A 54,683-nucleotide genomic window follows, 5' to 3' on the forward strand; every position below is an offset into this window, starting at 1 on the left:
CCGCGGCGCGCGTGCCGGTGAGCGGGTGCTCGCCGTGGCCGTGCCCGTAGCGGACGTCGATGCCGCTGATCTGGCCGGTGACCTTGTGCTGCACCGCGTCGAAGCGCATCGCGGTGCCGAGGACGGCGCCGCGGACCACCTTCGCGACCTTCGACTTGTTGGCGGCGACCCGGATGATCCGGCCGCTGGTGCGCAGGACCGCCTCGCCCACGGGGTGGCGCTCGCCCTCGTAGGTGTCGAGCAGGGCGGCGTCGGCGCCGCGCAGGACCGCGGCGAGCTTCCACGAGAGGTTCGCGGCGTCCTGGAGTCCGGTGTTCATGCCCATGCCCCCGGCGGGCGAGTGGCAGTGCGCGGCGTCCCCGGCGAGGAAGACGTTGCGGGCGCGGTAGGTCGGAGCCTGGCGCTCGTCGGCGTGGAAGCGCGAGGACCAGCGCGGCTCGTGCATCCCGAAGTCGGTGCCGAAGGCGAGCTTGAGGGCGGTGCGGATCTCAGCGGTGGTGACGGGGGCGTCCTCGCTGCGCTGGTCGGCGGCGTTCCAGGCGATGACGCGCCAGGTGCCGTCGCCGAAGTCGGCGATGAAGCAGAACGCGCCCCCGGCGCTGCCGACCGCGGGGCTGTGCGCGGGCGGGGCGTCGAGTTCGGCGTCGGCGAGCATCATCGACTCCAGTACGGCCTCACCGGGGAAGGGGATGCCGACGGCCTCGCGCACGGACGAGCGCACCCCGTCGGTGCCGACGACGTAGGTCGCGCAGTGGTCGCCGTCCTCGGTGCGGACGGTGACGCGGCCGTCCGCCTGGTCGACGCCGGTGACCTTGCAGTCGAAGCGGAACTCGACGCCGGCCGCCTCGGCGCGCTCGCGCAGGACGCGCTCCACGTGGTACTGCGGGGTCATGAGCACGTAGGGGAATCGGGAGTCGAGGCCGCTGAGCTTGACCTTGGCGCTGCCGAACAGGAAGAGCTCGCCGAGGCGGCTGCCGCCGAGGGCGAAGAGGTCGTCGGTGAGGCCGCGGGCGTCGAGGACTTCGAGGGTGCGGGCGTGGACGGCGAAGGCGCGGGAGAGGTTCGAGATCGCCGCACCGCGCTTCTCCAGCACGAGGACCCGCACGCCGGCTTCGGCGAGGTCGCCCGCGAGGAGGAGCCCGGTGGGGCCGGCCCCGACGACGATGACCTCGGTCTGCTGCTGCTCGGACATGATGTGCTCCTGGGGTGGTCGGAAATTCATCACTTGATGAATTCAACATACGTTGAATTCTCTCCGAAGGAAAGCCCGTTGGGCCGCAATGTGACGCACGAGTCTCCGAAAGGATCCGGGAACGCAGCTAGGGCCGCGAGAGGTGAGAGACTCGCGGCCCTAATTCGAACTGCCGAAGATAGGTTAGCATAACCTAACTAGCTACTCAAGGGGCCGTTACCAGCGGAGGAACGCCCCCACGCCGCCGGCCTGCTCCCCCAGTTCGACGCCCTCGCTGAGGATCGAGACCCTGGCGTCGGAGGCCAGCGCCATCTCGATCATCGCCTCGCCGAGCTGCGCTTCGGCGATCGCGGTGGCGACGTCGGCCTCGCCGGGCGCGACGGCGTCGGCGAGGACCGCGCCCTGCGGGATGCGCTGGGCGCTCCAGACCGAGTCGCGCTCGATGACGAGCCGGTCGACCCGGCCGCCCTGGAGGGCGTCGAGGACTTCCTCGGATCCGATGGCGGCCTTGGGAGGCGCTTCGGCGAAGTCGGCGGCGATCCGCGCGTCCCGGGCGTGCCTGGCGGCGGCGATCTCGGGGGCGAGGAGCTGCTGGATCTGCGCGGGCGACTTCTGGCCGAGCACCATCTGCGCCGCGACGACCTCGGCCTTGACGCCGCCGAGCGACTTCGAGGCGGCCTCCACGAGTTCGGGGTCGCCGGTGACGACCAGGAGCTCCCAGCCGAACTGGGCGGTGTGCTCCTCCAGTGTGGAGTGGGCGGCGGTGAGGAACTTCTGGAGGTGCTCGGCGACCCGGAAGTCGAAGAGGTCGTACTGGGTCGAACTGCTGTGGTGGTCGCGGCCGTGGCCGCCGGGGCCCTTCATGACGCGCCATTCGGAGGTGTCGAGCACGAACGCGAGCCCGGAGACCTCCTCGCACCGGCCGAAACGGCTGTCCAGCAGCCGCATGCCCTTCCCGTCGACGACCGCGATGCCCACGGGAGAGCCCTCCGCCCACGCACCGAACATCGGGGCGATGTGCGAGCGGGGCCCGAGGGCGACCCGGTCGGCCAGGGGCGTCTGCATCTCCACGGTGTAGGTCTCGCCGGTGCCGAGCGCGACGAACAGCGCCCGCCCGATCCCGGGCGAGCCGGGGCGGACGAGCGCTTCGATGTCGATCTTGAGTTCTTCGACCCGGCGGCCGAGGAGGGACCTGGTGCCGTTGTCGACGGCGTCGAGGAGCTGCTTGAGCCCCTGGTCGAGCCGGGTCTTCCAGATGGGGGTGGAGCCCTGCTCCCGGGGGTCGGCGTTCACGTAGAGCGAGAGCACGCCGGCGTCGTCCCGCAGGTGCACCAGCTTGAGCTGCGTCTCGCGATCCATGGGCATGGCTACCGCCTCCTCCTCGGTGGGAAATTCGCCTCAGGATATGCCCGGACGCTCCGAATCGAGAAGGTTTCGCCACTTCCGCGGCGCTAGATCGCGCACCCTTCGGGCCCGCACGCTTCCGCGTCGTCGGCGCCGGTGACGGTGGTGAGCGCGGGCTTCTTCTCGTTCCACGCCTTCTCCAGCATCTCGGCGAACAGCGCGGTCGGCTGCGCGCCGGAGACGCCGTACTTCTCGTCGATGACGAAGAAGGGCACTCCGTTGGCCCCGAGCGCGGCGGCCTCGGCCTCGTCGGCGCGCACCGCTTCGCGGTACCGCTCCGGGTCGTCGAGCACGGCGACGACCTCGCTCTCGTCGAGCCCGGCGGCGACGGCCACCTCGATCACGCGGGAGCGCTCGAAGATCGAAGCCTCGTCGGCGAAGTTCGCGGCGTAGAACGCCTGCCAGACCTGCGCTTCGAGCCCCCGGTCAGAGGCCAGGTGCAGCAGCCGGTGGAGGTCGAAGGTGTTCCCGTGGTCGCGGCCCTCGGTCCGGTACTCCAGGCCCTCGATCTTGGCGAGTTCGCCGAGCTTGTACTCGTTGGCCTGCGCCTGGGCGGGGCTGATGCCGTACTTCTTGGCGATCATGGGCACGACGGCGTCGACCTCGCCCGGGGCGCGGTTCGGGTCGAGCTCGAAGGACCGGTGCCGCACTTCGACGGCGACCTTCCCGGAGAGCTCCTCCACGGCCTTGTCGAAGCGGGCCTTGCCCACGTAGCACCAAGGGCAGGCGATGTCGGACCAGACGTCCACGCGGAGGACGTTCTTCTTCAGCTCAATCACACCAGGCCCAACACTTGAAGCTTGCACTGAATTCCGCGTGTGCGGCGCCTCTCCCTCCCCCCGCTGCCCAGTGACCCTGCACTCGCGCCCAAGCCCCCGTTCAGGTACCCTTTCTCAGGCTCGGCGCGCCCCCACGCGCCCCAGGGTGCTTAGCTCAGCGGTAGAGCACCTCGCTTACAACGAGGTGGTCACAGGTTCGATCCCTGTAGCACCCACCAAGCATCTATCTGCTCGGTTTCGCGTCGGCGTCGCGGTGGCGGCGGGCGGTTTCGAAGGCTTCTACGTCGGTGGTCCAGGGGCCGAAGGGGTCGAGGGCGGGGCAGCCTTCCTTGATGAAGGCGGCGACCAGGTCGCGGTATCCGCGGAGGCCGTCGATGAGGGCGTATTCGACCTGGTACTGGGGGTCTTCGCCGGGGATCGGGGTGGTGATCCTGGCGGCGGTGTCGGCGTAGAGGTGGAGTTGGATTCCCTCGCCCGCCGCTTCGTCTTCGATGGTGAAGACCTCGTTGTCGCCGGCGTAGTGGTCGGCGACGAAGTCCCAGAACGCGGTTGTGGTGGGGCGGGGGTCGGCCGGGGTCCAGGTGAAGGTGGCGTCCTTGTCGTCGGTGAAGACGAGCGGGCGGTCGGCGGACGTCCCGTCCTCGGGGGTGGTCCGGGCGCGGTGGGCGGCTTCTGCGCACATGAGGAAGGTGACGGTGCGGACGGCGTCGTCGGCCAGCGCGGGGTGGGCGCGGCGGACGGCCTCGGCGACGGCGTTCTCCATGCGGTGCCAGTCGTCCCTGTCCGTGCCGCGCCTGCCGCGGCGGGGGTCGCGGGCGATGCCCATGGTGGTGGCGGTCCGTTCGGCGGTGAAGACGACCCGCATCACTTGGGGCAGGAGATCGGGGTCGACGGCGTCGGGGAGGCGGCGGGGGATCGTCGCGCCGTGCAGGTACTGGCCGGTGAACTTCAGGATCGCGGTGTCGAGCGGGGTGAGGCGGACGCCGCGTTCGGCGCGGCGGCGGTCGGCGTCGTACTCCTGGACGCGCTGCGGGTCGGGAGTCTCGGTGAGGGATCGCGATGCGGCGACGAGTTCGCCGCGTTCGAGCAGGTCGATGTCCGCGCCGTGGGCGATGAGCTGGTACTCGACGGAGCGGTGGTTCCGGCAGCGCGCGTCGAGTGCTTCGGGCGTGCCGAACAGGATCGGGCCGAGCAGTGCGATCGCCGCGGCCTCGTCGAGCGGGCCCCGGGTCCCGGCGGCGTCGCACAGGGGCGCGAGCATGCCCCACAGGAGCAGGTGCCGCAGGAGGTCGTGGCGGATCACCGCGAGGTGGGCGTCGTCGATGGGGAACGTGAACACGCGCGGGTCGTGGTTCGCGTCGGCCCCGCCGACCACCTCCAGTCGCAGTTCGCCGTTCACGCGGACCGCCTTCGGCATCCAGCCGTCGGCGCGCCTGAATACGAGTTCGCTCATGGGACCCCTCTCCCTCACCGGTGAGGATATTCGGTCAGGAGTACCACTCGCATCAGTGGTTCGCGGGCCGGGCGGTCAGGGCTCCCGGCGGTCGTCGGTGAGGTCGAGGGCCGCTACGCGTTTCCTCAGGTCGTCGAAGTGTTCGCGCATGCGCTGGACGGCCAGCAGCTCGTCGCCCGCGGTGAGGGCGTCGATGATGCGGGCGTGGACGAGGCCGCGGTTCGGGGCGGGGGCGAGCATGCGGCCGCCGACTTCGCGGCTGAGTTCGCCGAAGAGCCGCCAGAACAGGTCGATGAGGTTGTCCACCAAGGGATTGCCGAGGCCGGAGTAGAGCGTGCGGTGGAACTCCTCGTCGAGTTCGCGCGAGTCCTCGCCGCGTTCGTCGCGTTCGGTCATCTCCCGCGCGATGTCGGCGCAGCGCTGGAGTTCGGCGTCGAGGCCGGCCCGCGCGACGGCGGGCATGAGGCCGGCCTCCATCGCCTCGCGGGCCGTCAGGACCTCGACCACGGCGGTGCCGGTGCCGGCCAGGCCGTACGGGAGCTGTTCGATGATCGGTTTGAAGGAGAACTCGGAGACGAAGAGGCCGTTGCCGTGCCGCGCCTCGATGACGCCGAGGGTCTGGAGGCTGCGCGTGGCCTCGCGCAGCGACAGTCGGCTGACGCCGAGTTCGGCGGCGAGGTCGGCCTCGCTGGGGAGGCGCGCGCCCGCGGGCAGGTCGTGCTCGCGGATGTAGTCGCGCAGCCTGCGCTGCGCGGCAAGGTAGATCGGACCGCCTGATCTCATGTGACGACCGTACCGGGGAGCGCGGGCGCGTCGGCCGCGGCGGCGAGCGCGTCGCGCAGGGACGGGACGAGCCGGTCGATCGCGGCGCGGTCGGCGGCACTGGCCGGGCCCCAGGGGGTGCGGGCCGGGCCGATGTCGGGGCCGAGGCGGTTCATGAGCTCCTTGACGAAGCCGGGTCCGGTTGCGGCGCGGGCGATGTCGCGGAAGGGCCGGTGCAGTGCGTGAGCGCGGTCGGTCTCGCCGCGGTCGAAGGCGTCGACGACGGCGTGGGCGAGGGGCGCGAGGCCGTTGTAGAGGCTGCCGATCGCGGCGCCGGAGCCGAGGGCGAGCGCGGCGGGCAGGAGCTCGTCGCGTCCGAAGTAGACGCGGAGGTCGGGGCGGGCGAGGCGGACCGCCTCCAGTTCCATCAGGTCCTCGTCGGTGAACTTCACCGCCGCGAGGAAGGGGACCGCGGCGGCGACCTCGCTGGGGCGCGGGACGGGGCCGGTCATCGACGGGATCTGGTAGTAGCAGAACGGGACCCCGGCCGCGGCGGAGGCCACTTCGGACAGCCAGTCGACCAGGTGCGCGAGCGTCGGCGCCTGCCCGTAGTAGGGCGCGACGGTGGCGACGAGGTCGACGCCGAGGCCCTTGGCGTGGGCGGCGAGGTCGCGGGTGGTCGCCAGCGGCAGCCCGCCGACGTGGACGCCCAGGCCGAAGCCGTCCGGGCGGGCGGCGGCCCACGCCTCCAGGATGGACACGCGTTCTTCGACGGTGAGGAACGGGAACTCGCCGCTCGTGCCGTTGACGAAGGCACCCTGCACGCCGGTCGAGCGCAGGTGCGCCAGCTGCTCGGGGACGCGGTCGAGGTCGACCCGCCCGGTCCCGTCGTACGGCGCCAGGGCGGCCGCCCAGAATTCGAACCGGCTCATGAGCTGTCCTTTCACGCGTGTGTCACGCCTTGGTGGCGCCGTCGGTGAGCCCGGCGACGATGTACCGCTGGAGGAAGACGAACGCCGCGATCACCGGCAGGGCCACGACCGCGGAGACCGCCATGAGGTCGTTCCAGCGCACCCCGAACTCGTTGGTGATCTCGGCCAGGACGATCGTGATCGGCTGGATGCCCTCGCTGGTGGCGAGCGAGAGCCCGAACACGAACTCGCCCCACGCGCCCAGGAAGCTCACGACGGCCACCGTGACGATGCCGGGCACCGAGATCGGGAGTGCGATGCGCGCGAACGAGGAGAGCTCGCCGCAGCCGTCCATCCTGGCCGCCTCGACCACCTCCTCGGGGACGCCGAGGAAGTACGGCCGCAGGATCGTGACCGCCAGCGGCACCGCCAGCGCGCAGTTCGCGATGACGAGCCCGGCGTACGAGTCCACCAGGCCCGCACCGGAGAACAGGACGAACATCGGCAGGGCGAGGTTCACCGAGGGCACCATCTGCACGACGAGCATGAGCATCATGACCGCACCGACGCCGCGGACCCGGAACTTCGCGAGCCCGTACGCGGCGGGCAGCGCGAGGAGGAGCGTGAGCACGGTGGTGCCGACCGCGATGACGGCGCTGTTGGCGAGGCCGCGCGCGATGTCGGGGTCGGCGAAGACCGCGCGGGTGTAGGACTCGACGGTCGGCGGCAGCGGGACCAGGTCCGGGGGCACGCGGAAGACCGCGTCGCCGGTCTTCAGAGAGGTGACGACCATCCAGTAGACGGGAATCAGGTAGACGGCGGCGGCGATGGTGCCGGCGGTCGCGAGCCACCGGCGGGTGCGGCGGTCGCGGCGCGAGCCGGTCGCGGTGGTCGCGCTCATGCGCTCTGCTCCTTCCGCAGGGCCCGGAAATACCAGAGGGACAAGGCGATCGGCACGATCATGAGGACCGTGGTGGCGACCGAGGCGGTGTCGAAGCGGGAGAACTCGAACGCCTCGTTGTACGCGTAGACGGGCAGTGTCGCGGTCGCGCCGCCGGGCCCGCCCGCGGTCATGAGGAAGATCGTGTCGAAGTTCTTGAACGTGTAGATGAAGACGAGCAGCAGCGCGGCGAGCGAGACCGGGCGCAGCTGCGGGAGCGTGAGGTGCCGGAACTGGCGCCACGGCGAGGCCCCGTCGATGCGCGCGGCCTCGTACAGCCCCTTGGGGATGCCTTCGAGCCCGGCGGCGAGCAGGATCATCGCGAACGGGGCGAAGCTCCACGCGGTGGCGATGACGACCGCGGCGACCGCCGCCGTGGGCCGGCCGAGCCAGAACAGGTCGCCTTCGAGGAGCCCGAGCGCGCGCAGCAGCGCGTTGAGCAGCCCGTAGCTGCCGTCGAGGAGCCACCGCCACACGTTGGCGCTGACCACGGTCGGGAGCACCCAGGCGACGAGGATGAGCGCGCGCAGCACGTCCCGGCCGCGGAAGGGCCGGCGCAGCAGGAGCGCGAGGCCGAGTCCGATCGCGAACGTGAGCGCCACGCTCGCGACGGTGTAGACCGCGGACACCGCGAAGGCGTCCCAGAAGCGCGGCCGGTCGAACTGGTCGACGTAGTTGTCGAGGCCGACCCAGCGCGCCCCGCCTTGGACGACCTCGCGCAGGCCGATGTCGAAGAAGCTCTGGAGCACGCTGTAGAGCAGCGGGTAGACGACGGTGGCGCCGACGAAGAGCACGGCCGGGGCGATGAACAGCAGCGGCGCGAGGCGGCGGCGGCCCCGCCTGCGGGGCCCGGCCGGGCGCGGTGAGGTGGCGGCGCGGGCGGCGACGATGCCCGGCGAGGCCGCGCCCGGTGCAGCGCTGCCCGGCGTGTCTCGCCGCACGGTGGGCGGTGGAACGGCCACGGGTCAGCGCCCCATGGCCTCGTCGATGGCCGCCTGCGCCTCGGCCGCGGCGTCGGCGGGCGTCGCCGATCCGCTGATGACGGCCTGGAGCGCCTGCTGGACGATGGTCAGCGCCTCGGTGGAGTGCAGCGCGGTCTCCCCCGTCGGCGCCCAGGCGTTCTCGAGCTGGTCGGCGAACACGGCCCGGACCGGGTCGGTCACCGCGCCGGGCACGTCGGAGCGCGCGGGGAGCTTGTTGCGCTCGGGCAGGTACTCCTCCAGCACGCTCGGCTGCTGCATCCACTCGATGAGGTCCCACGCGGCGTCCGCGTCGCCGCTGCCGGCGCCGATCGCGAGGTTCTCGGCGGACAGGAACGTCGCCTCGGTGGCGTCGGCGGGGAGCGGGGCCACGTTCCAGGCGAGGTCGGGGGCGTTCTCGCGCACGACGTTGACGGCGCTGGCGGAGTTGATCGCCATGGCGGCCTCGCCGTTGGTGAACGCGGCCATCGCGTCGTCCTCGTTCCAGGTGAGGAAGCCCTCGGAGAGCCCTCCGGAGGCGGTCATCCGCTGGAACGACTCGAGCGCGGCGGTGCCGGCCCCGCCGCCGAAGTCCGCGAGGTCGCCGCCCGCGGCGAGAGTGCGCAGGAGGATCCCGGTGGCCCCTTCGGCGCCTTCGATGCCGGAGACGGCGAGCCCGTAGGAGGCGGCGCCGCTGTCGGCGATCGCGGCCGCGGCGGCCTCCATCTCGTCCCAGGTGGTCGGGACCGCGACGCCGGCCGCGGCGAGGGCGTCCTCGTTGTAGTAGAGCGCGTAGTCGTCGGCGAGGTGCGGGATGCCGTAGGTGGCGCCGTCGACCTGGCCGGTCTCCCAGCCGGCGTCGTAGTAGGCGTCCCGCTCGCCCCAGGCGTCGGCGTAGGCGCTGAGGTCCTCGATGATCCCGGCGTCGGCGAGCTGGCCGGTCTCGTAGGCGTTGACGAGCGCCACGTCGGGGAGGCCGCCGGCCGCGGCCTGCTGCTGGAGGGTGCGGCCGAAGTCCTCGAAGGGGATGAAGCGCGGCTCGACCTCGACGCCGGTCTCCTCGGTGTACCGCTCCAGCATCGCTTCGAGGGGGACGCCGTGCGGGTCGCCGTAGTAGTGCCAGAACGTGATGACGCCGTCGCCGGCGTCGGCCTCGTCGGCGCTGCCGCCGCCGAAGACGCCGCAGGCGGTGAGGGAGAGGGCTGCGGTGAGCGCCGTCAGGGCGGTGGCCGTGCGGCGGAGGGGTGCACGCGTCATTGGTCCTCCAGGAGTCGCGTCGTCGGAACTCGTGATCGCAGGAGTAGATCAGATATCTGATAACTTGTCAACGGAGCCCGCTTGACGCAACCCTTGGGTTGCGATAGAGTCGCAACCAGAAGGTTGCGAGCATTGGAGTACGGCCATGGGCTTTCCCGACCGCATCGAGCGGACCCTGGACCTCGCGCACCCGCCGAGCCGGGTCTGGACCGCGCTGACCACGGCCGAGGGCCTGAGCGGCTGGTTCGGCAGCGAGACCGAGATCGACCTGCGCCCCGGCGGGCGCGCGTGGATGCGCTGGGACGACGGCTCGACCGCCGACGTGCGCGTCGAACGCGTGGAGGAGCCCCGGGTCTTCGGGTTCACCTGGCCGATCACCGGCCTGCCCGCGGACGACCCGCGGCGCACCTACGTCGAGTTCACGCTCGAACCGGCCGGGGCCGGCACGCGGCTGCGCGTGGTCGAGACCGGTTTCGCCCAGCTCCCCGCCGACGCGCACCGCGCGGCGTTCGAGGGCAACACCGGCGGCTGGGCGAGCGAGCTCGCGGAACTGGCCGGGTACCTCGATGGCCGATGACGTCGAGGCCGTCGCCGAGCGGGTGTTCACCGCAATCGCCGACCCGTCCCGGCGCGCGGTCCTGGCCGCGCTCGCCGCGCACGGCCCGGCCACGGTCACCGAACTCGCCGACCGCCTCCCGATCACGCGCCAGGCGGTCGCGAAGCACCTCGCGCTGCTGACCGAGGCGGGCCTGGTCGCGGCCGGGCCGCCGGAGGGCCGCCGCGTCCGGTACGGGCTCCGGTCCGCGCCGATGCAGGTGGCGCAGCGGTTCCTCGCCTCGCTGGCGCGGGACTGGGACGGCCGGCTGCAAGCCCTGCAGGACCACTTGACGAGAGAGGCGGAAGACCGGTGACACCGAGGTTCGAAGGCGGCCGGAACATCGCCATGAAGCTCCCGAAGGCCCGGTTCGACGCCGTGGTGGCGTTCTACCGCGACGTGCTGGGCATGACCGTGACCGACGAGTCGGACGCCGACGTCGCGGCGGGCGTGGCGCAGTGCGCCTCCGTCGCGTTCGGCCCCGTGACGCTCTGGCTCGACCGGGTCGACAACTACACCGGGGCCGAGCTCTGGCTGGAGCTGTGCACCGACGACGTGGACGCGGCGATGGCGCACCTGGCCGCCCACGGGGTGTCCCCGCAGGACGAGCTGGAGGCCCTGCCCCCGGGATCGGACGGGCATTGGATCTCCAATCCGGTCATGATCCCCCACCTGGTGCGCCGTCCCGACTGACGGCGGTCCGCCGCCGGGCCCCCGGAGCGCAGATCAATTGCGGCACAAGGCCGTCGAGGCACCGGCCCACCGCCGGGCCGCCCGCTCGCGGGGCGGCCCGGCTTTTGCGTGACCCGCACCGGTACCTTGCGGTGATAAGGTAGCTGCATGGAGGCTAAGTTCGCTGCGCTGCGCCGGGGGATGCTCGAACCCGTGGTGCTGGCCGCGCTGGACGGGGAGAGCCGGTACGCCGGGGAGATCGCCCAGCTGCTCCGCGACGCGGAGTTCCCGGTGCAGGACGGCACCCTGCACCCGCTGCTGAACCGGCTCCGGCGCGAAGGGCTCCTCACGCACGAGTGGCGCGAGTCCCCCAGCGGCCCCCCGCGGAAGTACCTCTCGCTCTCCGCCGAAGGCCGGACCCAGCTCACCCTGTTCCGGGACTACTTCCGCAGCCTCGCAACGATGATCGACTCGATTGGACATTGACCGTGGACCACATCGCCCTCAGCGGCCACTCCGGCGCGTTCCCCGTGACCGCCCCCGCGAAACGACTGCTCGTGTCCTATCTGGCCGACGCGCGCTCGGCCGTCGGCTCCGGCCCCGACGGCGACGAGACCGTGCGCGACATCGAGATGGCCATCGGCGACCGGCTCCGCGCCGAACTCGACGGCGGCCCTGCAGGCGTCGAGGAGGCCGCGATGGCGCGCATCCTCGCCGAGACCGGGCCGGTGGAGCCCGGCCCCGACAGTGCTTCTGCAACCGGTGCTGCCCCAAGCGGTCCCGCCGCGTCCGCCCCGCGGGCTCCCGGCCGGAGCCTGCCCTGGCTGTACCGCATCGACGAGGGCAAGTGGTTCGGCGGCCTGTGCCTCGGGCTCGCCACGCGCAGCGACCTCCGGGTGGACTGGGTGCGCGTCTTCGCGATCGTGTTCCTGTTCGTCACCAGCGGCCTGCTCGGCGTCGCGTACCTGATCGCGCTGCTGTTCGTGCCGCGCATGGAGACCGTCGAGGAGTACCGCGCGGCGCTGGAGGAGAGCCGGCGCGGCCACCGGCCCTGACCCGGCCCTGACCCGGCCCTGACCCGGCTCAGCGCCGGGCCGGTTCCGGGGCGGTGAGCGCGCGGGCGCCCACGTAGCCGTCGGGAACCGTGGCGGACGGCACGTCGAAGACGCGGGTCACGGGCGCCGCGGGCGAGGCGGCGGGCCAGCCGGGGTCGGCGGTCGCCGCGAACGCGACCGCGGCGCCGTGGAGTTCGGCGGCGAGGGCCTGCGGCGGGGCGTAGCCGGTGACGCGGTCGGCGGCCCTCGCGTCGAGGTGGTCGAAGAAGAACGGCAGGTCGAGGCAGTGCACGGCCGCGTCGTAGACCGGTGTGCGCCAAGCGAACCGGTACAGCCACGTCGCGGTGGCCCCGCCCCGGGCGCGGGCGTGGAGCAGGTCGAGGACGCCCGCGCGGAACGCCCGGTCGGTCGTGTACCGGGCGAGGACCGCCGCGGTCCCGCGGCAGCGCACGTCGGCGTTGTCGGCCATCCACGCGCGGCGGGCCCTCCCGGTAAGGCCGACCCGGCCGAGCAGGGGCCCGGCGGGCAGGAAGCGCAGGAACCGCTTCGCGTCGCGGAGCGCGGGCGTGAGCTCGTCGTCGCAGGTGCCGACCACGAGCGGGACGGCGGCGCCGTTCCCGGCCGCGATCGCTCCGGGGATCGTGTCGCGGAGGAGGTCGCCGTCGACGACCGGCCCCATCTGGAGCCCGTGCGCGAGCGCGGAGGTGATCGACTTGGCGACGTTCCCCTGCCGCAGTCCCACGGCCTTGCGCTGGGACTTGAGCAGGCGTGCCTCGGTGACGCCGAGGAGCGATTCGAGGTTCGGCTCGGCTCCGGCGTGTTCGGCGATCTGCCGCGAGAACGCCTGCGCGCGTTCGGGTGAGCCGTAGGCGGGAGCGGGCGAGAGGGCCCAGCCGCGGGCGAACAGGCCCTGCGCGCGGGGCGCGGCGAGGAGGGCGAGGACGGCGGTGCCGCCCGCGGACTGGCCCGCGACGGTGACCCGGCCGGGGTCGCCGCCGAACGCGGCGATGTTGTCCTGCACCCAGGCGAGGGCCGCGAGCCAGTCGAGGGCGCCGCGGTTGGCGGGGGCGCCCTCGATCCAGCCGAACCCGTCGAAGCCGAGCCGGTAGGAGACGTTGGCGGTGACGACGCCGTCGCGGCAGAACGGCGCGCCGTCGTACCAGGGGCAGGCCGGGGACCCGGCGGTGAAGCCGCCGCCGTGGATCCACACCAGGACCGGCAGGCGCGCGCCCGGGCCCGGGTCGGGGGTGAAGACGTCGATGTTCAGGGTCTCGTCGCCGGGGATGTACGCCTCGGGGATGAGCGCGGGCGAGCCGCCCTTGCGGTAGGGGGTGGGCCCGGGTTCGAGCGCGTCGCGAACGCCGTCCCACGGGGCCTTGGGAACCGGGGCCATGAAGCGCCGCACGCCGGTCGGGGGCTCGGCGAACGGGATGCCGAGGAAGACCGCGTTCGCGCCGGGGGTCCCCGGCTCGCCGCGCCAGCGCCCGCGCAGGCGCCCGGCCCGGGTCCGGACCTCGGCGAAGCGGGCGTCCTCCTCGCCCATCGCGGCTCCTCCCCTCGCTCCCGCGGCGGGCGGCCCGCCGCACGGCGGCGGAGCAGCCGCCCTCGTCACCGTAGACACGCGGCGGCCGCTCCGGGAACGGTTCCGGCGATCGGGGCCGGGGCTCTAGGGCCGCCCGGTGGCGTCGTGGGCCAGCGGGGCGGCCTCCAGGTGGGGTTCGGGGGCGCCGGAGTCGAGGCGGTCGATCTGGTCGTCGGCGGGGCAGCGCCCGGCGTCGACGTACCGCGCCCGGAACTCGGCCAGCGCCGCGCGCAGCGTGGGTGAGGCCCCGGTGCGGCGCAGGGATTCCGCCGCGATGGTGAAGCAGTCGCGCACGACGCCGGCGAGGTCGGGGTCGGCGACGCCGATGCGGGCGGCCTGCTCCCATACCGAGGCGGACGGCTGGTTCCGCTCGCCGCACAGCGCGGCGGTGGCGGCGTACGCGGCGTCGGCGGCGACCGGGTCGTCGACGAGGGTCGTGGCGAGCACGGCGGGGACGATCCAGCCGTCGCCCTCCTGCTGGTCGATCATCCGCAGCTCCAGCCAGCCGCGCGGCCGCACGGGCGGGAACAGCGTGGTCATGTGGTACTCGAGGTCTTCGACGGCGGGCCGGTCGCCGTCGACGCCGTCCCTGATCCACGAGCGCATGGTCAGGCCGGGCGGGGCGGTCCACTCGCCGGGCGGGTCGCAGCGGCGGCACATCACCTCGGAGTCGAGGACGAAGCGCGCGAAGTCGGCCCGCAGGTCGCCCTCGTCGGAGATCGGGTGGCCCCAGTCGGGGACGAGCTTGGTCCACAGGGCCTGGCGGGTGGACTTCCAGCCGCTGCGGCGCCCGTCCATCACGGGCGAGTTCGCGAACGCGGCGACCAGGACCGGGCCGAGGCGGTGGGCGAGGTCCCAGCGGCGGCGCAGCTCGGCCTCGTCGTCGCCCGCGTCGAGGTTGACCTGGATGGAGGCGGTGCCGCACATGACCATGCGGCCCCACGGGCCGCTGCGGTCGTAGTAGGTCTCCATGGCGCGGTACCGCTGGTCGTCGATCTGCCGCACGGGGTCGCGGACGCCGTCGAAGCCGCCGCCGACGACGAACTGGCCCCGCTCGGCGAGGGCCGCGGCGAGCGCGGCCTGGTCGGTCTCGACGGCGACCACGCAGGAGGCGAGGTCGTCGGCGGGCAGGGAGCTGAGCTCGACCTGGCCGCCGGCCTCGCGCGTGACCTTGCCGCCGAAGGGCAGGTCCCAGGCGGTCTCGTCGTCGTCGCGGGGGTGGACCAGCCATTCGAGCTCGACGCCGACGCGCCGCGAGGGTCCGGTCGTGAAGCAGGTGCGGCCGATGTGCTCGGCCGCGTCGGCTTCGGTCAGTGTCGTGGCCATGTCGTCCTCCGCGCGTGTCCGGTGGCAGGGGGCAGGGGCCGGGGTCAGGGGAGCCCGGCCGGTGAGGGAGGAGTGTGCCCAGCGGCGGGGTGCCTTACGCGCGCCCCAGGTCGCGGACGCGTGATTTGTTCAAGCCCGGCCGCGGGGGCGGGCGATAGCTTCGGTTCCGGGCCGGATCACCGGTCCGACCGCCGATGGGGCGGGAGTGCGGCGATGCGGAGAGGTGCGACGGATGCGGGAGATCACCACGTTCCTGTGGTTCGACGGGAAGGCCCTGGAGGCGGCCGAGTACTACACGTCGGTGTTCGAGGACGGGAGGATCCTCGGGACCGTGCTGAACGGGTCGGCCGGGCCGGGGGCGGAGGGCACGGTCCTGACCGTGGACTTCGAGCTGGCGGGCCGGCGGTACATCGCGCTGAACGGCGGCGCGGGCGACGGCTTCAACACGTCGGTCTCGCTCATGGTGCAGTGCGAGACCGGCGAGGAGGTCGACTACTACTGGGAGCGGCTCTCCGACGGCGGCGAGCAGGGCCCCTGCGGGTGGCTGAAGGACCGGTTCGGGGTGTCGTGGCAGGTGACGCCGACGCTCATGTTCGAACTCCAGCAGCACCCCGACCAGGTCAAGGCGCAGGCGGTCGTCGCGGCGATGCTGCGCATGGGCAAGCTCGACCCCGCGGCGCTCCAGGCGGCCTTCGACGCCGCCTGATCCCGGGCGCGGCTCCGGCCCGTCCGCGGCGCTCTCTCGCTCCACCCCCTGCCGCGGACGCCGGCGGGCCCGCTCCCCGCAGGTGGGCGGGCCCGCTTCGGGCCCCGGAAAAGGACTGGGCCGCACCGGTTCGATGCCGATAGCGTGTGCCTGGTCCGACTTCAGGAGAGAGGGGCCAGGGGATGCGGGAACCGGAGCGCCGGCGGGCGGTCGAGGCGGCCAGGGCGGTCGGGAACGGCCTGGGGCTGCGGGGCGACGTGGCGATCGTGCTGCACGACTCGAACAAGCTGTCGGTGCGGCTGCTGCCCGGCGACGTCCTCGCCCGGGTGGCGCCCGCGGCGCACGGCGTGGCGGGCTTCGAGATCGCGCTCGCGCAGCGCCTCGCCGAGGCGGGCTGCCCGGTGGCTCGGGTCGCGGCGCCGGGGGTCCACGCCCGCGACGGCTTCGACGTGACACTGTGGACGTTCTACGAGACCGCGTCTCCCGAGGTCCCGGCGGACGCGTACGCGGACGCGCTGGCGCGGCTGCACGCGGGGATGCGCGGTGTCGAGGCGCCCGCGCCGCACTTCACCGAGCGCGTCGGTGCGGCCCTGGCGATCGTGGCCGACCGCGGGACCTCCCCCGGGCTGGCCGAGGACGACCGGGAGCTCCTGGTCGGCGTGCTCCGCGACCTCGGCGCCTCCGTCGCCGGCCGCGGGACCGATCAGCTGCTGCACGGGGAGCCGCACCAGGGGAACCTGCTCGCGGCGAAGGAGGGGCCGCTGTTCGTGGACTTCGAGACGGCCTGCGTCGGGCCGGTCGAGTTCGACCTGGCCCACGCGCCGGACGAGGTCGCCGACCACTACCCCGCCGCGGACCCGGAGCTGGTGCGCGACTGCCGCCTCCTCATGCTCGCGATGATCGTCGCGTGGCGCTGGGAGCCCGGCGACGACCTCCCGGACGGGGAGCGCCTGAGCGCCGAATGGCTCGCGGCGCTCCGGGCAGGCGCGAACGGCCGCCAGGGCGGGGGCACCCCCTAGGACCAGTCGTAGCCCCGGTTGCGGCACAGGCAGAACGGGTGCCCGACCGGGTCGGTGTAGACCTGCCAGCCGTAGCCCTCGTCGTTGACGAACTCCTGCTTGAGGGTCGCGCCGAGGGCGGTGACGCGCTCCTGCTCGGCCGCGAACCCGTCGACCTCGAAGTCGAGGTGGAACTGCTTGGGGTGCTCGTCCTCCGGCCAGGTCGGGGCCCGGTACTCGTCCACCTTGTAGAAGGCCAGATCGGTCTCGCCGAAGGCGATCGCGGCCCAGAAGTCGGTGCTGTCGGCCTTGAGCGGGCGGCCCGTCACCTCGGCGTAGAACGCCCCCAGGGCCATCGGGTCCGGGCAGTCGATGATGAAGTCGGTGAATCGCAGCATGAGCCGATCCTGTCACAGCCGCGCAACGGGATATGCGCAGAACGGTCGACGGCGGCGGGGCGGTGCGGTTCACCGCCCGGCGCCGCCGGATCGACCAGTCTGCTGTCACGATGGAGTTCGATGGTTCGCCGGGCGGCCGCACGGCCCTCGGGGGCCGTCCCTCCGCGGTCCGCTCCGGCGGGCCCGCGTCAGGAGGCGGAAGGCGCTCCGACCTTCGCCGGGGCCACCACCACGGGTGCGTCGAGCACGGGTTCGGCGCTGTGGCTCTCGCGCCACCAGCGCATCAGGTTGCGGATGTAGATCACTTGGAGCCCGATGACGAGCGGGGCCAGGCCCCACACGTCCCAGACGACGATGAACGCGATCCAGGGGATGCCTCCGAGGACGCCGAGGAGCCACCCGAGGTTGTTCTTGTTGCCCGCGAGCCAGTAGGCCACGAGCTGGTTCGCGCTGAGCAGGATCGCGACGGCTTGACGGATGAAGTCGCCGTCGAAATTGAGTTCCACGTCTAGACCTCCTGGGTCCAGGTGGGGCCGGCGGGCGCTGCCGCGGCGGTGGAGGGCGCCGGGGTTCCGGCGATCGTCCGCGCGGCGGCGCCGGCGGAGGTGTTGGAGTGGGCCGGTCCGGGGACCGGCGGTGTCGGAATATGAGCGGGGACCATGATCGAATCCTAAGGAGGATTCCGGAAAGTGAGTGTCGCATTACTCACTACGGGTGATGTCGGATCATGGACGAAAGGCGTTTCGCTCAAAACGGGAATTGACGCGCTTGCGCCGCACGGGATGCCGGGGGCCTCAACCGTGATGTGCGGTCCTCCAAAACGGGTTGTCGGATTGCACACGCAACTCGATCAGACTAGTCCCCTCGGCGGTGAAAAGCGAGAGCGGTCCGGCACCATTTTCGCGGCCCCCGGGCGGCGGTCCCCCACAAGGGCGCGCCGCTAGTCCGCGGCGGTCGCGAAGAGGCGTTCCACGAGGTCCTGCCAGGCGTCGGCGAGCCGCCGGCCCGCTTCGGCGGGCGGCGGTTCGGTGGTCCGCGAGGACGACAGGTACAGCAGCAGCGGGCCTTCGAGCGCGGCCCCGAGCTGCACGGCGAGGCTCTCGGGGTCGCGCACGCCGAGGTCGGCCCTGCCCAGCAGCATCCGGAAGTGGACGAGGGTCAGGTCGACCTCCGCGGCCGGGTGCCCGGCGCCGGGCTCCATCGCGGCCTGCGCGACGTCGAGGTTGTCGACCAGGAACGCGATGCGCACGCGGCCGTAGGCGGTCAGGCGCTCGACCGGGCCGGCGCCGGGGCCCAGCGGGGGCGGGCCGGAGAGCACGAGCTCCTGGAAGCGGTGGGCCTCCTCCTCGAGGAGGGCCTTGAAGATCCCGGCGCGGGTGCCGAAGCGGCGGAAGACGGTGCCCTTGCCGAGCCCGGCCCGCTCCGCGAGTGCGTCCATGGTCACACTCGCGGCGCCGCCGTCGTCCATCATCTCGCGCGCGACGGCCAAGAGCCGCAAGCGGTTTCGCCTGGCGTCGGCGCGTTCGGCGCGCGGCTTGCCCAGAGGTACGACGGGTCGGTCCACGGGATCAATCTACCTGCCGGAAATATAAGCGGGGTAAAGTCCGTTTAGTTGGCGACGGGCCCGACGCCGTGCCCGCCACTGCGCACTTCCGCCGACCGCACCGCGGTCCACCCGCTTCGAGGAGCACCACGCATGAACCTGTTCCGCCTGGACGCCAGCATCCTGCCCGGCGCCTCCACCAGCGCCGAGATCGCCGACCTGGCCGAGGCCGAATGGTCCGCCGCCCACCCCGGCGGCACCGTCGTCCGCCGCCACCTCGGCACCGACCCGCTCCCCGCCGACGCGTGGACCAACGCCACCCTCGGCGCGTTCACGCCCGAGGAGGAGCGCGGCGAGGCCCACCGCGAGGCCCTGCGCCTCGCCGCCGAGCTCGCCGAGGAGATCCAGGCCGCCGACGCGGCGATCCTGGCCGTCCCGCTCTACAACTACGGCGTCTCCCAGCACTTCAAGACCTGGGCCGACCTCGTCATCTCCGGCGCCGGCGCCGCCACCCCGGTCCTCAAGGGCACGCCGACCGTGCTCGTCACCTCCATCGGCGGCGGCTACGGCCCCGGCGCCCCGCGCGAGGGCTGGGACCACTCCACGCCGTACCTGCGCCGCGTCGTCGGCGACCTGTGGGGCGCGGACCTGACGGTCGTCAAGCGCGAGCTCACCCTCGCCGCCACGACCCCGGGCATGGAGGGCCTGCGCGACCTCGCCGCCGCGGAGCACCGCCAGGCGCTCGACGCCGCCCGCGAGGCCGGCCGCGCCATCGCCGGGAACTGAAGCACCGCAACGCCGACGGAGGGCCCGGGGGGACACCCCCGGGCCTTCCGCGTCTTCACGTGATCTGAGACACGTTGCAGCGCCGGTCCGTAGCACAGGAACCCCAGCTGAGGGGAAACGGGACATGAACGGAGTCAAGGGTTGTCAAGATTCCGTCAAGACGCGTCGGATTACGCTGTCCCCGTGCCCTCCTCGCCCGCACCCACAAGGACGGAGACCCCCTTGAGCGAGAACGACCCCGCGCCGCCCTCGTACACCAGCGCCTGCGGCACCGTGACCGTCGTCGGCGGCGCCGAGGCGCCCGTCGTGCACCTGAGCGCCGACGCCACCCGGCTCCCCGCGCGCGACCTGGCCGACCTCATCACCTGGACCGCGCGCGAGGCGGCCGACGCCGCCCGCGACGACCAGGCGCACGAGTCCCGTTCGGCCGCCGACGCGCTGGCCGAGCTGAAGAACCTCCGCGACGGCCTGCGCCAGGACGGCCTCGAGGCCGTCATCGAGCGCAAGCGCACCGAGTACGGCGCCGAGCAGCCCGCCGCCGACCCCAGTGACCCCAGGACCATGTCGCGGCTCGCCCTCGGCGGCGACTTCCCGATGGCCGGCCTCGACATGGCCATCGCGGTGCTGGAGCGCTTCGGCCCCGGGGGCAGCGGCGCGGCGCAGGTCGAGGGCGAGGGCGTCGTCGGCCGCGCCGACGGGCCCGAGGAGGCCGTCACCGTCGAGGCCACCGCCCAGTACCCGATCGCCAAGGTGCTCCTGGGCATCCACGCCCGCGAGCTCGGCCCCGAGGCCCTGGCCAAGGAGGTCACCGAGACCGCCGCGAAGGCCGCCGCGGACCTGCGCGAGCGGCAGCGCGCCCGCATCGACGGGCTCGGCCTGCCGCTCTCGATGGACCAGGTCGGCGGCCTGCCCGCCGAGATGAACGCCTACGGCCGCAAGATCCTCGGCCAGTCCGAGTACCTGCGCCGCCAGCACGACGACACCATCCGACGACTGCACGAGTGAGGACGCCATGACCCAGATCGACCCCGCCTCGGTGCGCCAGCTGGGCGCCGACATCCAGGCCAACGTCACCCCGACCCTGGAGGAGGCCAACGAGATCCTGCCGAACCTGCGCAGCATCGATCAGACGCTCTACACCTCCGTGGCGCCGTCGCTGGCGCTCGCGTACACCACCGCGGTGAGCTACATGAACGAGATGGTCACCGGCGCCGCCGAGTGCTTCCAGACCATGAACGAGAACCTCGACGGGTGCGCGACCTCCTGGGAGGACGCCGACCAGACCTGCGCGACCTCATTCCGCTGAACGAGCACTCCTCCGACCGAAAAGGATCCGCCCAATGTCAATCGGCGCCCCCGACCCCAAGAGCTTCCAGGGCATGATGGACGCGTTCGGCATGGTCTCCCCGATCGCCGCCGTCGAGATCGTCCTGCCCGCCTTCACCTTCGGGCCCTCGTGCACCCAGATCGCCCGGATCATCTACATGAACCAGTGCAACCCCGGCCAGATCATGATGGTCGGCGCCTACTGGCTCCAGCTGGCCGAGAAGTACATCAAGGCCGGCCAGGGCCTCGACGAGGAGGTCGGCGCCATGGAGGCCGACACGTGGCAGGGCGACGACTGCGACGCGTTCCTCGACCAGTCCGGCAAGGTCACCGTGCAGCTGTTCACCATCGCGGCGTTCGCGCTGGAGGTGGGCCTGGCCCTGTTCACCATCGCGGCCCTCCTCGCGGTCATGGTCACCGCCTACGCGGCGCTCGCGACCGCGCTCATGGCCATGGCCCTGGTCTACTGGCCGCTCCAGGCGTTCCCGCTCACCGCCGCGGCCGCCGTCGCGGTCCGCACCGCCGCGATGACCGTGGCGGCCACCGGGCTCGGGGTCCTCAAGGCCCTCGACGCGGCGCTGCTGGCGCTCGGGAACGGGCTCGCCGCGTTCATCGGCGGCGGCATGACCGCCTCGTGGGGCCTGCTCGCGAGCCAGGGCAACGTCGTCAACCCGCTCGACATGGTCGGGCCGACCGCGTTCAACATGGCCAACGGCCTCGCCCAGCTCGCGCTCCGCAACGCGGCCGCCCCCTCGGGCGGCCGGCACGTGGCGCCGGGCCTCAACCACCTGTTCGTGGGCGGCCAGGGCCTGTACAACGCCGGGCTGAACGCGAACGACATCGCGCAGGACGGCGCGCTCGACGGCAAGAACGACCCCCGCGGCACGTACGGCGTCGACCCCGGCAACCTCGACTTCATCCCCTATGTGGACACTCCCGAGGGCGCTGAGGAGCCCGCGGGCACCTGGGAGAAGCCGACGTGGGCCGACGACCCGGCGGCCGACTGGGCCGGGAAGTAGCCGTCCGGGGATGAGCACCGACGACACCGCCGGCGTGGCACTGGGCCTGCTGGCCGTCGCGGTGCTCGCCTCCTGGCCGTTCCTGCCCGGACTGCGGCGCCTGCGCGCCTTCAAGGCGTTCCCGCCGTTCCGCGCCTGGGCCGCCCGGCCGCATCCCGATGCGGCCGCGGCGGTCCGGGCCGGCACCGGGCTGCGACCGTCTGCCGTGGACTCCTCGCTCGGCGCGGTCGTGGTCCGCACGGCCTGGCGCAACCAGGACCCGCGGGACGCGCAGCCGTCGCTGCGGGCCTCCCGGCCGCTGGTCCCGGTCGTCAGCGTCGACGGCGTCCCGGCCTCGTGGGGCTGGGGCGTCACCGAACTCGCGCTCGCGCCGGGCGAGTACCTGATCGCCGTCGCCGGCAGCCACTCGCGCTGCTACCGGGTGGTGGAGGTGCGCGCGGGCGAGCGGGTCGAACTCGACTACGCGAGCGTCATCGGCGACACCGCGCACCGGTACTCGCTGGCGGGCAACGACGTCCGCGACCTCACCTCGTTCACGGTGCGGCGCGGCGGCCCGAACCGGGCCGTCGTGTTCACCGCCGCGGGCCTCGTGCTCGCGGCGGCCCTCGCCGCGATCGCGTTCGCGGCCCCCGGCCTGCTCGCGTACGCGCCCGTGGTCGGCGCCGTCGCGGTCGGCCTCGGGATCGGGGTCGGCGTCGTCGTCGCCTCCCTCGCCAAGCAGGCCCGGCTGCGACGGGTCGTGATGGCGCCGAACGCGATCGGCGACGCGCCCGTGGTCCTCGACGCCGACGAGCCCGCGCGGATGGCGCCCGCGCCCGGCTGGGCGGGACTCGGCCTGCACCTGCGGTTCGAGCTCGCGCACCACGCCCCCGAGGCGGTCGCGGCCCTCGCCGGGGGGAGGCCGGACCTGTGGCAGCGCTGGCGGACCGTGCGGATCGGCGAACCGGAGGTCCCCGGGTGCCGCCCGTGGGTCCCCGCACCGGAGGTGCGCCTCGACGGGCGTCCCGTACGGGCCGGCTGGACCCGCTCGTGGCTGCGGGTCGCCCCCGGCGAGCACGAGCTCACGGTGCGCGTCCCGCTGCCGCGCAGCCAGATCGGACCGTCGACCGAAGTGGACGTGACCGAGCACCGGCTGCGCTTCCGGGCCGAGGCCGGGCAGACCGCCGAGGTGGCGCTGTGCGCCGACGTGGCGGCCGTACCCGCGCCCGCGGGCCCGCACCTCGCGTCGCTGCGGGTGCGCCTGCGCTGACACCCCTACCGGGAGCCGGGGGCGCATTCGCACACGCGTGCTTTAATCCTTCGGTGCTAGGACAGAAACTCGGCGCCCTGATCGGCGCCATCGGCGGACTGGTCTTCATCCTCGTGAACGCCGGCGGACTGCCCGGGCCCCTGCCGCTGATCCTGCGGATCGCCGGGGTCGCCGCGTTCGCGTTCGTGCTCTGGGCCGTGTCGCGCCGTCCGGGCCCCGGCGGCGAGCCGCCGTCGCGCAAGGCCATGCGCACCTACTGGATCTGCGTCGCGGCCATGGTCGTCGCGATCCCGGTGGGCGCCGCGCTCATCAACAACGTGCTGGAGCGGCCGGAGCTGACGGTGTGCTGGGTCGTGCTCATCGTCGGCGCCCACTTCCTGCCGTTCGCCCGCGCGTTCGACGCGCCCGTGTTCACGCAGCTCGGCTGGGCCCTCATCGGACTGGCCGTGGTCGGCGGCGCCGTGACCCTCGCGACCTCCGGGGTCGCCGCGGCCGCGACGGCCGTGCTCGCCGGCGTGGTCCTGCTCCTGTTCTCCGCGTTCGGCGGCCGTCCGCGCGGGCGCGCCTGAGCCTTACAGGGCCGGGAGGACCCTGGTGGTCACCAGGCCCGCGTCCCGCATGAAGCGCTCCAGCGCGATCGCGGCGATGCCCTCCATGCCGGAGCTGTGCGAGGGCTCGATGACGAGCGACGCCGCGGCGTCGCCGGGGGCGTCGTCGCGGACGCGCCGCTCGGCGACCGGCAGCACGAGCGCGCCCAGTTCCGCTGCGGCCCAACCGGTGAGCGCGATGACCTCGGGGTTGACGATCGCGACGAGGTCGGCGAGCGCCGCCCCGAGGTAGTGCGCGGTCCGCTCGACCGCGGACGCCGCGGCCGGGTCGCCGGACTCGGCCGCCGCGGCGAGCGCGGCGGCGAACCCGGGGAGCGGCACGTCGAGCAGCGGATGGCCGGGCGCGGTCTCGGCGAGGGTCCGCCGGATGCCCGGCACCCCCACGTACGCCTCCGCGCAACCTCTACGCCCGCACTGGCATGCGCGCCCGTCGAAGACGAGCAGCGAGTGCCCCCACTCCCCCGCGGTGCCGGTGGCGCCGCGCACCACCGCGCCGTCCTGGACGATGCCCGCGCCGACGCCCTCCCCGAGGTTCGCGACGACGACGCTGGCGCAGCGGCGCCCGGCGCCGAGCCACAGCTCCGCGGCGGCGATGGCCTTGAGCGGGTTGTCGACCACGACCGGCAGGCCGAGGCGGTCGCGCAGGCGGTCGAGGTGGAGCCAGATCGCGTCGGGCGCGAGCGCCGACTTCACGGGGCGCTGCATGCCGCCGGGGAGCAGGACCCCGACGCCGAGGACGTCCTCGTGCGAGGCCCCGGCTTCGGCGAGGGCGGTGTCGAGGGTGCGGGCGATCCGGTCGATGACGTCGTCGGCCGCTTCGACGGGTGCGGGCGCGGTGACGTGGACGTTGGCGAGGCGGCGCAGCGCGGCGTCGAACACGGTCGCCTGGAAGTGCCGGTCCTCGACGTAGACGCCGACGACGCGGCCGCGGTCGGGGTTGAGCCGCAGCCCGGTCGTGGGCCGGCCGACGGTGCCGCTGAGGAGCCCGGCCTCGGCCGCGACGCCGGACCCGAGGAGGTCGCCGACGACCGCGGAGACCGTGGCGGGGCTCAGGCCGGTGTCCTCGGCGAGGGCGGCCCGGGTCGACTCGCCGGCCGCGAGCAGCGCCCGGACGACGATGAGCCGCGAATCGCTGCGGATGTCGCGGGAAGTTCGCCGGGCGACGGCCATGGGCGCTCCAGATTCCTCGGTCAACGAGGAATGGTAGCGCGGGACGGGCGCCCCCGCCGCGACCGCGAGGAGGGCCCGGTCACGCTCCGGAGCCGGCCGGCATCGCCGTTCCGTCCCCCGCAGGGCGACCCCGTCCGGGCTACACCGCTTGCGGGCGTTTCGCGCGCACCCGGTATGAATAAGGGAACGGACGGCCCGTCAGGTGGGGGGAAGCGAGCAGCGCTATGCACGGCATCGGTGACTTCCGGGAGCTCTTCGGCGACGAGCGCTACCGCACCCCGGTCCGGCCCACGTACGCCGCGCCCAGGCGCGTCCGCGAGGACGCCGGGACCGAGGGCCGCCGCGGCGACCCGGAGGTCGTGGCGCGGCGGATCGCCGCCGCGGCCGCGGCGGTGTGGAACCACGACGGCGTGCGGCTCGGCGGCGCCGACCACGCGCACCCCGTCGACCGGTCCTGGGCCATGGAGGCCACCGGCCCCGTGGTCGCCGACCTCCTCGCGGTGCTCGCACGGCACGGGTGCGACGTGGACGACGAGCAGGTCCAGGACGCCGCGGGCGCCTTCGCCATCCTCGCGGCGCGCAACCCCGCCGACTGACTCAGTCCGCTTGCGGCGCTCGGGGTTCGAGCGGTTCGGCCGCGACCATGTGGAACCGGCCGCGCACCGCCTCGCGGCGGTCCCCGGTCGCCAGCGTCTCGGCGACCACCACGACCTCCACGGTCATCGAGCGGCGCCCGCGCCGCTCCACCACCGCGGTGGCCTCAATGAGGTCCCCGGCCCGGATCGGCTGCGCGAACACGATGTCGTCGGCCCCGGCGCACACCACGTCGGCGCGGGCCTCCCGGCTCGCGGCCACGAACGCGGCCCGGTCCATCAGCGCCATCGCGGCCCCGCCGAACAGGGTCCCGCGGTGGTTCAACTGCTCGGGGAACACGACGTCGGCGATCGTCGGGCCTGCGCTCATCCGGACTCCCTCACTCGGCCCCCAGTATGTGCGGCCCCGCGGCGGACCGGAAGCGCTGCGATTGTGGTTTCTTGTGGAATCTTTCGGGCCCGGTTGCGAACCTTGTGTCAGCCCCCGAGGCGCGCCAGCGCGGCCTCCCCGGCCGGGCGCCACGTCGGCTTGCCCCAGTGCTCCCCCTCGTCCCCGGCGACGCCGATCGCGCGCAGCCCGAGGGCGCGGCGCAGGGCCCAGCCGCGGGCGCGCCGGACGGTCGCCTCGTCGGCCGCGTAGTGCGCGAAGAGGGCGTCGGGATCGGGCAGGAGGAGCCAGGCCGCGGCGAGGTCGGTGGCCGGGTCGCCCGCGGCGAGGTCCCCGAAGTCGACCACTCCGGTGAGCGCGCCGCCGGTGGTGAGGACGTTCGCGGGGTGGAGGTCGCCGTGGAGCCACAGGGCCGGGCCGTCCCATTCGGGGGCGGCCAGCGCGTCGTCCCAGACCTCCCGCAGGGGCCCGTCGAGGCCCGCGAAGTCGTCGGCGAAGGTGCGGAGCGGGACGCCGCGGTCGGGGTTGCGCGGCGCGTCGGCGGGCGCGGGCACATGGAGCGCGGTGAGGAACGACGCGAGCGCTTCAGCAGACGCGGGCGCCTCGACCGGCGCGAGGTCGGCCGGGGTCCCGGGGACCCAGGTGGTGACGAGCCACGGCTCGGGGAACCGCGCGGTGGGGGCGCCGCGGCGGACCGGGACGGGGACCGGCAGCGGCAGGGCCGCGGCGAGGCCGGGGAGCCAGCGGTGCTCCTGTTCGAGCAGGAGCGGGGCGCGCTCGGTGCGCGGCAGGCGCAGCGCCAGGCCGTCGCCGAGGCGCCACATGCGGTTGTCCCAGCCGCCGTCGACGGGCCGCAGCTCCAGGTCCGCGAGGTCGGGGTGCTGGTCCTCCAGGAGCGAGCGCACGAGCGCCTCGTCGATCGTCAAGTCGTCCAATGGGAGTCCTTCCGCGGTGCGGCGCTTCCGATGCCGTGCCGAGCCTACTTGCGTAGGCTGGGGCGCATGGGTGAGCACAGCGAGCCGTCGCGGACGGCGGGGACCGAGCATTCGACCGCGGGGGCCTATGTCACGGGCGGCGAGTTCACGCGGGACACGAACTACATCGAGGACCGGATCGTGGCCGACCCGGCCGCGGTGCAGGCGGCGCGGCCCGAGGCCGCGTCCGCGATCGGGGACCCGCGGATCGCGGGGCTGACGGAGGGCGCGCTGGCGTGGCCGGTGGAGCCGGGCCGGTACCGGCTGGTGGCGGCGCGGGCGTGCCCGTGGGCGCACCGGTCGATCATCGTGCGCCGGCTCCTGGGCCTGGAGGACGCGATCTCGCTGGCGACGCCGGGCCCGGTGCACGACGTGCGGTCGTGGACGTTCGACCTCGGCCCGGACGGGCGCGACCCGGTGCTCGGCACCGAGCGGCTCCAGGAGCACTACTTCAAGCGCTTCCCCGAGTACCCGCGCGGGATCACCGTGCCCGCGATCGTGGACGTCCCCTCGGGGCAGGTCGTCACCAACAACTACCCGCAGATCACGTTCGACCTCTCGACCCAGTGGCGGCCGTACCACCGCGAGGGCGCCCCGGACCTGGTGCCGGACGCGCTCGTGGAGGACATGCTGCCGGTGGTCAAGAAGATCTTCACCGAGGTGAACAACGGCGTCTACCGGGCGGGGTTCGCGGGTTCGCAGCGGGCCTACGAGCGCGCGTACGACCGGCTGTTCGAGGCCCTGGACTGGCTGGAGGAGCGGCTGTCGACCAGCCGGTACCTCATGGGCCCGCACCTGACCGAGGCCGACGTGCGGCTGTTCACCACGCTCGTGCGCTTCGACCCGGTCTACCACGGCCATTTCAAGTGCAACCGCAGCAAGCTCACCGAGCTGCCGCACCTGTGGGGCTACGCGCGGGACCTGTTCCAGACGCCCGGGTTCGGCGACACGGTCGACTTCGACCAGATCAAGCGGCACTACTACGTCGTCCACGAGGACATCAACCCGACGCAGGTGGTCCCGGCCGGGCCCGACCTCGCGAACTGGCTCACCGAGCACGGCCGCGAGGCCCTGGGCGGCTCGCCGTTCGGCGACGGCACCGCGCCGGGCCCCGTGGCGGCCGAGGAGCGGCCGCCCGGGGCGAACCCGCTCTACAGCGACGAGAGGTAGGACCCGAGTCCGGCCGCGTACGCCTCCGGGTCCTCGTTCCAGGTCGCGGTGTGGCCGGACGCGGACTCCACGAGGGTCGCGCGGTCGCCGAGGAGCCCGGCGAAGTCGAGCGTGGCACGGTGGTCCACGGTCTCGTCGGCGGTGTCGACGAACAGGAGGACCGGCATCGCGAACTCGTCGGCGAAGTTGCGCTGGTCGAGGTCGTGCAGGCTGATGTCGGCGCGCGGCTCCACGATGCGCTTGGCGGCCCAGGTGATCGGGGCGATGACGTTCCGGTTGTCGGCCTGGAGGTCGAGCGTGGAGTCCCAGTCGAGGCACGGGGAGTCGAAGACGATCCCGCGGATGACGGACGGGTCCTCGATCTTGCGCGCGGCCGTCGCCACGGTGGAGCCGCCCATGGAGATGCCGTGGAGGATCACGTCGCTCGCGCCGTTGGCGAGCGCGTAGTCGACCGCGTCGAGGACGTCGTCGGCCTCGTACTCGCCGAGGCTCATGAGGCCGTTCTCGGCGGCGGGGGCGCCCTCGTCGTTGCGGTAGGTCACGGCCAGCACCGGGTAGCCGAGCGCGTGGTAGACCTCGGCGGAGCGCAGGGTCTCCTCGCGGGAGGCGTTGCGGCCGTGGACGCCGATGACCCAGGTGGTGCCGTCGGCGGGGATGAGCCACGCGGGGGCGTCGCCGAGGTCGGTCTCGATCTCCACGTCCTCGAAGTCGAGGCCGAGGGCGGTCGTCGGGTCGCCGCGGTAGGCGTAGGTGTCGATGCGGACGGCCTCGCCCTCGGTGAGGTCGCCGGAGATGACCCGGTCCACGGTGCGCGTCACCGAGTCCTCGTCCTCGTCGACGACGTCGCCGATGAGGGCCTGCCCGTCCTCCCAGGCGAGGCCCCAGGTGCCGGGCTTCTCGGTCTCCTCGTCGCGCGGGAGCGTCACCGTCCCGTCGGCGGCGGCCTCGACCGCGAACGGGTACTCCGGGGCCGAGTGGTCGGGCTTGAGCAGCTCGTTGGAGAAGTACCAGCCCGCGCCGGCGAGCCCGGCGAGGGCGAGCACCACGACGATGCTCAGGGCGACGATCGCGCCCTTGAGCCACTTGCGGCGCTTGCGGACGGGAGCTTCGGATGCGGCGGTGGCGGTCACGTGGGTTCCCCGGGGTTCGAAGGGTGCTGGTCGGTCGATCCTAATGCCGGGTCGCCCGGCGCCGCCTCCGGCGAGCGGCGGTAGAGGTAGTGCTGCTCGATGACGCCGTAGACGACGAGGGCGGCGAGGGTGGCGGCGGAGGCCGCGGCGGCGCCCGGGATGGTGAGGACGGGTGCGAGGAGGGCCGCGCCGATGGTGACGGCGGCCGCCGCGAACTTGGCGATCACGTGGCCGACGGCGATGCCGCGCTCGCTCACCGCCTCGATCATGAGGGTCGTCAGGAGGATGACCGCGACGGCCACGGCCGGGATCAGCGCCACCGCGCGGTCGCTCAGGTGCACGTGGGCGGGGTCGGTGATCCGCTCGACCGCCAGCGCGGTGCCGGCGCCGAGGGCGGCGACGGCCGCGAACACGAAGTAGTGCGCGTACGCCCACACGTAGACGGTGACCGGCCCGCGGTCGAAGGCGTGGCCGCCGCTGAAGTCGAAGTAGATCCACCACAGCGCGAACACGACGACGAGCCCGGCGGCGGCGAGGGTGAGCAGCGGCGCGGTGTCGAAGTCGAGCCCGGAGTCGACGGCGCCGGAGACGGCGATCGTGGCGGCGGCGACGGCCTCGCCGAGGACGATGATCGTGAACAGGCCGTAGCGCTCCTTGATGTGCCCCCAGTGCCCGCCCAGGCGCGGGTTCCAGCGGGCGAGGAGCGGGACGGCGAGGTCGAGGAGGAACCACGCGATCCACGCCTCGACGCGCCATTCCGTGGGCACCAGGAGGAACGCGACCCAGCCGAGCTGCACGAACGTGGTGAGCACGATGATGCGCCCGGCGAGGCCGCGCATCGCGGGGTCGCCGTGGCGGTAGACGCGGGCCCACTGGGCGACGTACGCGAGCCGCATGACCACGTAGGAGACCACGAAGATGCGGAAGTCGAGGTGCGCGGCCTGCGGGACGCCCGCGGCGAGGCCGAGCGAGCCGGCGATCATCACCATCATGAGGAGCCGGTAGGGCACGTCGTCGGTGTCGAAGAAGTTCGCGAACCACGTGAACGACACCCAGATCCACCAGATCGCGGCGAACACGAAGACGAACCCGAGGAGCCCTTCGCCGAGGTGCCCTTCGGCGGCGGCGTGCTCGAACTGGGTGGCGGCCTGCGCCACCGCGACCACGAACGAGAGGTCGAAGAACAGTTCGAGCCAGGTGGCCTGGCGGTGGCCCTCGGTGTGGTCGCGGGTCGCGATCGGCACCCGCCAGCGCTTCGCCTCCACCATGGGGCACCGTCCCTTCCGATCACCTGCCGAGGTCAGCGCACAGTATCGCCCGCGTGCACGGCCCCCGCAACCGGTCCGGAGCGACCGGCGGCGCATGTTCGGCCGGGATCGCGGGGGAACGATGCGGGGTCGCGGTGGGGCCCCGATGCGGCGCCTCGGAACGGACCGTCCGGCGCCCGCGCGTGGGACGATGGAGGAGGACCCACCCTTCGGCCCCTTGAGGAGTCCGCATGCCCGGCTCCGACGCCGCACGCATCGCCGACCGCCCGCACTGGCGCGACGCGGCCGCCACCGCCGCGGGCACCGCCCTCGCCGTCGGCGCGATCGTCTCGGCCGACGCGGGCACGAGCGTCGGCTGGCCGGTGGCGATCACGGTGGTCACGGCCGCGCTGGCGTGGCCCGGGAGCCGGTGGCGGCGCCTGAGCACGCGACCGGTGGTCGCCGAGTTCGACCGCGGCGGCGTGCGGCTGTACCGCGAGACCTCCGCGGGCCGCCACACCCGCGCGCTGCGTCCCGCGGTCGACCTCCCGTGGTCGGAGATCCGCGGGATCTACCTGTGGCGCAAGCGGGAAGGGCTCTTCCCGGTGACGATGATCGGGGTGGAGCCGATCCGGTCCGACCCGCGCCGGCCCGACGACGACCGCGAGGGCGTGCCCGCGCACGTGTCGACCTCGATCGCGCGCCGGTCCGTGGCGTGCAGCGGCTGGAGCCCGGCGCGCATCGAGGCGGTCGCCCGGCGGTTCACCGTGCGGGCCAGGGTGGTCGACCTCCGCAAGCCCCCGTCGAAGCGGCCCCGGAAGGTCTACTGAGGATCGAGTTCCAGGACCCAGTCCTGGCCGGTGAGGTCGTGCCCGAAGCCGCGGAACGGGGTCTCCTTCACCAGCGTGAACCCGTTCGCCTCGTAGATGCGGCGGGCCGAGTCCAGGAGGCTCGCGGTCCACAGGACCACCCGCTCGTAGCCGGCGGCGCGGGCGAAGTCGAGGCAGGTGTCGACCAGGCGCGCGCCCAGGCCCAGGCCGCGGGCGTCGGCGGCGACGAACAGGATGCGGAGCCGGGCGGTGCCGGGCTCGCCGTCGGCGACGAGGGCGATGCTACCGGCGCGCTCGCCGTCGGCCTCGGCGATCCAGGCGGCCTCGCGGGCGGGGTCGTGCCCGGCGGCGAAGTCGGCGACGATGCGCGCGACCAGGCCCTCGTACTCGGCGTTCCAGTCGTGCTCGGCGGCGTAGGCCGCGCCTTGGGCCATGACGATCCAGCCGAGGTCGCCGGGCCGGTCGGCGCTGCGGATGCCGATGTGCGCCATCGGGACTCCTCCGGTCTCGAAGCTCACTGAAACAGTCGTTTCAGTGCCCTTATGCTAGCCCCATGACCCAGGACAGCGCCAGCCCCCGCCGCACCGAGCTGCTGGAGGCCGCCTACCGGTACGGGCTCGACCGCGGCCTCGCCGACCTCTCGCTGCGCCCGCTCGCGGCGGCGATCGGCTCCAGCCCGCGCGTGCTGCTGTTCCTGTTCGGCTCCAAGGACGGCCTCATCCGCGCGCTGCTCGCCCGCGCCCGCGCCGACGAGCTCGCGCTCCTGGATCGGCTCGACGGCCCGCTCGGGCTCGCGGCCGCCGCCGAGCGCCTGTGGGCGTGGGCCGCGGCGCCCGAGCACCGCCCGCTCCTGCGGCTGTGGGTCGAGGCGTACGGGCGCTCGCTGGTCGAACCGGACGGCGCCTGGGCGGGCTTCGCGAAGGCCACCGTCGACGACTGGCTCGCGGTCCTCGCCGCGTGCGAGCCCGCCGGCGCCGACCCGGCCCGGCGCACCCTCGTGCTCGCCGTCCTGCGCGGGGCGATCCTCGACCTCCTCGCCACCGACGACGCCGACCGCACCGGGGCGGCGCTGCGCCTGCACCTGGGCCTGCTGCGCTGAGCCGGACCCGTGCGGCCCCGCCCCGATCATTACGCGATACTGAATCGCGATTGAGCGGGAGTGAACTTCGGAGGCGCACGGGACATGGAGTGGCAGGAGATCGAGACGTTCCTCGTCCTGTGCGAGGAGCGGCACTTCGCGCGCACCGCGCAGCGGATGCGCCTCTCCCCCGCCCGCGTCACCCAGCTCGTCCAGCGCCTGGAGCGGTTCGTGGGCACGCCGCTGTTCACCCGCAGCAGCCGCCAGGTGGACCTGACCGAGACCGGCAGGCACCTGTACGAGGACCTCGAACCGGCCTACCGGACGATCCGCGAGAGCCTGAAGCAGGCCGCCGACCGCGCCGCGAGCGCCGCCGGGGAGCTGCGGATCGGGTTCCTCGGCCCCGGCACCGCCAAGGTCCTCGCCGACCTCATGGCCGCGTTCGCCGTCGACCACCCCGCGGTCGACGCCCGGCTGGTCCTGGAGGTCGAGGTCGGCGACCCGCTCAAGCCCCTGCGCGAGGGCCGGGTCGACGTGGTCGCCGTGCACTTCCCGATCCGCGAACCCGACCTCATCACCGGGCCGGTCGTCATGCGCGAGGCGAAGATCATCGCCGCGCCCGCCTCCAGCCCGCTCGCCGCCAAGGAGCGGTTCGACGTGGAGGACCTGGCGGACCTGCCGATCATCATCGCCGGGGAGGCCGCCCCGCCGTACTGGCGCGAGGCGTTCCTGCCCCCGGTCACGCCCGGCGGGCGGCGCACCGCGATCGCGGCCACCGCCGACACGTTCCAGGCCGGGCTCACCCTCATCGGCGCGGGGCGGTACTTCGCGCCGGTCAGCGAGCAGATCGCCCGCTACTTCCCCCGGCCCGACGTCGTGTACCGGCCCCTGGACGGACTCGACCCCGCCCTCCTCGGCCTGGTGTGGTCGGCCGAGCGCGAGACCGAGGCGGTCCGCGCCTTCGCCCGCCTCGCCGAGTCCCGGCCGGTCGTCGACACCACCGGCGAGGACGGGGCCTGACCTGCCTCACCCGAGGCCGGCCTGCGCCCGCAGGCACGCGGCGAGGTCGGCGACCGGCGCGAGCGGCCGGGCGGTCCGCCTGCGCAGCAGGTGCATCGAGACCGCCGTGCCGTCGCCCGCGATGGGCCGGAACGCGATGAGGCCGCTCCGCTCGAGCGGATCGCCCCTGACGGCGTAGTCGGGCAGGACCGCCGCGCCCAGGCCCTCGGCGACGAGGAGCTTGCCCATCTCGCCGCCGTCCACCGAGTGCCACGCGGCGGGCGGCCGGTCCCCGAAGAGCCGCACCGCGAACCGGTGCATGGTCGATCCCGCGCGCATCCCCACGAACGCCTCGGCGCGCAGGTCGTCGGCCGTGACCTCGGTGCGCCCGGTCAGCGGGTGCGCGCTCGGCAGGACCGCCACGGCGCGGCCCCGGATCAGCTCGGCCCCTTCGAGGTCGGGCGGCACGGACAGTCCCTCCAGGACGTTCACCAGGCCCAGGTCGAGCGAGCCGTCCGCCAGTCCGGCCTCGATCTCGCGCTGCCGCAGCGCCCGCACCTCCACGCGCGCACCGGGCCTGCCGCTCCGGTAGGCCCGGATCGCGGGCAGGAGCAGGCTCGCGGCCCCGGCGTTGACGGTGCCCACCCGCACCGCCCGCGCCGCGCTCGCGCCCGCCGCGGCCGACCGGAACCGGTCGACCGCTTCGAGCACGCCGAGCAGGTGCTCCAGGAGCTCCTTGCCGCGCACGGTGATCCGGGCGCCGTCGCGGCGGCGCTCCAGGAGCGTGACGCCGAGTTCGCGTTCGAGCTTGCTGATGGCCTCGCTGAGCGCGGGCTGCGAGACGTGCAGGTGCTCGCTCGCGCGCCGCAGCGACCCGTAGCGGGTGACCGCCGCGACGTACTCCAGTTGTTCGATGCGCATCCGCCGCCTCCGATGCCCTCGTCGGCGCCGCCGATGGGGGCATCGGCCGATCCGACGACCGGGCGCTGTCGCCCGGTCCGATTCTTCGGTACCGTATTTCCTAGTAACTTGATAGGAAAAGCGTACAACGCGCGAGCGCCCCGGCACCAACCCTTAGGAGCGGCACGTGAGCGACCCGTCCTGTCCCGTCCCCGTCCTCGACGCCCCCGCCGCGCTCGCCGCGGCCGCGAGCCTCGCCGGGGAGTTCGCCGCCGGCGCCGCCGAGCGCGACGCCCGCCGGACCCTCCCGTACGCCGAGGTCGACCGGCTCGCGGCCTCCGGACTCCTGGCGATCACCGTCCCCGCGGCCCACGGCGGCGCCGACCTGCCGGCCGCGGTGGTCGCCGAGGTCTTCCGGCGCCTCGCCGCGGGCGACCCGAACCTCGCGCAGATCCCCCACAGCCACTTCGTGTACGTCAACCTGCTGCGCCGCCGCGGCACCGCCGACCAGCGCGGGCGCCTGTTCGCGGAGGTCCTGGGCGGCAAGCGGTTCGGCAACGCGCAGACCGAGTTCGGGACCCGCCACGTGCGCGACCACCGCACCGCCCTCACCCCCGACGGGACCGGGCGGTGGCGGCTGAACGGCACCAAGTTCTACTGCACGGGCGCGCTGTTCGCCGACTGGATCCCGGTCCTGGCGCACCTGGGCGTGGACGGGCCGATGCACGTGGCGTGGGTCCGCCGCGACGCCGAGGGCGTCGAGGTGGTCGACGACTGGGACGGGATCGGCCAGCGCACCACCGCGAGCGGCACCGTGCGGCTGCGCAACGTCGCGGTCGGCGGCGAGTGGATCACCCCGTACGCCACCGAGTTCGACGGCCCGCAGACCTACGGCGCGTTCGCGCAGGTCCTCCACGCCGCGATCGACGCCGGGATCGCCAGGGCCGCGGTGGAGGAGGCCGCGGAGTTCGTGCGGACCAAGAGCCGCCCGTACCCGGACGCCGGGGTGGAGCGCGCCGCCGACGACCCGCTGACGGTGCACGCCTTCGGGGAGATGGAGCTGTCGCTGCGCGGCGCCGAGGCGCTGCTGGCGGAGGCGGCGTCCGCTGTGGACGCCGCCGGGGCGGACCTGACCGGGTCCTCCGCGGCGGCGGCGAGCCTCGCGGTGGCGGCGGCCCGGGCCGCGACGGCGCAGGTCGCGGTCGCGGTCTCCAGCCGGGTCTTCGAGGCCGCGGGCACCCGGAGCGCCCTGGCGGGCCTGAACCTCGACCGCCACTGGCGCAACGCGCGCGTCCACACCCTGCACGACCCGGCGGCCTGGAAGGTCCAGCACCTGGGCCGGTGGGCCCTCGACGGGGCGCCCCCGCCCCGCCACGGCCAGCTCTGAACCCTCGCCCGCCCTCCTCCCTCCCCCTCTCCCCCTTCCCGCCAAGGAGCGATCATGACCGGTCTGACCACGAACCAGGACCTGGACCCCCGGCGGCTGCGGGAGGCGTTCGGCGCCTTCCCCACCGGGGTCGTGGCCGTCGCCGCCGAGGTGGACGGCCGCATCACGGGGCTGGCGGCGAGCTCGTTCACGTCGGTGAGCCTGGAGCCGCCGCTGGTGTCGTTCTCGATCGCAACGGCCTCGAAGACCTGGCCGGACCTGCGCCGCGCCGGGCACCTGGGGCTGACCGTGCTCGCCGACCACCACGGCGCGGTGTGCCGCCAGCTCGCCGGGGACCCCGAGCAGCGGTTCGCGGGACTCGCCCTGAGCGCCACGGAACTCGGGGCGGTGACGCTCGACGACGGGCTCGCGCGCTTCGACTGCTCGGTGTACCGGGAGGTCGAGGCCGGGGACCACGTCATCGTGCTGCTGCGCCTCCACGCGGTGGAGCACGCGGACACCGCGGGGCCGCTGGTGTTCCACCGCAGCGGGTTCAGCCGCCTCGCGGAGTCCTCGTTATTCCGGGTGTGAGATACACGAGTATTCCTATCGCTTAAGTTGACATTGCCCTGGGGGTGGCGATACGGTTCCGGAGGTGCCATAGTGCACTTCCCCCCAAACCATCGCGAAAGGCCCTGCAATGCGCAGAACCGAGGCGCCGAACCGCGGCGCTTTGACGAAGTCCTCCGCCGCGATCGCGGCCGCCCTCACCCTGGCGGTCGCGGGCTGCGGCGGCGGCGAGGACGGCGGCGCGACCGGCGCCGGCTTCGAGGACTGCATCACCGCACCCACCACCTGCAACTCCGGGGAGCGCGCCGACGGCGGCGACCTGGTGTGGGCCGTGGACGGCAAGTGGGAGGCGTGGGGCCAGGCCGACATCTACGGCTCCAGCCTCGCCACCTCCGTCATCAACCAGCCCCTGCGCCCGACCGTGTTCAGCTTCGACCAGGCCGGCGAGATCCACTACAACGACGGGATCTACGCCGAGGCCCCCGAGCTGCTGGCCGAGGCGCCGCTGACCGTGGCCTACCACCTCAAGGAGGAGGCCACCTGGGGCGACGGGGTGCCGATCGGCATCGACGACTTCGTCTGGCACTGGAAGGCGACCTCCGGCGACGAGGCCCAGTGCGCGCAGTGCACCCCCGCAAGCTCCTACGGCGCGACCGTGGCGTCCATCGAGGAGGCCGAGGACAACACGATCGTCGTGACCTACGTCGACGGCTACCTCGACGCCGAGTGGTACGCCGCCGGGGTCATCACCCACCCGGCCCACATCGCCGAGGCCCGCGGGCACGCCGACTGGCGCACCGACCCGGTCGTCATGGCCGCCTCCGTCACCGACTTCTCCGAGAACCCGCCGCTGGACTACAGCGCCGGCCCGTTCAAGATGGTCGAGGGGGTCCTGGGCGACTACGCGAAGTACGTGCCGAACCCGGAGTGGACCGGCTCGCAGCAGTCGACGCTCGACTCCTTGACGCTCAAGTACATCGACGGCGCCGAGGCCATGGTCACCGAACTGCGGCAGGGCACCATCGACGGGGCCGCGCCCTCCAGCTTCGACCCCGAGGTGCTCGACCAGCTCGCCTCCGAGGAGGGCCTGAAGTACAGCGTCGCACCGCAGTCGGGCTGGTCCCACGTGGACGCGAACCTGCGGAACCCGTTCCTGGCGGACAAGCCGCTGCGCGAGGCGGTCTTCACCGCGATCGACGCCGCCGACGTCAACGAGCGGGCCTACGGCTCGGCCTACGAGGACATCGAGACGATGCAGAACGTGCTGTTCCGGCCCGACTCGCCGTACTGGAGCGACCAGATCGCCGACGGCGGCCTCGGCTCGGGCGACCTGGAGGCGGCCCGCGCGATCCTGGAGGAGGCCGGGTACACCTGGCAGGACGACCGGCTCGTGACCCCCGCGGGCGAGCCCGTGACCCTGCGGTACCGCACCGGGATTGAGGGGAACGCGTTCACGCCGATCATCCAGGACCTGGTCATCACCTACCTCGCCGACCTCGGCATCGAGCTCACGGTGGACCCGATCCCGGCCGGCGAGCTGAGCACCGTCCTCGACGAGGGCGACTGGGACCTCATCCAGTTCTCCTGGATCGAGACCCCGCTGTTCGCGGCCTCGGCGGCGGACTACTGGGGCGAGGGCAACCACACCGGGTTCCAGAACGACGAGGTCGACGCGATCGTCGCCGAGCTCGCGACCACGATGGACCGCGACCGCGCCGCCGAGCTGAACAACCACGCCGCGCAGATCTCGCTCGACGAGGCCGTGCAGCTCCCGCTCGCGTGGACCCCGGCCCTGGTCATGGTCCAGGACGACGTCGTCAACGTGCGCGACAACTGGGCGACCACGATGCGGGTCTTCTCCAACGTCGGCGAATGGGGCTTCATCGACGAGAACGCCTAGGAACCGAGCATGTCGGCCGGGTCGCGCGAAGGCGCGGCCCGGCCGCCGCACGTCCACGACTCGGCGCCTCCCCTGAAAGAGGGCGAACCGCCCCAAGAGGAGAGGCGTCGGCAGCGACGCGCCCGGCCCGAACCGGGCGCGCCGGGACCCCCGCCTCGCTAGGCTTCCAAGGGTGAGCGATGCGGGCGAAGTGAAGTCGGAGAGCGTCCTGACCGTGCTCGTGGCGGGGCTGATGAACCTCGCCATCGCGGTCGCGAAGCTCGTCGCCGGGGTCCTGTCGGGCTCGGCGGCGATGGTCTCGGAGGCCGCCCACTCGGCGGCCGACACCGTCACCGAGATCATGCTCTACATCGCCCTGCGCAACAGCGTGAAGCGCCCCGACGACGCGCACCCCTTCGGGTACGGCTCGACCGCGTACATGTGGGCGGCCCTCGCCGCGGCCTTCACGTTCGTCGCGGGCGGCCTGTTCTCCATCACCCACGGCTTCCACTCGATCCACGACGGCGGCGAAGCGGACTTCCTCGTGTCCTACGTGGTCCTCGCGGTCTCGTTCGTCCTGGAGGCGGTCTCGTTCGGGCGCACCATCGTGCAGCTGCGCGCCGAGTCCCGCGAGTGGAACGTGCGCCCGCGCCGGTTCCTGCGGTACACCCCCGACACCAGCCTCAAGGCCGTGTTCCTGGAGGACCTGGCCGCGCTCATCGGCCTGGTCCTCGCCGCGACCGGCCTCGCGCTCACCGAGGCCACCGGCGACCCGCTCTACGACGGCGGCGCCTCGATCCTCATCGGCGTGCTCCTGCTCGTGGTGGCGGTCCTGCTCGGCCACGCGAACCTCTCGCTCCTCATCGGACGGAGCCTGCCCCCGCGGTTCCAGGCGGCGGTCCGCGCCGAACTCGCCGCCGGGGACGAGATCACGGCCGTCCAGGAGCTCCTGACCCTCCAGCTCGGCCCGACCTCGGTCCTGGTCGCGGCCCGCATCGACTACCGCGACAGCGCCGACGGCGCCGCGATCGAGGCGGCCAGCCGCGAGACCGAGGCGCGCCTGCGGGCGAAGTACCCGCAGATCACCTACGTGTTCCTGAGCCCTTGGGGCGACGCCGACCTCACTCCCCGATGACGTCCTGGGCCGCTTCGAGGTACCCGCGCATCTCCTCCTGCCAGGCGTACACGTCGTCCTCGATGTCGAGGTAGTAGCGCAGCTGCGCCTGCCGCCAGGCGTGCTCGGCGGCGTCGCGGAACCCGGACTCGTCGCCGCACTCGGCGAGCACGGCCGTCCGCTGGCGCTCGAAGTCGAGCCAGGCCTGGGTGTCGTCCTCGGCGGGCACGTCCCCGGGCGGGTCGGGCCAGACGCCGCCCTCGTCCTCGTAGGAGTGGTAGGGGAACTCGCCCTCGCCGGACTCGAACAGGTAGTCGTGGACCGCGAGGTGCCCCTCGTGGAACTCCCAGCCGCCGAAGCCCCGCTCGTCGAGGCAGTCGAGGAGGCCGTCCTCGGCGTCCTCGGTCCGCTCGGTGTACCGCTCGTTCATGGCCTCCCAGTCGCCGCCCGGCTGGGCGGGGCGCCAGACCCAGTCGCTGAAGGACTCCTCCGCGTTGTCCTGCTCCTCGGGCCCGCCGTAGACGGCCTCGATCATCTCGCGCTCGCAGCCGCCGGGCGGCGGGTTGAAGAAGACCTGGTCGCCGCCGGCGTCGGTCTTCGTCTGCTCGATGCCGACCAGGTATCCCTGGTGGTACTCGGCCCAGGTCTCGCCGCCGTAGGCGACGTACCAGGCGTACATGTCCTCGGGGGGCAGCTCGTAGAATTCGCCGTCGCCGACGCCTTCGGGCGGCCCGTCGCTGAGCCCCCGCGCGGTCAGTGAATCCTGGTAGGCGGCCCACGGCGCGCCGTCCTCGATCGTCTCGGCGCCGTCGAGGTTGACCCACTGGAACACGCCCCGCAGCCGCGCCTCCTCGACCGTGGGCAGGAAGACCTCGTACGGCCCCTGGTCGAGGAAGCTCTCGCGCTCCTCCAGGCCGAAGTGGGCGAACTCGTCGGGGCTGTGGACGGTGAAGCCCTGCGCCTCCAGGCAGTCCTGCACGATCCGCGCCTCGGCCGCGGTGAGCTCCTTCTCGAGGCGCACCCCCTCGTTGTACATGTCGGTGAGTTCGCCGGCGTAGGCGTCGAAGTCGAGGTCCTCCTCCTCGGGCTCGAAGAAGGAGCAGCCGGAGGCGAGCAGCGGGAGGGCGAGGGCGGAGGCGATGAGGATGGCGATGCGCTCGGGGTGCAAGACGGGTCCGTTCTGCCGGGGCCGATGCACTCTGGACGCCGCGGGCGCGCCGGCGGGTTGCACCGGCGCGCCCGTCGCGGGAAGCCCTAGCCCTGGAGGTCGGCGAGGGCCTTCTGCCACCGGGACTGGTCGCGGGCCTGGCCGGGGGGCAGCATCTCGGCGAAGCGGACCACGCCGTCCTTGTCGATGACGAACGTGCCGCGGTTGGCCATGCCCTTCTCGTCGTCGAAGACGCCGTAGGACTGGGCGACGGCGCCGTGCGGCCAGAAGTCGGCGAGCAGCGGGAACTCGAAGCCCTCGCGCTGGGCCCACACCTTGTGCGCGAACGGGGAGTCGACGGAGACGCTGAGGACCTGCACCTCGTCGGACTGGTACGCGTCGAGGTTGTCGCGGATGCCGCACAGTTCGCCCTCGCACGTGCCGGTGAACGCGAAGGGGTAGAACACGAGGAGGACGTGCTTCTCCCCGCGGAAGTCCGCGAGGGACACCGGCTGGTTGTTCTGGTCCTTCAGCGTGAAGGCGGGGGCCTCGGCCCCGGTCTCGATCGGCATGCGCGCTCCTTGCGACGGGCCCCCGCGAGCGGGGGCCTCGGGTGTCTGTCGCGCTGAAGGTTAGCGGCGGGCGACGACCATCCGGGACGCGACCCAGTCGGGGGAGGCGTTCAGGGTCTTGGTCGACTTCAGGCCCGCCTGCTCGGCGGAGTCCTCGACGTCGGCGGGGTCGATGTGGCCGGGCCGGCCCGCCTTCGGGGTCAGCAGCCACACCACGCCGTCGTCGGCGAGCGGGTCGCGGGCGTCCAGGAGGAGGTCGACGAGGTCGCCGTCCTCCACGCGGCACCACAGGAGGACCGCGTTGACGATCTCGTCGGAGTCCTCGTCGAGGAGCTCCCCGACGGCCTCGATCACGGCCGTCCGCAGTGCGGCGTCCACGTCGGTGTCGAAGCCGATCTCCATGACGGCCTCGACGCCGTCGAGCCCGAGTCGCTGCACCACGCTCGACACGTCCACCGGGCTGCTCGGAGCGTTCACCTTGTCCCCTCCATAGGTCGGATGCCAGAGCGCGTCGCTCTGTGAACCACAGCATATGGAGTAGAGCATATTCGGTGGGGCATATGGCGGACTCGCGCGCCCGTTCGCGACGCCCCCTCGGCAAACGGTCGCACGCCCGTGACGTGCGGACGTGCGGGAGTGTTCACGTGGCCGTGATCTCACGGCAGTGGGGTGCGCGGGCGGTGGCGCAGGTGAGCGGGCCCCGAGGTCGCGGGGAGTGTGGGCGCGGTCGCATCAACCCGGGTGGGCGGTCCGGGGTCGCGGTAGATTCGAGGGAGGATGGTAGAAAACGATGACACTCTGCTGCCATGAGAGAAACCCTGCAAAGCCGCAGTCTTAGAACGAGGGATCGCCCGTGACCACGGAACAGAACCGGCCGCCCATCAGTGACGGTTTGCCGACCCAAGTGCCGGACACTGACCCCGGGGAGACCAGCGAATGGCTGGAATCCCTCGACGGCCTCCTCGACGCCGGCGGGCGCACCCGTGCCCGCTACGTCATGCAGCGGCTGCTCGAGCACGCACGCAAGCGCCAGATCGGCGTGCCGGCGTCCACGAGCACCGACTATGTGAACACCATCCCGGTCGAGGCCGAGCCCCACTACCCCGGGGACGAGGCCGTCGAGCACCGCATCCGCGCGTACGTGCGCTGGAACGCCGCGATGACCGTCCACCGCGCGCAGCGTCCCGGCATCGGCGTGGGCGGCCACATCTCGACGTACGCGTCGGCCGCGAACCTCTACGAGGTCGGCTACAACCACTTCTTCCGCGGCCGCGACCACGAGGGCGGCGGCGACCAGATCTTCTACCAGGGCCACGCCTCCCCCGGCATGTACGCCCGGTCCTTCGTGGAGGGACGCCTCACCGAGGACCACCTCGACGGCTTCCGCCAGGAGGTGTCGCGCCCGCAGGGCGGCCTGCCCTCCTACCCCCACCCCCGCCTGATGCCGGACTACTGGCAGTTCCCGACCGTGTCGATGGGCCTGGGCCCGATCAACGCGATCTACCAGGCCCTGTTCAACCGCTACATGGACGACCGCGGCATCCGCGACACCAAGAAGCAGCAGGTGTGGGCGTTCCTCGGCGACGGCGAGATGGACGAGGTCGAGTCGCGCGGCGCGCTCCAGTTCGCGGCCGGCGCCGAGCTCGACAACCTCACGTTCGTCGTCAACTGCAACCTCCAGCGCCTCGACGGGCCGGTGCGCGGCAACGGCAAGATCGTCCAGGAGCTCGAGTCGTACTTCCGCGGCGCGGGCTGGAACGTCATCAAGGTCATGTGGGGCCGCGAGTGGGACCCGCTCCTGGCCGCCGACCACGACGGCGCCCTGGTGAACCTCATGAACACCACGCCCGACGGCGACTTCCAGACCTTCAAGGCCGAGTCCGGCGCGTTCATCCGCGAGCACTTCTTCGGGCGCGACACGCGCACCAAGGCGATGGCGCTGCCGATGACCGACGACGAGATCTGGGACCTGCGCCGCGGCGGCCACGACGACCGCAAGATCTATGCCGCCTACAAGGCCGCGATGGAGCACGAGGGCCAGCCCACCGTGATCCTCGCGCACACCGTCAAGGGCTACAAGCTCGGCTCGACCTTCGAGGGCCGCAACGCGACCCACCAGATGAAGAAGCTCTCGCTCGACGACCTCAAGGGCTTCCGCGACGCCCTCGACATGCCGGTCACCGACGAGCAGCTGGAGCAGAGCCCGTACCTGCCGCCGTACATCAGGCCCGAGGAGGGCTCGGCCGAGTTCGAGTACCTCCAGGAGCGCCGCCGCGCGCTCGGCGGGTCCATCCCGTCGCGCCGCAACACGGTGATCCCGCTGAACCTGCCGGGCGAGGAGGCGTACAAGTCCGCCAAGCGCGGTTCGGGCAAGCAGAAGGCCGCCACCACCATGGCGCTGGTCCGCCTGCTCAAGGACCTCATGCGGGACAAGGAGACCGGCAAGCGCTGGGTCCCGATCATCCCCGACGAGGCCCGCACCTTCGGCATGGACGCGATGTTCCCGACGGCGAAGATCTACTCGCCGCACGGGCAGCAGTACCTGTCGGTGGACCGCGACCTGTTCCTGTCCTACAAGGAGTCCGAGCAGGGGCAGCTCCTGCACGTGGGCATCAACGAGGCCGGCTCGCTGGCCGCGTTCACCGCCGCCGGCACCGCCGGGGACACCCTCGGCGAGCCGATGATCCCGTTCTACATCTTCTACTCGATGTTCGGGTTCCAGCGGACCGCCGACGCCATCTGGGCCGCCTCGGACCAGCTCGCGAACGGCTTCCTCGTCGGCGCCACCGCCGGGCGGACCACGCTCAACGGCGAGGGCCTCCAGCACGAGGACGGCCACTCGCTGCTCATCGCGCACACGAACCCGGCGGTCGTCTCGTACGACCCCTCGTTCGGGTACGAGATCGGGCACATCGTGCAGGACGGCCTCAAGCGCATGTACGCCGACGGCGAGCACGTCTTCTACTACCTCACCGTCTACAACGAGCCGATCGTCCAGCCGGCCGAGCCCGAGGGCGTCGACGTCGAGGGCATCCTGCGGGGCATCCACCGGGTCTCCACCTCGGAAGTGGCGGGGCCGCGAGTACAGCTGCTCACCTCCGGGTCGGCGATGGCGTGGGCGGCGAAGGCCGCCGAACTCCTCGCCGAGGACTGGGGCGTGGCCGCCGACGTGTGGTCGGTGACCTCCTGGTCCGAGCTCAACCGCGACGCGATCGAGGCCGAGCGGCACAACCTGCGCCACCCCGAGGCCGAGAAGAAGGTCCCGTACGTGACGCAGAAGCTCTCGGGCGCCGAGGGCCCGTTCGTTGCCGTCAGCGACTACCAGCGGGCCGTGCCCGACCTGGTCAGCCGCTGGGTGCCGGGCGAGTACACCTCGCTGGGCACGGACGGCTTCGGCCACTCCGACACCCGCGGGGCCCTGCGCCGCCACTTCAACGTGGACGCCGAGTCCGTGACCGTCGCGGCCCTCCAGCAGCTCGCCGCGCGCGGCGAGGTCAAGCCGGAGCTGGCCGCCCAGGCCGCCGCGAAGTACGCGATCACCGACCCGACGGCCGCCGAGGCCGGCGAGGCGGGCGGCGACTCCTAAGCCGCACAGCGTGAAGGGACCGGAGGGCAGTGCCCTCCGGTCCCTTCGCGTTCACACGGGCCCGCACGTCGGACACCGGCCCCGGAGGCGTCCCTTCACGCCCGCACCACCCTGCGGGACACGGTCTCCGGATACGAACGAGGGCGGGCGCGCCGCAGCGCGCCCGCCCTCAATGCGTCTTGGTCGGACTAGGCCTCTTCGGCCTCTTCCTTCTCGATCTCGGCGCGCACCGCGTCCATGTCGAGCTCCTTGACCTTGCCGATGATCTCCTCCAGCGCGGCCGGCGGCAGGGCGCCCGGCTGGCTGTAGAGGAGGATGCCGTCGCGGAAGGCCATGAGCGTCGGGATCGACTGGATCCCGGCCTCGGCGGACAGCTCCTGCTGGTCCTCGGTGTCGATCTTCCCGAAGACGACGTCGCTGTGCTGCTCGCTCGCGGACTCGAACGTCGGCGCGAACATCTTGCAGGGCCCGCACCAGTCGGCCCACCAGTCGACCAGCACGATGCCGTTGCCGGTGACGGTCGCTTCGAAGTTGTCCTTGGTCAGTTCAACGGTGGCCATAGGACCGCCTCTCTGTTCTTGTCTGAAATCGTGCTCTCTCGGGCAACAGTAGTGGCGCGACGGGTATTCCGACCGACGTCGGTGCGCGGCGCGCGCCACGTCTGGCAGGCTATAGGGCATGGACCTGGCCACGACCATTCAGAACATCGAACGCTCCTCGTCGGCGCTGACGACCCAGTCGCTCACCCGGATGGACGAACGCCTCCCCTGGTTCCGCGACCTCCCCGCCGAGCAGCGCTCGATGGTGACCCTGGTGGCCCAGGCCGGCGTCCGTCAATTCCTGGAGTGGCTGCGGTCCTCCGGCGACGACCTCGGCACCTCCGACATGGTGTTCGAAGCCGCGCCCCTCGAACTGGCGCGCGCCATCAGCCTCCAGCACACCGTCGCCCTCATCCAGGTCGTCATCGACGTCGTCGAAGAGCAGGTCCCCCAGCTCGCCGCCGACGGCGAGGACGACCAGCTCCGCGAGTCCGTGCTCCGCTTCAGCCGCGAGATCGCGTTCGCGGCCGCACGCGTGTACGCCCGCGCCGCCGAGACCCGCGGCGCGTGGGACGCCCGCCTCCAGGCGATGCTCGTCGACGCGCTCCTGCGCGGCGACAACTCCGACGAGCTCATCAGCCGCGCCGCCGCGCTCGGGTGGTCCGAGACCCAGACGATCACCGTCGTCTGCGGCGCCACCCCCGGCGGCGAGGCCACGCTCGTCCTCCACTCGGTCCAGCGGGCCGCCCGGCGCCTCGGCCTGGACATCCTCGCGGGCGTCCACGGCGCCCGCCTGGTGCTCCTCCTCGGCGGCGTCAAGGAGCCCGTCGAGATCGTCGAGAAGCTCACCGGGCAGTTCGGCGAGGGACCGATCGTCGTGGGGCCCACCGTGACCGGGCTCGCGGACGCCTCCTCCTCCGCGCTCGCCGCGGTCGCCGGCCACCGCGCCGCCCCCGCCTGGCCCGACGCCCCCCGCCCCGTCACCGCGATGCAGCTCCTCCCCGAGCGCGCCATCGCCGGCGACGAGGCCGCCCGCCAGGGCCTGCGCGAGGGCGTGTTCATGACGCTGCGCCGCGCCGGCGGGGAGCTGCTGGAGACCATGGACGCGTTCATCGCCTCCGGCGGCGTCCTCGAGGGCACCGCGCGCGAGCTGTACGTCCACCCCAACACGGTCCGCTACCGCCTCCGCCGCATCCAGGAGGTGACCGGTTTCTCCCCCACGGATCCCCATGAGGCCTTCGTGCTCCGTGTGGGGTTGACCATAGGGCGCCTGGAGAGCTCGCCGGTGACCCGGCGTCCTCGCAGCTTACAATGAGTGTTGTAGATTCCCTACAAGAACCGGCGGGGGTTTCAGTCCTCCGCCCGCTCCCGTATCCCATGCCGTCGATGCGAAAGTTCTAGTGTGCTTGCCATTCTCGCTCCCGGGCAGGGCTCGCAGAAGCCCGGGTTCCTGACGCCGTGGATCGACGACCCCGCAGCGGCCACCCGGCTGCGCGAGTGGTCCGATCTCATCGGCCTCGACCTCGTCCGCCTCGGCACCGAAGCGGACCAGGACGAGATCACCGACACCGCGAACACCCAGCCGCTCCTCGTCGCCGCGGGCCTCCTCGCGGCCGAGCGCCTCCTCGCCGACCCCGCCTACGACGGCGCCGCCGTCGCCGGGCACTCCGTCGGCGAGCTCACCGCGCTCGCCATCGCGGGCGTCCTCACCCCCGAGGCCGCCGTCCGCCTCGCCGCCGTCCGCGGCCGCGAGATGGCCGCCGCCTGCAACATCGAGCCGACCACCATGGCCGCCGTCCTCGGCGGCGTCGAGGACGACGTCCTCGCCGCGATCGAATCCGCCGGCGCCTGGCCCGCCAACCGCAACGGCGCCGGCCAGATCGTCGCCGCCGGACCCGTCGCCGCCATCGAGAAACTCACCGGGAACCCGCCCGAGAAGGCCCGGATCATCCCGCTCAAGGTCGCCGGCGCCTTCCACACCCCCCACATGGCCCCCGCGCAGGAGGCCCTCGAAGCCGTCGCCGCCGAGATCGCCACCGCCGACCCCGTCCGGCCCCTCCTGTCCAACCGCGACGGGAAGCCCGTGACGAGCGGCGCCGCCGCGTTGCAGCAACTCGTGGCCCAGGTCACCTCACCCGTCCGATGGGACGCCTGCATGAGTACGCTTGGAGAACTGGGCGTCACGGCGGTCGTCGAACTGCCGCCGGCAGGGACGCTCACCGGACTGGCCAAGCGGGCGCTCAAGGGCGTGGAGCGACTCAACGTCAACTCCCCCGAAGACCTCACCGCCGCCGCCGAACTCGCGAGCACTGAAGGAGTCGAGTGAGCGTCAACGGAACGCGCGTCGTCAGCGTCGGGCACTACCAGCCGGAGAAGGTCCTCACCAACGAGGACCTCGCCAAGATGGTCGACACCAACGACGAGTGGATCGTCTCCCGGGTCGGCATCAAGGAGCGCCGCATCGCCGCCGACGACGAGAAGGTCGCCGACATGGCGACCCACGCCGCCCGGCAGGCCCTGGAGAACGCCGGGCTCCAGCCCGGCGACATCGACATGGTCATCGTGGCGACCGTCTCCGCCAAGGACGTCTGCCCCAACACCGCCTGCCGCGTCTCCGAGGCCCTCGGCATCGACGCGCCCGCGGCGATGGACGTCAACACCGCGTGCTCGGGCTTCGAGTACGCGCTGGCCCAGGCCGACATGGCGATCCGCATCGGCAGCGCCACCCGCGCCCTGGTGATCGGCGCCGAGAAGCTCACCGCGGTCACCGACTGGGAGGACCGCACCTCGTGCGTCCTCTTCGGCGACGGCGCGGGCGCCGTCGTGGTCGAGGGCACCGACGACCCCGCCCTGGCCATCAGCCCGGTCGTGTGGGGCTCGGAGCCGTCCATGGCCGACGTCATCCGCATCGAGGAGGACGTCCCCTACATCAAGCAGGCCGGCCAGACCGTCTTCCGCTGGGCCACCACCCAGCTCGCGCCGCTCATCGAGAAGGTCGCCGAGAAGGCCGACGTCAAGATCTCCGAACTCGCGGCCTTCGTGCCGCACCAGGCGAACCTGCGCATCATCCAGGGCATCGCCAAGCGGCTGGACTTCAGCGACGACTGCGTCGTCGCCGAGGACATCGTCTACTCCGGCAACACCTCGGCGGCGTCGGTGCCGCTGGCGCTGTCGAAGTTGGTACAAAGTGGCAAGGTGGCCTCCGGCGCCCCGATCCTCCTGTTCGGATTCGGCGGCGGGCTCACCTACGCCGGGCAGGTCATCCGCTGCCCGTAACTATCGAAAGGGAATAACTCATGGCTCTGTCTCGTGACGAGATCCGCGAAGGCCTGTCGGACATCCTCGAAGAGGTCGCGGGCGTCAACCCCGACGACGTCGCCGACGGCAAGTCCTTCACCGACGACCTCGACGTCGACTCGCTCGCCATGGTCGAGGTCGTCGTTGCCGCCGAGGAGAAGTTCGGCGTCAAGATCCCCGACGACGAGGTCGCCAACCTGAAGACCGTCGGCGACGCCGTCTCCTACATCGAGAAGGGTTAATGTGACTGAGGTAGTCGTGACCGGGCTCGGCGCGACCACTCCCCTCGGCGGGGACGTGGCGTCGACCTGGGAAGCACTCGTGGCCGGACGGTCGGGTGTCCATCAGCTCGCGCACGCGTGGGCCCAGGAGCTCCCGTGCCGGATCGCCGCCGAGCTGGCGGTCGAGCCGTCCGAGGTCCTGCCCCGGGTCCGGCTGCGCCGCCTCGACCGCTCCGAGCAGATCGCGCTCGTCGCGGCTCAGCAGGCGTGGGACGACGCGGGGCTGAGCGACGACCTCGACAAGGAACGGCTCGGCGTCGTCTTCGGCTCCGGGATCGGCGGTGCGCTGACCCTCCTCGCCCAGGACGACATCCTGGAGGAGAGCGGCGCGCGGAAGGTCTCCCCGTTCACCGTGCCCATGCTCATGCCCAACGGACCCGCGGCCGTGGTCGGCCTCGAGTTCGGCGCCCAGGCCGGCGTGCACGCCCCCACCAGCGCGTGCGCCACCTCGGCGGAGGCGATCTCCTGGGCCGCCGACATGATCCGCGCCGGCCGTGCCGACGTGGTCGTGGCCGGCGGGGCCGAGGCGGTCATCGGCGGCCTGCCGATGGCCGGGTTCTCCTCGATGAAGGCCATGTCCACGCGCAACGACGACCCCGAGCACGCCTCCCGGCCCTGGGACCGCGACCGCGACGGGTTCGTCATGGGCGAGGGCTCGGGCGCGCTGATCCTGGAGCGCCGCGAGCACGCCGAGGCGCGCGGGGCGAGGATCTACGCCGTGGTGGCGGGCTCCGGCCTGACCTCCGACGGCTACGACATCGTCCAGCCCGACCCGGAGTGCCGGGGCGGCGGGCGCGCGATGCGGGCGGCCATTAAGCAGGCCGGCATCGACCCGAAGGACGTCGGCCACGTCAACGCCCACGCCACGTCGACGCCGGTCGGCGACATGGCGGAGGTCAAGGGCATCAAGCGCGAGGTCGGCGACCACGTGGTGCTCACCGCGACCAAGTCCATGACCGGGCACCTGCTCGGCGGGGCGGGCGCGGTCGAGTCGATCGCGGCGATCCTGGCGATCGTCGAAGGGGTCATCCCCCCGACGATCAACCTGGAGAACCCCGACCCGGCCCTGGATCTGGACGTCGCCGCGAACGAGGCCCGCAAGGTCGAGCTCAACGCCGCGCTCAACACGGCCTTCGGCTTCGGCGGCCACAACGCCGCGCTCTTGTTCACGAAGCCGTAGGCGGAGTGAACTAGAGGTTCAGCACGAAGCCGTAGGCGGAGTGAACCAGAGGTACGGCACGAAGCCGTAGGCCGAGTGAACTAGAGGTCTGGGACGAAGCCGTAGGTGTAGTAGACCGAAGGTCCTGTACGAAGCCGTAGCCGGAAGTCCCAAGGGACGCAAGCGAACAGCAGGGCCCCGCCGCATGCGCGGCGGGGCCCTGCTGCGTGCGCCAGCGTTTCGGGAGTGTCCGGGAGTGTCGCGGAGCGCCTACCATAAACCGGACACGAAGAGGGTCCCCTGGGTAAAAAATACTCCTGGGGTACGACATCGCACGAACGTGATCCTTCCTCAGCACGAGGCGGAACGGTACCGGAGACGGGAGCAACGCCCGGGGGCTGGCACTACCGTGAAAAGGGCGCGAATTTCCTAGACTGTGGAGGTGCGGACCCCACCGCATCGCACAGCACCGCGCGGCACCGCGTTGCGCGGCAACGAACCAGGAAGCCCGTCCCGATCCCGAAGGAGCCCGTCGTGACCGCAACCCCCTACGCGACCGCCGACCCGCCCAAGGCCGGCCCGCCCACGCCGATCACCAAGGCCGAGCGCTCGCTCGCACCCGACATCGCGCGCGGCGGCATGCTGCTGTTCATCGCGCTCGCGAACGTCCCGATCCACCTGTGGGGCATGGGCCTCGACAAGTACAACCACAACACCGGGCAGTCGGCGGCCGACCACATCGCCTACTTCATCGAGCAGCTCCTCATCGCCGAGCGCTCGCGCCCGATGTTCGCGATCCTCTACGGCTTCGGCATCGCCGTCATGGCCTCGCGCATGTTCGCGCGCGGCATGGAGGCCAAGGCCGTCCGCAAGGTCCTGCGCCGCCGCTCGTGGTGGCTCATCGCGTTCGGCTTCCTGCACGCGACCCTGCTGTTCTTCGGCGACATCCTCGCCCCGTACGGCGCCGCCGGCCTCATCGCGCTGTTCTTCGTCGCCCTCTCCGACCGGGGCCTCAAGAAGTGGCTCATCGGCACCACCGCGTACACCGTGCTCATCGGCACCCCGATGATGGCGTACTTCTACACCATGTCGAGCCAGCCGCCCGGCGGCGGCGAGGACATCCCGCCGTACGTCGGCCAGCTCATCACCGGCGCGATCGCCTCGCCGGTCGCCGCGGTCGCCATCGTCGTCACCGGGACGTTCTTCCCGCTCATCATCGCGGGCATGATGCTCCAGCGCGCCGGGTGGCTCAACCACCCCGAGGCGCACCTGCCGCAGCTCAAGAAGGTCTTCGCCACCGGCATGGCCGTGAACGTCCTCAGCTCGCTCCCCGTGGCCCTCATCGCGCTCGGCGCGTGGGAGCCGTCGAACGGCGTGTGGATCGGCGCGGTGTACCTGACGCTCATCGGCGGCCTGTACGCCGGCCTCGGCTACATCTGCGGCTTCGCGCTCCTCGCGCACAAGCTCCGCGGCTACGGCCGCCGCGGCGTCCCCGGGGCGCTCGCCGCGGTCGGCGAGCGGTCGCTCACCAGCTACCTGCTCCAGTCGATCATCATGGCGCCGCTGCTGACGATCTGGGGCTTCGGCCTCGGCGAGGACCTCGGCTACTTGGGCGCGTTCGGGTACGCGTTCGGGACCTGGGCGCTCACCGTGGTCATCGCGGTCCTCATGGACAAGGCCGGGAAGCGCGGCCCGTTCGAAGTGGTGCTCCGGCGCCTCACCTACGGCCGCAAGCGGTCCTAGCACCGCGCACCGGACGCCCCCGTGTCGGATGGCCGACGCGGGGGCGTCGCCGTCCCCGCGCCCATGGCAGAATACGGCCGTGCGAGTGAGCTGGATTCCCTTCCGACTGCTGCGGGCCGCCGTGTTCGCCGCGGTCGCCGGGCCGGCCTCGCTCCTGCTGCACCTGTGGAGCGGCGGGCACGCGCCCGGCCTCCTCCAGGCCGCGGGCGCCTTCGCGCTCGTCTTCGCCGCCGCGTACGCCGCGGGCGGACGCCAGCGCGGCTTCCTCGTCCTCGCGCCCCTGTGCCTGGCGGCCCAGTGGGGCCTGCACGAGCTGTTCCAGGCGGGTGCCGTCGAGACCGCGCACGCGCACGGCGCGGGCGTGAGCATGTGGCTGGTGCACGTCGCCGCGGCCCTGGCGCAGGCGTCGTGGCTGGCGCGCGGGGAGTCCGCGTTCGCGGCGCTGCTCGACCTGCTGGCGCTGTGGTTCGCGCGCCTCGTACGTATCACGGGCCTGGGCGCCCCGGCTCCGGTGCGCCTGCGCCGGTTCTTCTCTCGGACGCGGGTCCCGCGTCCGGCCCCGGTCGCCGCGGCGGCCATCTCGCGCCGCGGTCCTCCGCGGTTCGCTTTCTGATTCCCGTCGTCCCCCGGCGCCGTTCGGCGCTCCCCCCTGCCCGGTGATCCGGGCTGCTCAGAAAGCGAAGCATGTCAACTGCAAGGATTCGGGCTGCCCTGCGGCAGCCCCTGCTCCGGCTGCATTTCTACGCCGGCATCGTGATAGCACCGTTCCTGCTGGTCTCGGCCTTGACCGGACTGGCCTACGCCCTGTCCTACCCGTTGGAGGACGTCCTCCACGCCGATCTGGAGACCGTCGAGCCCGGCGGCGAGCCGCTGACGCTCGCGCACCAGGTGGGGGCGGTGACGGCGGCGCACCCGGACTGGCCGGTGACGGCGGTGCGGCCCGCGGCCGACGCCGAGTCGTCCACTGCGGTACTGGTGGACGACGGGACCGCGCGCGAGTCGGGCGCGGTGGCCGTGGTCTACGTGGACCCGTACACCGGGGAGGTGCTCGGCGACTCCACGACGTACGGGTCTTCGCAGGCCGGTCCGGTCCGGGAGTGGATCTCGACGCTGCACCGGAACCTGCACCTGGGCGAGCCGGGGCGCCTGTACTCGGAGCTGGCGGCGAGCTGGCTGTGGGTGGTCGCGCTCGGCGGCCTGGTGCTGTGGGTCTCCAGGAGGCGCCGGAGCGGCGGGTTCTGGCGGCCGCGGCCGGCCGGTGCGGGCCGGTCGCGGACCCTCGCCTGGCACGGCCCGGTCGGGGTGTGGCTGGTGCTGGTGCTGCTGTTCTTGTCGGTCACGGGCGTCACGTGGTCGCGGTACGCGGGCGAGCACGTGGCGCAGCTGCGCGAGGCCCTGAGCTGGACCACGCCGTCGCTCGCGGTCGATGAAGGGGCCTCGGGCGGTGCGCACGCCGGGCACGACGCGATGACGGGCATGGCGACCTCGGCGTTCTCGATCACGCTGCTGGACAGCGTGTACGAGACGGCGCGGGAGGCGGGGATGAGCGACCCGATGGAGATCGCGCTGCCTGCCGGGTCGGCGACTCAGTTCCTGGTGAGCGAGCAGCGGCGGTCGGTGCCGCTGGAGCAGGACCAGATGGTCGTGGACACGGCTTCGGGCGCGCCGCAGGTGGCCGGCGAGCTGCGGTTCGCGGACTGGCCGGTGATGGCGCAGGCGACGAGCGTGCTCATCGCCGCGCACATGGGGCTGCTGTTCGGGCTCGCGAACCAGGTCGTGCTGGCGGTGGCGATGGTGCTGCTGGTCCTCATGGTCGTCTGGGGGTACCGGATGTGGTGGCAGCGGCGCCCGCGCGGCGGTCTGGTGGGCCGGGCGTACCCGCGCGGCGGGCTGCGGCGGCTGCCGTGGCCGGTGATCGCCGCGGTGGTGGCGGTCTGGGCCCTGGTGGGCTGGTTCTTCCCGCTGCTGGGGATTTCGTTGGCGGCGTTCGTGGTCGTGGACGTGGCGGTCGGCCTGTGGCGGCGGTTCCGGAGGCCGCCGGTCGAGCGCGGGCCCGGTGCGGCGACGGTGTCGCGGCGGACGGCGCTGGCGACGGCGACGGTCTCGGCGGCGGTCGGGGCGGGCGTCGGCATGGCGATCGCCTCGGGTGCGCAGGACGAGGGCGCGGCGGCCGGTGACGAGGGTTCGGGGACCGAGCCGTTCTACGGGGACCGGCAGGGCGGGATCGCGACGCCGGTCCAGGGCCATGCGCTGTTCGCGGCGTTCGATCTGGCGGCGGCGGACCTCGCGACCGGGGCCGCCCTCGGCACCGCGGCGGTGGCCGCGAACCTGAAGGCGCTGCTGCGGGACTGGTCGGACACGGCGGCGGCGCTCGCGGCCGGGGAGGCCCCGCCGAAGGCCCGGATCGACGGCGCGGACCAGTTCGACGCCGAGGCCGTGGCCGCGGGCCTGGCCCCGGGGCGGTTGACGGTGACGTTCGGGATCGGCCCGGCCGCGTTCGCGAAGGCGGGCCTGGAGGCGGCGCGGCCGTCGAAGCTCGCCGAGCTGCCCGAGTTCGACGGGGACCGGCTCAATCCGGCGTGGTCGGGCGGGGACCTGCTGCTCCAGGTGTGCGGCGACGACCCGCAGGTGGTGTCGAACGCGTTCCTGGAGCTGCGCAAGCGGGCCGTGGGCCTGGGGACGCTCGGGTGGGTGCAGCACGGCTTCTCGTCGGCGCCCGCCGGGGGCGGGACCCCGCGGAACCTCATGGGGTTCAAGGACGGCAGCGCGAACCCAGAGGCGGGGAGCGAGGAGTTCGACGCCCGGGTGTGGGCGGTGGACGCGGAGCCGTCGTGGTTCGAGGGCGGCACGTACCTGGTGTTCCGCAAGATCCGGATGCGCCTGCCGGACTGGTCGATGCTGTCGGCCGAGGATCAGAACCTGACGTTCGGGCGGGAGCGGGACTCGGGGGTGCCGCTGAGCGGCGGCGGCGAGTTCGACCACCCGGACTTCACGGCCCTGGACGCCTCGGGCCTGCCCGCGGTGCCGGCCGACTCGCACATCGCGGTGGTGCACGACGCGGCGATGGTGCGGCGCGGCTTCAACTACGACTACGGGTTCCTGACCCAGGGCGACGTGTCCTCGGACGCGGCGACCGACGGGCACCTGGACGGCCACATGCACGCCGAGCACCCGTACGACGCGGGGCTGCTGTTCGTGTCGTTCCAGGCCGACCCGCAGGTGTTCGTTGACGCGCAGGAGAAGATGGCGGCCTCGGACCGGCTCTCGGAGTTCATCACCGCCGAGGGCTCGGGCGTGTTCGCGGTCCCGCCGGGCGCGGCCGAGGGCGGCTTCGTCGCCGAGGACCTGTTCGGGGCGTGAGGGTGCGGGGCGGGCGCCGCGGCGCCCGCCCCGCCAGGACCGGGACTCAGAACCCGGGGCTCAGAACCCGG

Annotated in this window: 57 protein-coding genes, 1 tRNA gene and 1 pseudogene (2 of these 59 running past the window's edge); 32 read left to right on the forward strand and 27 right to left on the reverse strand. The window is 72.9% G+C overall.

Annotated elements, in window-relative coordinates; translation table 11 throughout:
• From BLS99_RS02935 to BLS99_RS02945, 3 genes are all read right to left on the reverse strand, one after another.
• On the reverse strand, nt 1-1,192 hold the 5' portion of the coding sequence (locus tag BLS99_RS02935; protein WP_091043193.1) for an FAD-dependent monooxygenase. 221 nt of this gene lie to the left of the window's left edge; only the first 1,192 of its 1,413 coding nucleotides appear in the window; the start codon lies at nt 1,190-1,192; its stop codon lies beyond the left edge, outside the window.
• A gap of 216 nt (nt 1,193-1,408) precedes the next feature.
• Nucleotides 1,409-2,557: a VLRF1 family aeRF1-type release factor gene (locus BLS99_RS02940; RefSeq protein WP_091043196.1), complete on the reverse strand. Its 1,149-nt coding sequence runs from the start codon at nt 2,555-2,557 to the stop codon at nt 1,409-1,411.
• A gap of 86 nt (nt 2,558-2,643) precedes the next feature.
• Complete coding sequence (locus tag BLS99_RS02945) at nt 2,644-3,375, reverse strand: DsbA family oxidoreductase (RefSeq protein ID WP_218126187.1); 732 nt, start codon at nt 3,373-3,375, stop codon at nt 2,644-2,646.
• 143 nt (nt 3,376-3,518) lie between these two features.
• Here BLS99_RS02945 and BLS99_RS02950 point away from each other — a divergent pair.
• Nucleotides 3,519-3,593 (forward strand) — tRNA-Val (locus tag BLS99_RS02950).
• A gap of 5 nt (nt 3,594-3,598) precedes the next feature.
• On the opposite strand, the gene BLS99_RS02955 is transcribed toward BLS99_RS02950, so the two are convergent.
• From BLS99_RS02955 to BLS99_RS02980, 6 genes are all read right to left on the reverse strand, one after another.
• Nucleotides 3,599-4,828 carry a DUF6357 family protein gene (locus tag BLS99_RS02955; RefSeq protein ID WP_091043198.1) on the reverse strand — a complete coding sequence of 410 codons (1,230 nt, stop codon included), beginning with the start codon at nt 4,826-4,828 and terminating at the stop codon, nt 3,599-3,601.
• A gap of 75 nt (nt 4,829-4,903) precedes the next feature.
• Nucleotides 4,904-5,611: a FadR/GntR family transcriptional regulator gene (locus BLS99_RS02960; RefSeq protein WP_091043201.1), complete on the reverse strand. Its 708-nt coding sequence runs from the start codon at nt 5,609-5,611 to the stop codon at nt 4,904-4,906.
• A complete protein-coding gene (locus BLS99_RS02965) occupies nt 5,608-6,522 on the reverse strand; it encodes a dihydrodipicolinate synthase family protein (protein WP_091043205.1) in 915 nt (304 codons plus the stop codon). The genes BLS99_RS02960 and BLS99_RS02965 overlap by 4 nt, the downstream gene beginning before the upstream one ends.
• Nucleotides 6,523-6,544: 22 nt before the next feature.
• Nucleotides 6,545-7,402: a carbohydrate ABC transporter permease gene (locus BLS99_RS02970; protein ID WP_091043210.1), complete on the reverse strand. Its 858-nt coding sequence runs from the start codon at nt 7,400-7,402 to the stop codon at nt 6,545-6,547.
• Nucleotides 7,399-8,382 (reverse strand): carbohydrate ABC transporter permease, encoded by a 984-nt coding sequence (locus tag BLS99_RS02975; RefSeq protein WP_176953183.1) that lies wholly within the window; start codon nt 8,380-8,382, stop codon nt 7,399-7,401. The genes BLS99_RS02970 and BLS99_RS02975 overlap by 4 nt, the downstream gene beginning before the upstream one ends.
• 24 nt (nt 8,383-8,406) lie before the next feature.
• A complete protein-coding gene (locus BLS99_RS02980) occupies nt 8,407-9,657 on the reverse strand; it encodes an ABC transporter substrate-binding protein (protein WP_091043215.1) in 1,251 nt (416 codons plus the stop codon).
• Nucleotides 9,658-9,802: 145 nt separating this feature from the next.
• Here BLS99_RS02980 and BLS99_RS02985 point away from each other — a divergent pair, with 145 nt between their 5' ends.
• From BLS99_RS02985 to BLS99_RS03005, 5 genes are all read left to right on the forward strand, one after another.
• On the forward strand, nt 9,803-10,234 hold the full coding sequence (locus BLS99_RS02985) for an SRPBCC domain-containing protein (RefSeq protein WP_091043218.1): 432 nt from the start codon (nt 9,803-9,805) through the stop codon (nt 10,232-10,234).
• Nucleotides 10,224-10,568 carry an ArsR/SmtB family transcription factor gene (locus tag BLS99_RS02990; RefSeq protein WP_091043222.1) on the forward strand — a complete coding sequence of 115 codons (345 nt, stop codon included), beginning with the start codon at nt 10,224-10,226 and terminating at the stop codon, nt 10,566-10,568. Before BLS99_RS02985 ends, BLS99_RS02990 begins: the two co-directional genes overlap by 11 nt.
• Nucleotides 10,565-10,945 (forward strand): VOC family protein, encoded by a 381-nt coding sequence (locus tag BLS99_RS02995; RefSeq protein WP_091043225.1) that lies wholly within the window; start codon nt 10,565-10,567, stop codon nt 10,943-10,945. The genes BLS99_RS02990 and BLS99_RS02995 overlap by 4 nt, the downstream gene beginning before the upstream one ends.
• Before the next feature lie 147 nt (nt 10,946-11,092).
• Nucleotides 11,093-11,410 carry a PadR family transcriptional regulator gene (locus tag BLS99_RS03000; protein WP_091043232.1) on the forward strand — a complete coding sequence of 106 codons (318 nt, stop codon included), beginning with the start codon at nt 11,093-11,095 and terminating at the stop codon, nt 11,408-11,410.
• A gap of 2 nt (nt 11,411-11,412) precedes the next feature.
• Nucleotides 11,413-11,979 carry a PspC domain-containing protein gene (locus BLS99_RS03005; RefSeq protein ID WP_091043235.1) on the forward strand — a complete coding sequence of 189 codons (567 nt, stop codon included), beginning with the start codon at nt 11,413-11,415 and terminating at the stop codon, nt 11,977-11,979.
• A 28-nt stretch (nt 11,980-12,007) separates the two neighbouring features.
• Here BLS99_RS03005 and BLS99_RS03010 read toward each other — a convergent pair whose 3' ends face one another.
• Nucleotides 12,008-13,522, reverse strand: a complete 1,515-nt coding sequence (locus tag BLS99_RS03010; protein ID WP_091043241.1) for a carboxylesterase/lipase family protein — start codon at nt 13,520-13,522, stop codon at nt 12,008-12,010.
• 123 nt (nt 13,523-13,645) lie between these two features.
• Nucleotides 13,646-14,887, reverse strand: coding sequence for a glutamate-cysteine ligase family protein (locus BLS99_RS03015; RefSeq protein ID WP_091043245.1), 1,242 nt, complete (start codon nt 14,885-14,887; stop codon nt 13,646-13,648).
• Nucleotides 14,888-15,119: 232 nt separating this feature from the next.
• On the opposite strand from BLS99_RS03015, the gene BLS99_RS03020 reads away from it, so the two are divergent.
• Nucleotides 15,120-15,593, forward strand: coding sequence for a VOC family protein (locus BLS99_RS03020; RefSeq protein WP_091043250.1), 474 nt, complete (start codon nt 15,120-15,122; stop codon nt 15,591-15,593).
• Between the two features lie 182 nt (nt 15,594-15,775).
• Entirely contained in the window at nt 15,776-16,612 is an 837-nt protein-coding gene (locus BLS99_RS03025) for a phosphotransferase (protein WP_091043256.1), read from the forward strand.
• On the opposite strand, the gene BLS99_RS03030 is transcribed toward BLS99_RS03025, so the two are convergent.
• The 4 genes from BLS99_RS03030 to BLS99_RS03040 all read right to left on the reverse strand — a co-directional run bounded on the left by BLS99_RS03030 (nt 16,609) and on the right by BLS99_RS03040 (nt 18,553).
• On the reverse strand, nt 16,609-16,989 hold the full coding sequence (locus BLS99_RS03030) for a VOC family protein (protein ID WP_091043259.1): 381 nt from the start codon (nt 16,987-16,989) through the stop codon (nt 16,609-16,611). The two genes, BLS99_RS03025 and BLS99_RS03030, sit on opposite strands and share 4 nt — an antisense overlap.
• A gap of 188 nt (nt 16,990-17,177) precedes the next feature.
• Nucleotides 17,178-17,495, reverse strand: a complete 318-nt coding sequence (locus BLS99_RS03035) for a hypothetical protein (protein WP_091043263.1) — start codon at nt 17,493-17,495, stop codon at nt 17,178-17,180.
• A gap of 2 nt (nt 17,496-17,497) precedes the next feature.
• Nucleotides 17,498-17,650: a hypothetical protein gene (locus BLS99_RS26005; RefSeq protein WP_176953184.1), complete on the reverse strand. Its 153-nt coding sequence runs from the start codon at nt 17,648-17,650 to the stop codon at nt 17,498-17,500.
• Between the two features lie 279 nt (nt 17,651-17,929).
• The gene (locus BLS99_RS03040; RefSeq protein ID WP_091043267.1) at nt 17,930-18,553 is read right to left on the reverse strand and encodes a TetR/AcrR family transcriptional regulator; all 624 of its coding nucleotides are present in this window, start codon (nt 18,551-18,553) and stop codon (nt 17,930-17,932) included.
• Nucleotides 18,554-18,685: 132 nt separating this feature from the next.
• Here BLS99_RS03040 and BLS99_RS03045 point away from each other — a divergent pair, with 132 nt between their 5' ends.
• From BLS99_RS03045 to BLS99_RS03070, 6 genes are all read left to right on the forward strand, one after another.
• Entirely contained in the window at nt 18,686-19,318 is a 633-nt protein-coding gene (locus BLS99_RS03045) for an FMN-dependent NADH-azoreductase (RefSeq protein ID WP_091043270.1), read from the forward strand.
• Between the two features lie 222 nt (nt 19,319-19,540).
• Entirely contained in the window at nt 19,541-20,323 is a 783-nt protein-coding gene (locus BLS99_RS03050; RefSeq protein ID WP_091043273.1) for a hypothetical protein, read from the forward strand.
• A gap of 7 nt (nt 20,324-20,330) precedes the next feature.
• Nucleotides 20,331-20,624: a hypothetical protein gene (locus BLS99_RS03055; RefSeq protein WP_091043276.1), complete on the forward strand. Its 294-nt coding sequence runs from the start codon at nt 20,331-20,333 to the stop codon at nt 20,622-20,624.
• Between the two features lie 34 nt (nt 20,625-20,658).
• Nucleotides 20,659-21,663, forward strand: coding sequence for a hypothetical protein (locus BLS99_RS03060; protein ID WP_091043279.1), 1,005 nt, complete (start codon nt 20,659-20,661; stop codon nt 21,661-21,663).
• 10 nt (nt 21,664-21,673) lie between these two features.
• The gene (locus tag BLS99_RS03065) at nt 21,674-22,912 is read left to right on the forward strand and encodes a hypothetical protein (RefSeq protein ID WP_091043283.1); all 1,239 of its coding nucleotides are present in this window, start codon (nt 21,674-21,676) and stop codon (nt 22,910-22,912) included.
• 53 nt (nt 22,913-22,965) lie between these two features.
• A complete protein-coding gene (locus BLS99_RS03070; protein WP_091043286.1) occupies nt 22,966-23,481 on the forward strand; it encodes a hypothetical protein in 516 nt (171 codons plus the stop codon).
• A 3-nt stretch (nt 23,482-23,484) separates the two neighbouring features.
• Here BLS99_RS03070 and BLS99_RS03075 read toward each other — a convergent pair whose 3' ends face one another.
• Nucleotides 23,485-24,714: an ROK family transcriptional regulator gene (locus BLS99_RS03075; protein WP_218126189.1), complete on the reverse strand. Its 1,230-nt coding sequence runs from the start codon at nt 24,712-24,714 to the stop codon at nt 23,485-23,487.
• A 200-nt stretch (nt 24,715-24,914) separates the two neighbouring features.
• On the opposite strand from BLS99_RS03075, the gene BLS99_RS03080 reads away from it, so the two are divergent.
• On the forward strand, nt 24,915-25,286 hold the full coding sequence (locus tag BLS99_RS03080) for a hypothetical protein (protein ID WP_091043293.1): 372 nt from the start codon (nt 24,915-24,917) through the stop codon (nt 25,284-25,286).
• Nucleotide 25,287: 1 nt separating this feature from the next.
• Here BLS99_RS03080 and BLS99_RS03085 read toward each other — a convergent pair whose 3' ends face one another.
• Together BLS99_RS03085 and BLS99_RS03090 are read right to left on the reverse strand one after the other, a co-directional pair.
• Nucleotides 25,288-25,653 carry an acyl-CoA thioesterase gene (locus BLS99_RS03085; RefSeq protein ID WP_091043296.1) on the reverse strand — a complete coding sequence of 122 codons (366 nt, stop codon included), beginning with the start codon at nt 25,651-25,653 and terminating at the stop codon, nt 25,288-25,290.
• Nucleotides 25,654-25,760: 107 nt separating this feature from the next.
• Entirely contained in the window at nt 25,761-26,606 is an 846-nt protein-coding gene (locus tag BLS99_RS03090; RefSeq protein WP_218126191.1) for an aminoglycoside phosphotransferase family protein, read from the reverse strand.
• A gap of 66 nt (nt 26,607-26,672) precedes the next feature.
• Here BLS99_RS03090 and BLS99_RS03095 point away from each other — a divergent pair, with 66 nt between their 5' ends.
• The gene (locus BLS99_RS03095) at nt 26,673-27,815 is read left to right on the forward strand and encodes a glutathione S-transferase family protein (RefSeq protein ID WP_091043301.1); all 1,143 of its coding nucleotides are present in this window, start codon (nt 26,673-26,675) and stop codon (nt 27,813-27,815) included.
• Here the strand turns inward: BLS99_RS03095 and BLS99_RS03100 are convergent.
• Together BLS99_RS03100 and BLS99_RS03105 are read right to left on the reverse strand one after the other, a co-directional pair.
• A complete protein-coding gene (locus BLS99_RS03100; RefSeq protein WP_176953185.1) occupies nt 27,797-28,945 on the reverse strand; it encodes an alpha/beta hydrolase in 1,149 nt (382 codons plus the stop codon). The genes BLS99_RS03095 and BLS99_RS03100 overlap by 19 nt on opposite strands.
• On the reverse strand, nt 28,942-30,213 hold the full coding sequence (locus BLS99_RS03105; protein WP_218126193.1) for a low temperature requirement protein A: 1,272 nt from the start codon (nt 30,211-30,213) through the stop codon (nt 28,942-28,944). The genes BLS99_RS03100 and BLS99_RS03105 overlap by 4 nt, the downstream gene beginning before the upstream one ends.
• 230 nt (nt 30,214-30,443) lie before the next feature.
• Here BLS99_RS03105 and BLS99_RS03110 point away from each other — a divergent pair, with 230 nt between their 5' ends.
• Entirely contained in the window at nt 30,444-31,022 is a 579-nt protein-coding gene (locus BLS99_RS03110) for a hypothetical protein (protein ID WP_091043307.1), read from the forward strand.
• Here the strand turns inward: BLS99_RS03110 and BLS99_RS03115 are convergent.
• Nucleotides 31,016-31,513 (reverse strand): GNAT family N-acetyltransferase, encoded by a 498-nt coding sequence (locus BLS99_RS03115; RefSeq protein ID WP_091043309.1) that lies wholly within the window; start codon nt 31,511-31,513, stop codon nt 31,016-31,018. The genes BLS99_RS03110 and BLS99_RS03115 overlap by 7 nt on opposite strands.
• 62 nt (nt 31,514-31,575) lie before the next feature.
• On the opposite strand from BLS99_RS03115, the gene BLS99_RS03120 reads away from it, so the two are divergent.
• Both BLS99_RS03120 and BLS99_RS03125 read left to right on the forward strand, forming a co-directional pair.
• The gene (locus tag BLS99_RS03120) at nt 31,576-32,121 is read left to right on the forward strand and encodes a TetR family transcriptional regulator (protein WP_091043314.1); all 546 of its coding nucleotides are present in this window, start codon (nt 31,576-31,578) and stop codon (nt 32,119-32,121) included.
• A gap of 84 nt (nt 32,122-32,205) precedes the next feature.
• A complete protein-coding gene (locus BLS99_RS03125; RefSeq protein WP_091043318.1) occupies nt 32,206-33,120 on the forward strand; it encodes a LysR family transcriptional regulator in 915 nt (304 codons plus the stop codon).
• Between the two features lie 6 nt (nt 33,121-33,126).
• Here BLS99_RS03125 and BLS99_RS03130 read toward each other — a convergent pair whose 3' ends face one another.
• Nucleotides 33,127-34,020 carry a LysR family transcriptional regulator gene (locus BLS99_RS03130; RefSeq protein ID WP_091043321.1) on the reverse strand — a complete coding sequence of 298 codons (894 nt, stop codon included), beginning with the start codon at nt 34,018-34,020 and terminating at the stop codon, nt 33,127-33,129.
• 166 nt (nt 34,021-34,186) lie between these two features.
• Between BLS99_RS03130 and BLS99_RS03135 the strand changes: the two genes are divergently transcribed.
• The 4 genes from BLS99_RS03135 to BLS99_RS03150 all read left to right on the forward strand — a co-directional run bounded on the left by BLS99_RS03135 (nt 34,187) and on the right by BLS99_RS03150 (nt 38,949).
• On the forward strand, nt 34,187-35,386 hold the full coding sequence (locus BLS99_RS03135; RefSeq protein ID WP_091043326.1) for an SfnB family sulfur acquisition oxidoreductase: 1,200 nt from the start codon (nt 34,187-34,189) through the stop codon (nt 35,384-35,386).
• 54 nt (nt 35,387-35,440) lie between these two features.
• Nucleotides 35,441-35,956, forward strand: a complete 516-nt coding sequence (locus BLS99_RS03140; RefSeq protein WP_091043334.1) for a flavin reductase family protein — start codon at nt 35,441-35,443, stop codon at nt 35,954-35,956.
• 109 nt (nt 35,957-36,065) lie between these two features.
• On the forward strand, nt 36,066-37,835 hold the full coding sequence (locus tag BLS99_RS03145) for an ABC transporter substrate-binding protein (protein WP_091043337.1): 1,770 nt from the start codon (nt 36,066-36,068) through the stop codon (nt 37,833-37,835).
• Nucleotides 37,836-38,007: 172 nt separating this feature from the next.
• Nucleotides 38,008-38,949, forward strand: a complete 942-nt coding sequence (locus tag BLS99_RS03150; protein WP_245712131.1) for a cation diffusion facilitator family transporter — start codon at nt 38,008-38,010, stop codon at nt 38,947-38,949.
• Here the strand turns inward: BLS99_RS03150 and BLS99_RS03155 are convergent.
• The 3 genes from BLS99_RS03155 to BLS99_RS03165 all read right to left on the reverse strand — a co-directional run bounded on the left by BLS99_RS03155 (nt 38,936) and on the right by BLS99_RS03165 (nt 41,124).
• Nucleotides 38,936-40,096, reverse strand: coding sequence for a hypothetical protein (locus BLS99_RS03155; RefSeq protein ID WP_091043340.1), 1,161 nt, complete (start codon nt 40,094-40,096; stop codon nt 38,936-38,938). The genes BLS99_RS03150 and BLS99_RS03155 overlap by 14 nt on opposite strands.
• An 86-nt stretch (nt 40,097-40,182) precedes the next feature.
• Nucleotides 40,183-40,647 (reverse strand): peroxiredoxin, encoded by a 465-nt coding sequence (locus BLS99_RS03160; RefSeq protein ID WP_091043342.1) that lies wholly within the window; start codon nt 40,645-40,647, stop codon nt 40,183-40,185.
• Nucleotides 40,648-40,707: 60 nt separating this feature from the next.
• Nucleotides 40,708-41,124: a DUF3052 family protein gene (locus BLS99_RS03165; protein ID WP_218126195.1), complete on the reverse strand. Its 417-nt coding sequence runs from the start codon at nt 41,122-41,124 to the stop codon at nt 40,708-40,710.
• A 376-nt stretch (nt 41,125-41,500) separates the two neighbouring features.
• Here BLS99_RS03165 and aceE point away from each other — a divergent pair, with 376 nt between their 5' ends.
• Nucleotides 41,501-44,233: a pyruvate dehydrogenase (acetyl-transferring), homodimeric type gene (gene aceE, locus BLS99_RS03170; protein WP_091043348.1), complete on the forward strand. Its 2,733-nt coding sequence runs from the start codon at nt 41,501-41,503 to the stop codon at nt 44,231-44,233.
• Between the two features lie 188 nt (nt 44,234-44,421).
• On the opposite strand, the gene trxA is transcribed toward aceE, so the two are convergent.
• Entirely contained in the window at nt 44,422-44,793 is a 372-nt protein-coding gene (trxA, locus tag BLS99_RS03175) for a thioredoxin (protein WP_091043352.1), read from the reverse strand.
• A gap of 118 nt (nt 44,794-44,911) precedes the next feature.
• On the opposite strand from trxA, the gene BLS99_RS03180 reads away from it, so the two are divergent.
• The 8 genes and pseudogenes from BLS99_RS03180 to BLS99_RS03215 all read left to right on the forward strand — a co-directional run bounded on the left by BLS99_RS03180 (nt 44,912) and on the right by BLS99_RS03215 (nt 54,612).
• Nucleotides 44,912-46,087 carry a PucR family transcriptional regulator gene (locus BLS99_RS03180; protein WP_091043357.1) on the forward strand — a complete coding sequence of 392 codons (1,176 nt, stop codon included), beginning with the start codon at nt 44,912-44,914 and terminating at the stop codon, nt 46,085-46,087.
• A gap of 87 nt (nt 46,088-46,174) precedes the next feature.
• Nucleotides 46,175-47,074, forward strand: a pseudogene (locus tag BLS99_RS03185) (ACP S-malonyltransferase); the annotation flags it as partial.
• Between the two features lie 20 nt (nt 47,075-47,094).
• The gene (locus BLS99_RS03190; RefSeq protein ID WP_091043363.1) at nt 47,095-48,048 is read left to right on the forward strand and encodes a beta-ketoacyl-ACP synthase III; all 954 of its coding nucleotides are present in this window, start codon (nt 47,095-47,097) and stop codon (nt 48,046-48,048) included.
• Between the two features lie 26 nt (nt 48,049-48,074).
• Nucleotides 48,075-48,311, forward strand: a complete 237-nt coding sequence (locus tag BLS99_RS03195; RefSeq protein ID WP_030159099.1) for an acyl carrier protein — start codon at nt 48,075-48,077, stop codon at nt 48,309-48,311.
• A gap of 1 nt (nt 48,312) precedes the next feature.
• Nucleotides 48,313-49,530, forward strand: coding sequence for a beta-ketoacyl-ACP synthase II (gene fabF, locus BLS99_RS03200; protein ID WP_091043366.1), 1,218 nt, complete (start codon nt 48,313-48,315; stop codon nt 49,528-49,530).
• A gap of 513 nt (nt 49,531-50,043) precedes the next feature.
• A complete protein-coding gene (locus BLS99_RS03205) occupies nt 50,044-51,252 on the forward strand; it encodes a DUF418 domain-containing protein (protein ID WP_091043370.1) in 1,209 nt (402 codons plus the stop codon).
• Nucleotides 51,253-51,337: 85 nt separating this feature from the next.
• Nucleotides 51,338-51,865: a hypothetical protein gene (locus tag BLS99_RS03210; RefSeq protein WP_143034669.1), complete on the forward strand. Its 528-nt coding sequence runs from the start codon at nt 51,338-51,340 to the stop codon at nt 51,863-51,865.
• Nucleotides 51,866-51,936: 71 nt separating this feature from the next.
• A complete protein-coding gene (locus BLS99_RS03215; protein ID WP_091043377.1) occupies nt 51,937-54,612 on the forward strand; it encodes a Dyp-type peroxidase in 2,676 nt (891 codons plus the stop codon).
• Nucleotides 54,613-54,672: 60 nt separating this feature from the next.
• On the opposite strand, the gene asnB is transcribed toward BLS99_RS03215, so the two are convergent.
• Nucleotides 54,673-54,683 carry the 3' portion of an asparagine synthase (glutamine-hydrolyzing) gene (asnB, locus tag BLS99_RS03220; RefSeq protein WP_091043380.1) on the reverse strand. It continues 2,029 nt past the right edge of the window, so the window shows 11 of its 2,040 coding nt (coding positions 2,030-2,040); its start codon lies beyond the right edge, outside the window — the gene reads right to left on this strand; the stop codon is at nt 54,673-54,675.

The sequence above is a fragment of the Glycomyces sambucus genome (genome assembly GCF_900102815.1).
Lineage (GTDB): Bacteria > Actinomycetota > Actinomycetes > Mycobacteriales > Micromonosporaceae > Glycomyces > Glycomyces sambucus.

What these genes read in the sequence shown, in the direction of transcription:
- BLS99_RS02940 (WP_091043196.1), bottom strand. Translation starts at nt 2,557, where the DNA reads ATGCCCATGGATCGCGAGACGCAGCTCAAGCTGGTGCACCTGCGGGAC.
- BLS99_RS02955 (WP_091043198.1), bottom strand. Translation starts at nt 4,828, where the DNA reads ATGAGCGAACTCGTATTCAGGCGCGCCGACGGCTGGATGCCGAAGGCG.
- BLS99_RS02960 (WP_091043201.1), bottom strand. Translation starts at nt 5,611, where the DNA reads ATGAGATCAGGCGGTCCGATCTACCTTGCCGCGCAGCGCAGGCTGCGC.
- BLS99_RS02965 (WP_091043205.1), bottom strand. Translation starts at nt 6,522, where the DNA reads ATGAGCCGGTTCGAATTCTGGGCGGCCGCCCTGGCGCCGTACGACGGG.
- BLS99_RS02970 (WP_091043210.1), bottom strand. Translation starts at nt 7,402, where the DNA reads ATGAGCGCGACCACCGCGACCGGCTCGCGCCGCGACCGCCGCACCCGC.
- BLS99_RS02980 (WP_091043215.1), bottom strand. Translation starts at nt 9,657, where the DNA reads ATGACGCGTGCACCCCTCCGCCGCACGGCCACCGCCCTGACGGCGCTC.
- BLS99_RS02985 (WP_091043218.1), top strand. Translation starts at nt 9,803, where the DNA reads ATGGGCTTTCCCGACCGCATCGAGCGGACCCTGGACCTCGCGCACCCG.
- BLS99_RS02990 (WP_091043222.1), top strand. Translation starts at nt 10,224, where the DNA reads ATGGCCGATGACGTCGAGGCCGTCGCCGAGCGGGTGTTCACCGCAATC.
- BLS99_RS03000 (WP_091043232.1), top strand. Translation starts at nt 11,093, where the DNA reads ATGGAGGCTAAGTTCGCTGCGCTGCGCCGGGGGATGCTCGAACCCGTG.
- BLS99_RS03010 (WP_091043241.1), bottom strand. Translation starts at nt 13,522, where the DNA reads ATGGGCGAGGAGGACGCCCGCTTCGCCGAGGTCCGGACCCGGGCCGGG.
- BLS99_RS03015 (WP_091043245.1), bottom strand. Translation starts at nt 14,887, where the DNA reads ATGGCCACGACACTGACCGAAGCCGACGCGGCCGAGCACATCGGCCGC.
- BLS99_RS03020 (WP_091043250.1), top strand. Translation starts at nt 15,120, where the DNA reads ATGCGGGAGATCACCACGTTCCTGTGGTTCGACGGGAAGGCCCTGGAG.
- BLS99_RS03025 (WP_091043256.1), top strand. Translation starts at nt 15,776, where the DNA reads ATGCGGGAACCGGAGCGCCGGCGGGCGGTCGAGGCGGCCAGGGCGGTC.
- BLS99_RS03030 (WP_091043259.1), bottom strand. Translation starts at nt 16,989, where the DNA reads ATGCTGCGATTCACCGACTTCATCATCGACTGCCCGGACCCGATGGCC.
- BLS99_RS26005 (WP_176953184.1), bottom strand. Translation starts at nt 17,650, where the DNA reads ATGGTCCCCGCTCATATTCCGACACCGCCGGTCCCCGGACCGGCCCAC.
- BLS99_RS03045 (WP_091043270.1), top strand. Translation starts at nt 18,686, where the DNA reads ATGAACCTGTTCCGCCTGGACGCCAGCATCCTGCCCGGCGCCTCCACC.
- BLS99_RS03055 (WP_091043276.1), top strand. Translation starts at nt 20,331, where the DNA reads ATGACCCAGATCGACCCCGCCTCGGTGCGCCAGCTGGGCGCCGACATC.
- BLS99_RS03060 (WP_091043279.1), top strand. Translation starts at nt 20,659, where the DNA reads ATGTCAATCGGCGCCCCCGACCCCAAGAGCTTCCAGGGCATGATGGAC.
- BLS99_RS03065 (WP_091043283.1), top strand. Translation starts at nt 21,674, where the DNA reads ATGAGCACCGACGACACCGCCGGCGTGGCACTGGGCCTGCTGGCCGTC.
- BLS99_RS03080 (WP_091043293.1), top strand. Translation starts at nt 24,915, where the DNA reads ATGCACGGCATCGGTGACTTCCGGGAGCTCTTCGGCGACGAGCGCTAC.
- BLS99_RS03085 (WP_091043296.1), bottom strand. Translation starts at nt 25,653, where the DNA reads ATGAGCGCAGGCCCGACGATCGCCGACGTCGTGTTCCCCGAGCAGTTG.
- BLS99_RS03095 (WP_091043301.1), top strand. Translation starts at nt 26,673, where the DNA reads ATGGGTGAGCACAGCGAGCCGTCGCGGACGGCGGGGACCGAGCATTCG.
- BLS99_RS03105 (WP_218126193.1), bottom strand. Translation starts at nt 30,213, where the DNA reads ATGGTGGAGGCGAAGCGCTGGCGGGTGCCGATCGCGACCCGCGACCAC.
- BLS99_RS03110 (WP_091043307.1), top strand. Translation starts at nt 30,444, where the DNA reads ATGCCCGGCTCCGACGCCGCACGCATCGCCGACCGCCCGCACTGGCGC.
- BLS99_RS03115 (WP_091043309.1), bottom strand. Translation starts at nt 31,513, where the DNA reads ATGGCGCACATCGGCATCCGCAGCGCCGACCGGCCCGGCGACCTCGGC.
- BLS99_RS03120 (WP_091043314.1), top strand. Translation starts at nt 31,576, where the DNA reads ATGACCCAGGACAGCGCCAGCCCCCGCCGCACCGAGCTGCTGGAGGCC.
- BLS99_RS03125 (WP_091043318.1), top strand. Translation starts at nt 32,206, where the DNA reads ATGGAGTGGCAGGAGATCGAGACGTTCCTCGTCCTGTGCGAGGAGCGG.
- BLS99_RS03130 (WP_091043321.1), bottom strand. Translation starts at nt 34,020, where the DNA reads ATGCGCATCGAACAACTGGAGTACGTCGCGGCGGTCACCCGCTACGGG.
- BLS99_RS03140 (WP_091043334.1), top strand. Translation starts at nt 35,441, where the DNA reads ATGACCGGTCTGACCACGAACCAGGACCTGGACCCCCGGCGGCTGCGG.
- BLS99_RS03145 (WP_091043337.1), top strand. Translation starts at nt 36,066, where the DNA reads ATGCGCAGAACCGAGGCGCCGAACCGCGGCGCTTTGACGAAGTCCTCC.
- BLS99_RS03160 (WP_091043342.1), bottom strand. Translation starts at nt 40,647, where the DNA reads ATGCCGATCGAGACCGGGGCCGAGGCCCCCGCCTTCACGCTGAAGGAC.
- trxA (WP_091043352.1), bottom strand. Translation starts at nt 44,793, where the DNA reads ATGGCCACCGTTGAACTGACCAAGGACAACTTCGAAGCGACCGTCACC.
- BLS99_RS03180 (WP_091043357.1), top strand. Translation starts at nt 44,912, where the DNA reads ATGGACCTGGCCACGACCATTCAGAACATCGAACGCTCCTCGTCGGCG.
- BLS99_RS03215 (WP_091043377.1), top strand. Translation starts at nt 51,937, where the DNA reads ATGTCAACTGCAAGGATTCGGGCTGCCCTGCGGCAGCCCCTGCTCCGG.